The sequence below is a fragment of the Pseudomonas sp. LFS044 genome, from assembly GCF_047978245.1.
Classification (GTDB): Bacteria; Pseudomonadota; Gammaproteobacteria; order Pseudomonadales; family Pseudomonadaceae; genus Aquipseudomonas.
Genome location: NZ_JBFPFX010000038.1, coordinates 1 through 56459 on the forward strand (window position 1 = coordinate 1; position 56459 = coordinate 56459).

The 56459-nt window shown below is 63.0% G+C and carries 51 protein-coding genes and 1 pseudogene; 27 read left to right on the top strand and 25 right to left on the bottom strand.

Annotated elements, in window-relative coordinates:
- Window positions 1-218 precede the first annotated feature (218 nt).
- Together ACNQPL_RS24285 and ACNQPL_RS24290 are read right to left on the bottom strand one after the other, a co-directional pair.
- Entirely contained in the window at window positions 219-1292 is a 1074-nt protein-coding gene (locus tag ACNQPL_RS24285; protein WP_346616091.1) for an AI-2E family transporter, read from the bottom strand.
- Between the two features lie 12 nt (window positions 1293-1304).
- Window positions 1305-2369, bottom strand: a complete 1065-nt coding sequence (locus ACNQPL_RS24290) for a DUF2066 domain-containing protein (protein WP_346616092.1) — start codon at window positions 2367-2369, stop codon at window positions 1305-1307.
- A gap of 411 nt (window positions 2370-2780) precedes the next feature.
- Here ACNQPL_RS24290 and purM point away from each other — a divergent pair, with 411 nt between their 5' ends.
- The 4 genes from purM to ACNQPL_RS24310 all read left to right on the top strand — a co-directional run bounded on the left by purM (window position 2781) and on the right by ACNQPL_RS24310 (window position 5628).
- A complete protein-coding gene (purM, locus tag ACNQPL_RS24295) occupies window positions 2781-3839 on the top strand; it encodes a phosphoribosylformylglycinamidine cyclo-ligase (protein ID WP_346616093.1) in 1059 nt (352 codons plus the stop codon).
- Window positions 3839-4492 (top strand): phosphoribosylglycinamide formyltransferase, encoded by a 654-nt coding sequence (gene purN, locus ACNQPL_RS24300; RefSeq protein WP_346616094.1) that lies wholly within the window; start codon window positions 3839-3841, stop codon window positions 4490-4492. Before purM ends, purN begins: the two co-directional genes overlap by 1 nt.
- An 8-nt stretch (window positions 4493-4500) precedes the next feature.
- Window positions 4501-5211: a DUF3108 domain-containing protein gene (locus ACNQPL_RS24305; RefSeq protein ID WP_346616095.1), complete on the top strand. Its 711-nt coding sequence runs from the start codon at window positions 4501-4503 to the stop codon at window positions 5209-5211.
- Between the two features lie 234 nt (window positions 5212-5445).
- A complete protein-coding gene (locus ACNQPL_RS24310) occupies window positions 5446-5628 on the top strand; it encodes a hypothetical protein (protein WP_027595853.1) in 183 nt (60 codons plus the stop codon).
- 45 nt (window positions 5629-5673) lie between these two features.
- Here the strand turns inward: ACNQPL_RS24310 and ACNQPL_RS24315 are convergent, their stop codons facing one another.
- From ACNQPL_RS24315 to ACNQPL_RS24345, 7 genes are all read right to left on the bottom strand, one after another.
- Window positions 5674-6213 (bottom strand): DUF2058 domain-containing protein, encoded by a 540-nt coding sequence (locus tag ACNQPL_RS24315; RefSeq protein WP_346616096.1) that lies wholly within the window; start codon window positions 6211-6213, stop codon window positions 5674-5676.
- Between the two features lie 26 nt (window positions 6214-6239).
- Window positions 6240-7073 carry a nucleoside triphosphate pyrophosphohydrolase gene (gene mazG / locus ACNQPL_RS24320; protein ID WP_416468106.1) on the bottom strand — a complete coding sequence of 278 codons (834 nt, stop codon included), beginning with the start codon at window positions 7071-7073 and terminating at the stop codon, window positions 6240-6242.
- A 106-nt stretch (window positions 7074-7179) separates the two neighbouring features.
- Window positions 7180-9420, bottom strand: coding sequence for a GTP diphosphokinase (gene relA, locus ACNQPL_RS24325; RefSeq protein ID WP_416468107.1), 2241 nt, complete (start codon window positions 9418-9420; stop codon window positions 7180-7182).
- Window positions 9421-9516: 96 nt separating this feature from the next.
- Window positions 9517-10875: a 23S rRNA (uracil(1939)-C(5))-methyltransferase RlmD gene (rlmD, locus tag ACNQPL_RS24330; RefSeq protein ID WP_416468108.1), complete on the bottom strand. Its 1359-nt coding sequence runs from the start codon at window positions 10873-10875 to the stop codon at window positions 9517-9519.
- Entirely contained in the window at window positions 10876-11775 is a 900-nt protein-coding gene (cysM, locus tag ACNQPL_RS24335) for a cysteine synthase CysM (protein WP_346616100.1), read from the bottom strand.
- A gap of 87 nt (window positions 11776-11862) precedes the next feature.
- A complete protein-coding gene (locus ACNQPL_RS24340; RefSeq protein ID WP_416468109.1) occupies window positions 11863-13257 on the bottom strand; it encodes a histidine kinase sensor domain-containing protein in 1395 nt (464 codons plus the stop codon).
- Window positions 13258-13260: 3 nt separating this feature from the next.
- On the bottom strand, window positions 13261-13977 hold the full coding sequence (locus ACNQPL_RS24345) for a response regulator transcription factor (RefSeq protein WP_346616102.1): 717 nt from the start codon (window positions 13975-13977) through the stop codon (window positions 13261-13263).
- Window positions 13978-14171: 194 nt separating this feature from the next.
- Here ACNQPL_RS24345 and ACNQPL_RS24350 point away from each other — a divergent pair, with 194 nt between their 5' ends.
- From ACNQPL_RS24350 to ACNQPL_RS24365, 4 genes are all read left to right on the top strand, one after another.
- Window positions 14172-16931: a response regulator gene (locus tag ACNQPL_RS24350; protein ID WP_416468110.1), complete on the top strand. Its 2760-nt coding sequence runs from the start codon at window positions 14172-14174 to the stop codon at window positions 16929-16931.
- A 170-nt stretch (window positions 16932-17101) separates the two neighbouring features.
- Window positions 17102-18091 carry a 2-hydroxyacid dehydrogenase gene (locus tag ACNQPL_RS24355; RefSeq protein ID WP_416468111.1) on the top strand — a complete coding sequence of 330 codons (990 nt, stop codon included), beginning with the start codon at window positions 17102-17104 and terminating at the stop codon, window positions 18089-18091.
- 31 nt (window positions 18092-18122) lie between these two features.
- Window positions 18123-18560 (top strand): hypothetical protein, encoded by a 438-nt coding sequence (locus ACNQPL_RS24360; protein ID WP_416468112.1) that lies wholly within the window; start codon window positions 18123-18125, stop codon window positions 18558-18560.
- The gene (locus tag ACNQPL_RS24365) at window positions 18557-18961 is read left to right on the top strand and encodes an META domain-containing protein (protein WP_416468113.1); all 405 of its coding nucleotides are present in this window, start codon (window positions 18557-18559) and stop codon (window positions 18959-18961) included. Before ACNQPL_RS24360 ends, ACNQPL_RS24365 begins: the two co-directional genes overlap by 4 nt.
- A 107-nt stretch (window positions 18962-19068) precedes the next feature.
- On the opposite strand, the gene ACNQPL_RS24370 is transcribed toward ACNQPL_RS24365, so the two are convergent.
- Window positions 19069-19533 carry a TlpA disulfide reductase family protein gene (locus ACNQPL_RS24370; protein ID WP_416468114.1) on the bottom strand — a complete coding sequence of 155 codons (465 nt, stop codon included), beginning with the start codon at window positions 19531-19533 and terminating at the stop codon, window positions 19069-19071.
- An 85-nt stretch (window positions 19534-19618) separates the two neighbouring features.
- On the opposite strand from ACNQPL_RS24370, the gene arsC reads away from it, so the two are divergent.
- Genes arsC through ACNQPL_RS24385 form a run of 3 tightly spaced genes read left to right on the top strand, consistent with a single transcriptional unit; the run spans window position 19619 to window position 20980 of the window.
- Entirely contained in the window at window positions 19619-19972 is a 354-nt protein-coding gene (gene arsC, locus ACNQPL_RS24375; protein WP_346616108.1) for an arsenate reductase (glutaredoxin), read from the top strand.
- Entirely contained in the window at window positions 19969-20574 is a 606-nt protein-coding gene (wrbA, locus tag ACNQPL_RS24380; protein WP_416468115.1) for an NAD(P)H:quinone oxidoreductase, read from the top strand. Before arsC ends, wrbA begins: the two co-directional genes overlap by 4 nt.
- On the top strand, window positions 20567-20980 hold the full coding sequence (locus tag ACNQPL_RS24385) for a DUF2069 domain-containing protein (protein WP_387532713.1): 414 nt from the start codon (window positions 20567-20569) through the stop codon (window positions 20978-20980). Before wrbA ends, ACNQPL_RS24385 begins: the two co-directional genes overlap by 8 nt.
- Window positions 20981-21052: 72 nt before the next feature.
- Here the strand turns inward: ACNQPL_RS24385 and ACNQPL_RS24390 are convergent, their stop codons facing one another.
- Together ACNQPL_RS24390 and ttcA are read right to left on the bottom strand one after the other, a co-directional pair.
- On the bottom strand, window positions 21053-21724 hold the full coding sequence (locus ACNQPL_RS24390; protein WP_387532716.1) for a DNA-3-methyladenine glycosylase I: 672 nt from the start codon (window positions 21722-21724) through the stop codon (window positions 21053-21055).
- A gap of 4 nt (window positions 21725-21728) precedes the next feature.
- On the bottom strand, window positions 21729-22553 hold the full coding sequence (gene ttcA, locus ACNQPL_RS24395; RefSeq protein ID WP_416468116.1) for a tRNA 2-thiocytidine(32) synthetase TtcA: 825 nt from the start codon (window positions 22551-22553) through the stop codon (window positions 21729-21731).
- Window positions 22554-22816: 263 nt separating this feature from the next.
- Between ttcA and ACNQPL_RS24400 the strand changes: the two genes are divergently transcribed.
- Window positions 22817-23416 (top strand): Yip1 family protein, encoded by a 600-nt coding sequence (locus ACNQPL_RS24400; RefSeq protein ID WP_027918066.1) that lies wholly within the window; start codon window positions 22817-22819, stop codon window positions 23414-23416.
- A gap of 141 nt (window positions 23417-23557) precedes the next feature.
- Entirely contained in the window at window positions 23558-24052 is a 495-nt protein-coding gene (locus ACNQPL_RS24405; RefSeq protein ID WP_416468117.1) for a SprT family zinc-dependent metalloprotease, read from the top strand.
- Between the two features lie 143 nt (window positions 24053-24195).
- On the opposite strand, the gene ACNQPL_RS24410 is transcribed toward ACNQPL_RS24405, so the two are convergent.
- The 4 genes from ACNQPL_RS24410 to ACNQPL_RS24425 all read right to left on the bottom strand — a co-directional run bounded on the left by ACNQPL_RS24410 (window position 24196) and on the right by ACNQPL_RS24425 (window position 28544).
- Window positions 24196-25518 carry a dicarboxylate/amino acid:cation symporter gene (locus ACNQPL_RS24410; protein ID WP_416468118.1) on the bottom strand — a complete coding sequence of 441 codons (1323 nt, stop codon included), beginning with the start codon at window positions 25516-25518 and terminating at the stop codon, window positions 24196-24198.
- Window positions 25519-25813: 295 nt separating this feature from the next.
- The gene (locus ACNQPL_RS24415; RefSeq protein WP_416468119.1) at window positions 25814-27160 is read right to left on the bottom strand and encodes an ATP-binding protein; all 1347 of its coding nucleotides are present in this window, start codon (window positions 27158-27160) and stop codon (window positions 25814-25816) included.
- Complete coding sequence (locus tag ACNQPL_RS24420) at window positions 27157-27834, bottom strand: response regulator (RefSeq protein WP_346616116.1); 678 nt, start codon at window positions 27832-27834, stop codon at window positions 27157-27159. The genes ACNQPL_RS24415 and ACNQPL_RS24420 overlap by 4 nt, the downstream gene beginning before the upstream one ends.
- A gap of 104 nt (window positions 27835-27938) precedes the next feature.
- A complete protein-coding gene (locus ACNQPL_RS24425; protein ID WP_346616117.1) occupies window positions 27939-28544 on the bottom strand; it encodes an outer membrane beta-barrel protein in 606 nt (201 codons plus the stop codon).
- A gap of 129 nt (window positions 28545-28673) precedes the next feature.
- On the opposite strand from ACNQPL_RS24425, the gene ACNQPL_RS24430 reads away from it, so the two are divergent.
- Together ACNQPL_RS24430 and ACNQPL_RS24435 are read left to right on the top strand one after the other, a co-directional pair.
- Window positions 28674-29465 (top strand): dienelactone hydrolase family protein, encoded by a 792-nt coding sequence (locus ACNQPL_RS24430; RefSeq protein WP_387532737.1) that lies wholly within the window; start codon window positions 28674-28676, stop codon window positions 29463-29465.
- Between the two features lie 167 nt (window positions 29466-29632).
- Window positions 29633-30334: a 4'-phosphopantetheinyl transferase family protein gene (locus ACNQPL_RS24435; RefSeq protein WP_416468120.1), complete on the top strand. Its 702-nt coding sequence runs from the start codon at window positions 29633-29635 to the stop codon at window positions 30332-30334.
- A gap of 3 nt (window positions 30335-30337) precedes the next feature.
- On the opposite strand, the gene ACNQPL_RS24440 is transcribed toward ACNQPL_RS24435, so the two are convergent.
- A complete protein-coding gene (locus tag ACNQPL_RS24440; RefSeq protein WP_416468121.1) occupies window positions 30338-31945 on the bottom strand; it encodes an ATP-binding protein in 1608 nt (535 codons plus the stop codon).
- Window positions 31942-32643: a response regulator transcription factor gene (locus tag ACNQPL_RS24445; RefSeq protein ID WP_346616121.1), complete on the bottom strand. Its 702-nt coding sequence runs from the start codon at window positions 32641-32643 to the stop codon at window positions 31942-31944. Before ACNQPL_RS24445 ends, ACNQPL_RS24440 begins: the two co-directional genes overlap by 4 nt.
- Window positions 32644-33863: 1220 nt before the next feature.
- On the opposite strand from ACNQPL_RS24445, the gene ACNQPL_RS24450 reads away from it, so the two are divergent.
- The 4 genes from ACNQPL_RS24450 to ACNQPL_RS24465 all read left to right on the top strand — a co-directional run bounded on the left by ACNQPL_RS24450 (window position 33864) and on the right by ACNQPL_RS24465 (window position 40334).
- On the top strand, window positions 33864-36743 hold the full coding sequence (locus tag ACNQPL_RS24450; RefSeq protein WP_416468122.1) for a ribonucleoside-diphosphate reductase subunit alpha: 2880 nt from the start codon (window positions 33864-33866) through the stop codon (window positions 36741-36743).
- 590 nt (window positions 36744-37333) lie between these two features.
- Complete coding sequence (locus tag ACNQPL_RS24455; RefSeq protein WP_346616147.1) at window positions 37334-38584, top strand: ribonucleotide-diphosphate reductase subunit beta; 1251 nt, start codon at window positions 37334-37336, stop codon at window positions 38582-38584.
- A gap of 621 nt (window positions 38585-39205) precedes the next feature.
- Complete coding sequence (locus ACNQPL_RS24460) at window positions 39206-39742, top strand: Bro-N domain-containing protein (protein WP_416468123.1); 537 nt, start codon at window positions 39206-39208, stop codon at window positions 39740-39742.
- A 289-nt stretch (window positions 39743-40031) separates the two neighbouring features.
- Window positions 40032-40334: a helix-turn-helix domain-containing protein gene (locus ACNQPL_RS24465; protein WP_346616149.1), complete on the top strand. Its 303-nt coding sequence runs from the start codon at window positions 40032-40034 to the stop codon at window positions 40332-40334.
- Window positions 40335-40680: 346 nt separating this feature from the next.
- On the opposite strand, the gene ACNQPL_RS24470 is transcribed toward ACNQPL_RS24465, so the two are convergent.
- On the bottom strand, window positions 40681-41529 hold the full coding sequence (locus ACNQPL_RS24470; RefSeq protein ID WP_416468124.1) for a hypothetical protein: 849 nt from the start codon (window positions 41527-41529) through the stop codon (window positions 40681-40683).
- Between the two features lie 620 nt (window positions 41530-42149).
- On the opposite strand from ACNQPL_RS24470, the gene ACNQPL_RS24475 reads away from it, so the two are divergent.
- From ACNQPL_RS24475 to ACNQPL_RS24510, 8 genes are all read left to right on the top strand, one after another.
- Window positions 42150-43388, top strand: coding sequence for an OprD family porin (locus tag ACNQPL_RS24475; protein ID WP_416468125.1), 1239 nt, complete (start codon window positions 42150-42152; stop codon window positions 43386-43388).
- 219 nt (window positions 43389-43607) lie between these two features.
- Window positions 43608-44414, top strand: coding sequence for an NAD(P)-dependent oxidoreductase (locus ACNQPL_RS24480; RefSeq protein WP_346616152.1), 807 nt, complete (start codon window positions 43608-43610; stop codon window positions 44412-44414).
- 25 nt (window positions 44415-44439) lie between these two features.
- Entirely contained in the window at window positions 44440-45315 is an 876-nt protein-coding gene (locus ACNQPL_RS24485; RefSeq protein WP_416468126.1) for a glucurono-1,5-lactonase, read from the top strand.
- Window positions 45316-45381: 66 nt separating this feature from the next.
- The gene (locus ACNQPL_RS24490) at window positions 45382-46353 is read left to right on the top strand and encodes a TRAP transporter substrate-binding protein (protein ID WP_416468127.1); all 972 of its coding nucleotides are present in this window, start codon (window positions 45382-45384) and stop codon (window positions 46351-46353) included.
- A gap of 67 nt (window positions 46354-46420) precedes the next feature.
- Entirely contained in the window at window positions 46421-46948 is a 528-nt protein-coding gene (locus ACNQPL_RS24495; protein ID WP_346616155.1) for a TRAP transporter small permease, read from the top strand.
- Entirely contained in the window at window positions 46949-48229 is a 1281-nt protein-coding gene (locus tag ACNQPL_RS24500; protein WP_346616156.1) for a TRAP transporter large permease, read from the top strand.
- A gap of 149 nt (window positions 48230-48378) precedes the next feature.
- On the top strand, window positions 48379-49299 hold the full coding sequence (locus tag ACNQPL_RS24505; RefSeq protein WP_416468128.1) for an EamA family transporter: 921 nt from the start codon (window positions 48379-48381) through the stop codon (window positions 49297-49299).
- 23 nt (window positions 49300-49322) lie between these two features.
- Window positions 49323-50192, top strand: coding sequence for an aldose 1-epimerase (locus ACNQPL_RS24510; RefSeq protein WP_416468129.1), 870 nt, complete (start codon window positions 49323-49325; stop codon window positions 50190-50192).
- 44 nt (window positions 50193-50236) lie between these two features.
- On the opposite strand, the gene ACNQPL_RS24515 is transcribed toward ACNQPL_RS24510, so the two are convergent.
- The 6 genes and pseudogenes from ACNQPL_RS24515 to ACNQPL_RS24540 all read right to left on the bottom strand — a co-directional run.
- Complete coding sequence (locus ACNQPL_RS24515) at window positions 50237-51532, bottom strand: MFS transporter (RefSeq protein ID WP_416468130.1); 1296 nt, start codon at window positions 51530-51532, stop codon at window positions 50237-50239.
- Window positions 51533-51722: 190 nt separating this feature from the next.
- Window positions 51723-52619 (bottom strand): LysR family transcriptional regulator, encoded by an 897-nt coding sequence (locus tag ACNQPL_RS24520; protein WP_416468131.1) that lies wholly within the window; start codon window positions 52617-52619, stop codon window positions 51723-51725.
- A gap of 121 nt (window positions 52620-52740) precedes the next feature.
- Window positions 52741-54771, bottom strand: coding sequence for a pyridoxamine 5'-phosphate oxidase family protein (locus ACNQPL_RS24525; protein WP_416468132.1), 2031 nt, complete (start codon window positions 54769-54771; stop codon window positions 52741-52743).
- Between the two features lie 27 nt (window positions 54772-54798).
- Window positions 54799-55422: a glutathione S-transferase gene (locus tag ACNQPL_RS24530; protein WP_346616162.1), complete on the bottom strand. Its 624-nt coding sequence runs from the start codon at window positions 55420-55422 to the stop codon at window positions 54799-54801.
- 129 nt (window positions 55423-55551) lie between these two features.
- A complete protein-coding gene (locus ACNQPL_RS24535; protein ID WP_416468133.1) occupies window positions 55552-56106 on the bottom strand; it encodes a UPF0149 family protein in 555 nt (184 codons plus the stop codon).
- A gap of 181 nt (window positions 56107-56287) precedes the next feature.
- Window positions 56288-56459, bottom strand: a pseudogene (locus tag ACNQPL_RS24540) (acetolactate synthase large subunit); the annotation flags it as partial.

A 56459-nucleotide genomic window follows, 5' to 3' on the forward strand; every position in this document is an offset into this window, starting at 1 on the left:
CCCGGGAGGACCGCGCCCACGGCCCATCCATGGGCCGAAGCGCTTGCCGGGCATCCTGCCCGTCACCTCCCTCCGCAAGACCTCCGCTCGGCCTCCTGAAGTCGCAATCTGCGTCGCCTGTGCTACCGCGCGCTAAAAGCAAAAGCAGATCAAGAGCAGATCAAGAGCAGATCAAGAGCAGATCAAGAGCAGGTCAACAGCAACCGCAATCTCGATGTCTATAAATCCGGGTCGATCTCCCCGTCGTACATGTCCGACTCCTTGTACATGTCGTGCACATGCCGCAGCAGCACCATGATCACGGCGGCCACAGGCAGTGCCAGCAGCACGCCGGTAAAGCCGAACAGTTCGCCACCAGCGAGGATGGCAAAGATCACCGCCACAGGGTGCAGGCCGATGCGATCCCCCACCAGCAGCGGCGTCAGCACCATGCCTTCAAGGGCCTGGCCGACCATGAACACCGCAACGATGCCGAGCATCGGATAAAGATCGCCACCAAACTGGAACAGCCCCGCCACCAGCGCCGCACCGATGCCGATGATGAAACCCATGTACGGCACGATGGCCGCCAGCCCCGCCAGCATGCCGATCAACAGCCCCAGCTCCAGCCCTACCAGCATCAAGCCGGCGGAATAGATGACGCCCAGCGCGAGCATGACCATCAACTGACCACGCACGAACGCCCCCAGCACCTCGTGGCACTCCTTCGCCAACCCCACAATCTGCGACTCGCGATTGCGCGGCAGCAGGCTGCGCAGCTTGGCCATCATCAGGTCCCAGTCGCGCAGCAGATAGAAGCCCACCACCGGGATCAGCACCAGGTTGGCCAGCCAGGCCAACAGCGCCAGGCTCGACGCGGTGGCCTGGGACAGCAGCATGCCGACGATGTCGGTGGTCTGGCTCATGTGCTCGCTGACGGCGGCCTTGATCTTGTCGAATTTCCAGAACCCGTCGGCCAGCCCCAGGCGGTGCTGAACCCAAGGCAACGCCACGTGCTGCAGCCAGTCGAGCATCTGCGGGGCCAGTTCGTACAGGCGCACCAATTGCTTGGCCAGCATGGGGATCAAGACCAGCAGCAAGGCCAGCAGAATCAGGGTGAACAGGCTGAACACCACCACCACGCCCCAGGTGCGGGACAGGCCCAGGCGCTCCAGCCGATCGACCAAGGGGTCGGCTAGGTAAGCCAGCAGAATGCCCACCAGAAACGGTGAGAGAATGTTGTGCAGGCTATAGAGAAGCACGGCAACCAGCAGGGCAGCGCCCAACCAGATCCAACGACGCATATCAGTCATTATCACGGTTCCTTACCAGCGAAAACGCAGGCCGTCGAACGGCTTGGGCGCTGGGGCTGCGGCCGGTTGGTCGGGCGTGGCGCTGGTACCCGGTGCAGGCGCAACCGGGGCGGCAACAGGCGCGTCTGCCGGCAGCTCCTGCAGCTTGGCCAGGCCGAGCTGGGCGCGCAGTTGGTCGCGGTTGGCGGTGACGCCGTAGGTCAGCGTTTTACCGTCGGCCATCTGCAGCCGCGGGCCATAGGGCTCGAGTACGCGGCTCAGTTCGGCATAGCGCTGCAGGGTCATGTCTTGCACTTGCAGCTGCAACTGGCTGCTGGCACCCGGGCGGGTCACGTAGCGTGGCGCCAGGCGGTTGCTCACCGCCAGCATCACGGCATCGGCCAGAGCAGCCTGGTCGGCGCCTTCGGCAGTGCCTTGCTCACGCTTGTCGCCCAGCCATAGCTGCCATTTGCCTTGCCACTTGCCGTCCGCTTCCTGAGCATGCACCGCCAGCAGGGCGTCTGCCCCGTAACGCTCGGAGGCCTCGCGCAGGGGCGCCGGGTCGCTGCCTTCCAGCTGCTTGGCGTTGGCCACCAGTTGCTCCTGCAGGTCAGCCAGCGGCAAGCGCAGCGGCAGGCCGCGGTGCTGAGCGGCGCGACGCAGGGGTTGTGCACTGCCCTGCCCGTCGCCGATCAGGTTGCTGCCTTCGACACTGTCGTTGAGCCACCAGCCGAGAATCGATGGCCGGTTGCTCCCCCACAACGCCAACCCGGCCTTGCGCAAGGCCCGCTCGGTGCTGCCAGGGTCGAACTCGACCAGTACCGACTCGGGCGGGCCGGCTTCGGTACCCACCTGGTTGATGATCTGCTGCGGATCCTTGCGCAGCTCGGCCAGCGCGGAGCTTTGCGCTGCCTTCGGGTCGCCGGTCAGGCGCAGCACCAGGGTGTCGAGCGCCTTGGCGGTCGCGGCAGTTCTGGCTTCGGCGCCCTGCCCTTCGAGCGGCTCGCGCACTTGATAAAGCCCGGAGACGTTTTCGGCCTGGGCCACCGAAGCGATCAGGGCAAGTGAGGCTGCTGCCAGTGTTTTCAAAAGACGCATGAAGGATTCCTGTCCATAAACAACGGGAGCGCAGGGGCTTGGGATAGATGGTGCTCTCGAGATCGAGCGGCGCTAGCGCCAGCCGAGCAATCTCGTCGTACCCACAAGGCTGGCAACCATGGTCTATCAGGCCATGGCACGTTGCAACAAATGTAGGCGCGGATTTAGCCGCGATGCGCCGCGCGGGCGGCGCTCGATCTGATGGGCGCTGCGAATGTGATGGCAGGCACAACACGGTTTTTCACCATTTACTGCCCTGCCCGTCGGCCTGAGGATGGCCGCTGCACGGCAACCCTGATAAAATCGCGCGCCTTCACAGACCTCTGACGTTTCAGGCAGCCGCCGCTCCCCAGCCGGCCTTGGCCGTCACGGTCGTTTTTACGAATCCCTCCCTCTTAAAGGCCTGGATCAATGAGCAAGCAACCCTCCCTGAGCTACAAGGACGCCGGTGTAGACATCGACGCCGGCGAAGCACTGGTCGAACGCATCAAGGGCGTGGCAAAACGCACCGCACGCCCTGAAGTCATGGGTGGCCTGGGTGGCTTCGGCGCCCTTTGCGAGATCCCGGCCGGCTACAAACAGCCGGTGCTGGTCTCCGGCACCGACGGCGTCGGCACCAAGCTGCGCCTGGCGCTGAACCTGAACAAGCACGACAGCATCGGCCAGGACCTGGTCGCCATGTGCGTCAACGACCTGGTGGTCTGCGGTGCCGAGCCGCTGTTCTTCCTCGACTACTACGCTACCGGCAAGCTCAACGTCGATGTCGCCGCCACCGTGGTCACCGGCATCGGCGCCGGCTGTGAACTGGCTGGCTGCTCCCTGGTGGGCGGCGAAACCGCCGAAATGCCGGGCATGTACGAAGGCGAAGACTACGACCTGGCCGGCTTCTGCGTCGGCGTGGTGGAAAAAGCCGAAATCATCGACGGCTCCAAAGTCGCAACCGGTGACGCGCTGATCGCCCTGCCGTCCTCCGGCCCGCACTCCAACGGCTACTCGCTGATCCGCAAGATCCTCGAAGTGTCGGGCACCGACATCGAGAACACCCAGCTCGACGGCACGCCGCTGACCGACCTGCTGATGGCCCCGACCCGCATCTACGTCAAGCCACTGCTGCAACTGATCAAGCAGACCGGCGCCGTCAAGGCCATGGCCCACATCACCGGTGGCGGCCTGCTGGACAACATCCCGCGGGTACTGCCGAAAAACGCCCAGGCCGTGGTTGACGTGGCCAGCTGGCAGCGCCCGGTGGTGTTCGACTTCCTGCAGGAAAAAGGCAACGTCGACGAACACGAAATGCACCGCGTACTGAACTGCGGCGTCGGCATGGTCATCTGCGTAGCCCAGGACCAGGTCGAAGCTGCCCTGAACGTACTGCGTGCAGAAGGCGAGCAGCCGTGGGTCATCGGCCGCATCGAACAAGCTGCCGAGGGCGCTGCCCAGGTCGAATTGCAGAACCTCAAGGCACACTGATGCCGAGCAAGCCCTGCAATGTTGTAGTACTGCTGTCGGGTTCCGGCAGCAACCTGCAAGCCTTGATCGACAGCAGCTGCGGTGAACACAGCCCGGTACGTATCGCGGCGGTGGTTTCCAACCGCGCCGACGCCTACGGCCTGCAGCGTGCAGCGGCGGCGGGCATCCCCACCGCCGTGCTGGACCACACCGGCTTTGACGGCCGTGAAGCCTTCGATGCAGCGCTGATGGCGCGCATCGATGGCTTCGCCCCCGACCTGGTCGTGCTGGCCGGCTTCATGCGTATCCTCAGTGGCGGCTTCGTGCGCCACTACCAGGGCCGTCTGCTCAACATCCACCCGTCCTTGCTGCCCAAGTACAAAGGCCTGCATACCCACCGACGGGCACTGGAGGCAGGCGACGCCGAGCATGGCTGCAGCGTGCACTTCGTCACCGAGGAACTCGATGGCGGCCCTCTGGTCGTACAGGCTGTGGTACCGGTAGCGCCTGGCGATACGGAAACAAGCCTGGCCCAACGGGTTCACCACCAGGAACACCATGTCTACCCGCTGGCAGTGCACTGGTTTGCCGAAGGGCGCTTGCGCTTGGGCGAACAGGGTGCATTACTGGATGGCCAGCCACTGCCGGCCAGTGGTCATCTGATTCGACCCTAGGAGAACTTATGCGTCGCGCCCTGCTCTTGGCTCTAGCCGTGCTCGCCCTGCCCCTCCAGGCAGCTGACCTGAAGCCTTTCTCGGCCAGCTACACCGCCGACTGGAAGCAACTCCCCATGAGCGGCACTGCCGAGCGCAGCCTGGTCAAAAAAGCCGACGGCACCTGGGACCTTAACTTCAAGGCCTCCATGATGATCGCCAGCCTGACCGAGCAAAGCACCCTGCGCATGGACAACGACACCCTGCTGCCGCAGCAGTACCACTTCGAACGTGGCGGCCTGGGCAAAGCCAAGAAAGTCGACCTGACCTTCGACTGGACTGGCAAGAAAATCACCGGCAGCGACCGCGGCGATGCCGTCAGCCTGCCGCTCAATCGCGGTGTGCTGGACAAGTCGTCCTACCAGTTGGCACTGCAGCACGACGTGGCAGCCGGCAAGAAGAGCATGACCTACCAGGTGGTCGACGGTGACGAGATCGACACCTACGACTTCCGTGTGCTCGGCACCGAAAAAGTCACCACCAAGACCGGCCAGGTCGATGCGGTGAAGGTCGAGCGCGTTCGCGACCCGAGCCAAAGCAAGCGCATCACCGAGCTGTGGTTCGCCAAGCAGTGGGACTACCTGCTGGTGCAACTGCGTCAGGTCGAGACCGATGGCAAGGAATACGTGATCGTGCTGCAGGATGGCACGGTCGACGGCAAACCGGTGAAAGGCAACTGATCTGCAACTGTGGGGAGCGGCCTGGGGTCGCGAAAGGGCTGCGTAGCGGCCCAGCCTCGCGAATCTGGGGGCGCTGCGCGCCCCTGTCGCGACAAAAGGCCGCTCCTACAATTGGCCAGCCTGGCCAACATGAAACTTGTTTCATGGCCGTTTTATTTACTTAGCCTGCTATCAAACTCTATAAAGGAGGTGTGCGACACAATGTCGCAACCAACCTAGCAGTGGAGTTTACCGATGACAGTCCAAGTAACCGAACGCGACGAATCGAAAATGTCCCACGAAGGCCTGGCCGCTGGCGTGCGGATCTGGGATGTGCACCAGCAGGGCCAATTGGTGGGGATGTTCCACAATGAACACGAAGCCCACCAGTACCGGGTAGAGCTTGAGGACCTGGAAAGCCAACGCACCACGCAATGACCCCATCTTTAAAAAGAAACCCCGCCTAGGCGGGGTTTTTGCTGTTTACCACATCAGATCATCAGGGATCTTGTAGGCCGCGTACGGGTCATCTTCGTCCGCTTCCTCGACATGGGTGTTGAGCAGCAGGATGCGATGCGGGTCGCGCTCCTGAATCTTCACCGCCGCCTCGCGCGGGATCACTTCATAGCCCCCGGCATGCGACACGATGGCCAGCGCGCCATTGCTCAGCTTGCTGCGCATCAGGGCGTTGACGGCCAGGCGCTTGACCTTCTTGTCATCGACGAAGTTGAAGTAGTCCTCGGTGGTGAGCTTGGGCAGGCGGGTCGCTTCGATCAACTGCTTGATCTGCGCGGCGCGGGCCTTCTGCTCGGCCTTTTCCTGCTGCTGACGGTTCAGCTCCTGGTCACGCTTGGCCTTCTCGGCCATGGCTTCCTTGGCCAGGCGCTGCTGGGTGTCGTCTACCTCGACCTGGCCCTTGTGTTCCAGGCGTTTCTGTTTTTTCTCGGCCTTGTTGGTCTGGGAAACCTGTTTCTGGTTGACCAGACCGGCCTTGAGCAATTGATCGCGAAGGGAAAGACTCATGGATGTTCACTCACTTATGCAGCCACTCAGCCGCAGCTGGGCAGGTTCTTTTCCTGACGTTTGGCTTCCCCCCAAAGGGCATCCAGTTCGTCAAGGTTACAATCTTCTATGGGCCGGCCGCTGTCACGCAAGGCCTGTTCGATGAAGCGAAAACGCCGTTCGAACTTGCGGTTGGCGCGGCGCAGGGCGTTTTCCGGGTCGTGCTTGAGGTGGCGGGCCAGGTTGACGGTGGCAAACAGCAAGTCACCGATTTCATCCTCGAGGGCATCGGCATCGCCGTCAGCCATGGCCTGCAGCACTTCGTCGAGTTCTTCGCGGACCTTGTCCAGTACCGGCAAAGCGTCTGGCCAGTCGAAACCGACCGTGGCCGCACGCTTCTGCAGTTTGGCCGCCCGTGACAACGCCGGCAATGCCGACGGCACGTCATCGAGCAGCGACAGCTGTTCAGGTTCGCTTTTCTCGGCGCGCTCTTCGGCTTTGATCTCCTCCCAGCGCGACTTGACCTGGGCCTCGCTCAGGCTGGGGGTGTCCAGCGGCGCGTACAGTTCACCGGTCGGGAATACATGGGGGTGGCGGCGGATCAGCTTGCGGGTGATGGCATCGACCACGCCGCCGAACTCGAAACGCCCCTCCTCGCGGGCCAGCTGGCTGTAGTAGACCACCTGGAACAGCAGGTCGCCGAGTTCGCCCTGCAGGTGCTCGAAATCGCCGCGTTCGATGGTGTCGGCAACCTCGTAGGCTTCCTCGATGGTGTGCGGGACGATACTCGCGTAGTTCTGCTTGAGGTCCCATGGGCAGCCGTACTGCGGGTCACGCAGGCGGGCCATGAGGTGCAGCAGGTCTTCGAGGGTGTAGGTCATTCAATCAGGTCCTTCGGCGGTGCGCCCTTCGCGGGCAAGCCCGCCCCCACAAACCTTGCGCCATTATTGTGGGAGCGGGCTTGCCCGCGAAGCAGCCACCTCGGTCTCAAGGGGTACGATTACGCCGCGTCTCGATGATGTTCGGCAACTGCGAGATCCTGCCCAGCAAACGCCCCAGCGCATCCAGGCCTGGAATTTCGATGGTCAGCGACATCAGCGCGGTGTTGTCTTCCTTGTTCGAGCGGGTGTTGACCGCCAGCACGTTGATCTTCTCGTTGAGCAGCACCTGCGACACGTCACGCAGCAAGCCTGGGCGGTCATAGGCACGGATGACGATGTCGACCGGGTAGGTCTGCACCGGTATCGGGCCCCAATTGACCTGGATCATCCGCTCCGGCTCACGCCCGGACAGTTGCAGCACCGAGGCGCAGTCCTGGCGGTGAATGCTCACCCCGCGGCCCTGGGTGATATAGCCGACGATGGCATCGCCCGGCAGCGGCTGGCAGCAGCCGGCCATCTGCGTGAGCAGGTTGCCGACGCCCTGGATCTGGATGTCGCCACGCTTGCCGGTACGCGTGCCGGTTGGCTTGCGCGGCACCAGTTCGATCTGCTCGATACGGTCGGGTTCGAGCAGTTGCTGGGCAGCGTTGACCAGGTGCGCCAGGCGCAGGTCGCCAGCACCGAGCGACGCGAACATGTCCTCGGCGGTCTTGACGTTGGTCTTCTCGGCCAGGCGCTCGAAGTCCACCTGCGGCAAGCCCAGGCGGCTGAGCTCGCGCTCGAGCAGGCTTTTGCCGGCGGCGACGTTCTGGTCGCGCGCCTGCAGCTTGAACCAGTGGACGATCTTGGCCCGTGCCCGCGAAGTCGTGACATAGCCCAGGTTGGAGTTCAGCCAGTCACGGCTCGGGCTGCCGTGCTTGCTGGTGATGATCTCCACCTGCTCGCCGGTCTGCAGGCTGTAGTTGAGCGGCACGATGCGCCCGTTGATCTTGGCGCCACGGCAGTTGTGGCCGATCTCGGTGTGCACGCGGTAGGCGAAGTCCAGCGGCGTGGCGCCCTTGGGCAGGTCGATGGCGTGGCCGTCAGGGGTAAAGATGTACACCCGGTCGGGCTCGATATCGACCCGCAGCTGTTCGGCCAGGCCGCCAATATCCCCCAGCTCTTCGTGCCATTCGAGCACCTGGCGCAGCCAGGAGATCTTCTCTTCATAGTGGTTGGAGCTGGGCTTGACGTCGGTGCCCTTGTAGCGCCAGTGGGCGCAGACGCCGAGCTCGGCTTCCTCGTGCATGCCGTGGGTACGGATCTGCACTTCCAGCACCTTGCCTTCGGGGCCGATGACCGCGGTGTGCAGCGAGCGGTAGCCGTTCTCCTTGGGGTTGGCGATGTAGTCGTCGAACTCTTTGGGGATGTGCCGCCAGAGGGTGTGCACGATACCCAGCGCGGTGTAGCAATCGCGCACCTCGGGCACCAGCACACGTACCGCGCGCACGTCGTAGATCTGGCTGAACTCCAGGCCTTTGCGCTGCATCTTGCGCCAGATCGAATAGATGTGTTTCGCCCGGCCGCTGATGTCGGCGTTGACCCCGGTGGCCAGCAGCTCGTTCTGCAGCTGGTTCATCACGTCGCTGATGAAGCGCTCGCGGTCCAGCCGGCGCTCATGCAGCAGCTTGGCGATCTGCTTGTACTGCTCGGGCTCGAGGTAGCGGAAGGACAGGTCTTCCAGCTCCCACTTGATGTGGCCGATGCCCAGGCGATGGGCCAGCGGGGCATAGATGTCGGCCACCTCGCGCGCGACGCGCAGGCGTTTTTCGTCATCGGCGGACTTCACCGCACGGATCGCGCAGGTACGCTCGGCCAGCTTGATCAATGCCACGCGCACATCGTCGACCATCGCCACCAGCATCTTGCGAAGGTTCTCGACCTGCGCCTGGGAGCCCAGCACCAGCGACTGGCGCGGGCTGAGGCTGGCGCTGATGGCAGCCATGCGCAGCACGCCGTCAATCAGCTTGGACACCACCGGGCCGAACCGCTGCCCTACCTCGGCCAGGGTCACCTTGCCCTCACGCACCGAGCGGTAGATGACCGCCGCCACCAGGGAATCCTGGTCCAGCTTGAGGTCGGCGAGGATTTCGGCGATTTCCAGGCCTGCCTGAAAACTGGAGGTACCATCGGCCCACGAATGCTTGGCCGGGTTGCCCTTTTTCTCGATTTCCTGGGCGAACTCGCAGGCCTCTTTGAGTGCCACGCGATCCAATGCCGAATCGACGCTCACCACGTGATCCAGCCATGCTTCGAGATTGATACTGCCGTCGATGTTGACCGGCTGGTGCACTCTCACCTGTACCATCTTTGCTTTACCTTTCCATACAGCGCACCACGCGGGTGCGCTGGCTATCACCGTGTGGCTTCCATTCCATGGAAACCGCACCAAGGGGCCAGTTGGCTAGCCCGCTTCGAATAACGCCATGGCTTCGACATGCGCCGTCTGAGGAAACATGTCGAGAATCCCGGCCCTTTTTAACCGGTACCCTTGGCCGACCAGCACCTGCGCATCTCGCGCCAGCGTGGCCGGGTTGCACGATACGTAAACCAGCCGCTTGGCCTTGAGCCGTGCGATGCCTTGCACGACCTCGAAAGCACCGTCGCGTGGTGGATCCAAGAGTACCGCAGAAAAGCCCTCGGCGGCCCATCCGGCGCCTGCCAAAGGCTGCGATAAATCGGCCTGAAAAAACTGCGCGTTATGCACATTGTTGTTTCGGGCATTGGCCGCAGCCCGATCGACCATGGCCTGCACACCCTCCACCGCCACCACCTCACGCGCCTGCCGGGCCAGCGGCAGGGCGAAGTTGCCCAGGCCGCAGAACAGGTCCAGCACGCGTTCGTCAGCCTGCGGTGCGAGCCAGGCCAGGGCCTGCTCGATCATCGCCGTATTGACCTGGGCGTTGACCTGGACGAAGTCGCCCGGGCGCCAGGCCAGCTGCAGTTGCCAGGGCTCCAGCGCGAAGCCCAGTTCAGCGTCGCTATCCACCGGCGCTGGCTCGCCCTCACCTTGCAGCCACAGCTGTGCCTTGGCCTCGCTGCAAAACGCCTGCAGCCTGGCGAGGTCTTCAGCTGGCAACGGCGCCACATGCCGCACCAGCACGGCCTCGGCGGTGCCGCTGAACAACTCGACATGGCCGATGACCTGCGGCTTGCTCAGCGAGCGCAGCGCCGTGGGCAGGTGACGCAGAATGGACTGCAAGGGCTGTACCAGCACGGCGCAGTCGTCGATGGCGACGATGGCCTGGCTGGCCTCGGCACGGAAACCGACCTCCAGCTGCCGGGCTTTCACATCCCAGCGCACCGCTACCCGCGCCCGCCGCCGGTAGCCGAACTCCGGCCCGCTCAAAGGCGCGGCCCACGCTTCAGGTTGCACGCCAGCAACCCGTTGCAGCTGTTCGGCCAGGGTGCGCTGCTTGAGCGCCAGCTGGCCCTCGTGCGGCAGGTGCTGCAGGTTGCAGCCACCGCAGCGGGCGTAGTAGCGGCACGGTGCTTCGCGGCGCTCGGGGCTGGCTTGCAGCACACGCTCAAGGCGTGCCTCCACTACCTTGCCGCGGGCATTGAGCACGCGCGCTTCTACCGCTTCGCCGGCCAGGGCACCGCTGACAAACCAGGTGCGCCCGTCGTGGAAGGCGATGCCCCGGCCGTCCCCGGCCAGGCGCTCGATATCCAGGCGCTGTTTTTTACCCACGGGTACCTGGGGTGCGCGGTCGCCGCCGGCCGGCTGGAAGCGCAGGCCGCTGTTGCTTTTCTTTCTGGACATTTAGCTCGGGTCAAACAGGCCGGTGGACAGGTAACGGTCGCCACGGTCACAAATGATCGCGACCATTACCGCGTTTTCAACTTCACGGGACAAGCGCAGCATAGCCGCCACCGCACCACCGGAAGACACACCGCAGAAAATGCCCTCTTCACGGGCAAGGCGACGGGTGGTGTCCTCAGCTTCTTGCTGGGACATGTCCACCACGCGGTCTACCCGGGTGGCATCGAAGATTTTCGGCAGGTATTCCTCGGGCCAGCGGCGAATGCCGGGGATGGCCGAGCCTTCCATCGGCTGCAGGCCAACGATCTGCACGGCCGGGTTCTGTTCCTTGAGGTACTGCGAGCACCCCATGATGGTGCCGGTGGTCCCCATGGAGCTGACGAAATGGGTAATGCTGCCTTGGGTCTGCTGCCAGATTTCCGGGCCGGTGCTGTTGTAATGGGCAATCGGGTTGTCGCCATTGGCGAACTGGTCGAGGACCAGGCCACGGCCTTCGGCCTGCAGCTTTTCGGCCAGGTCGCGGGCGCCTTCCATGCCCTCTTCCTTGGTGACCAGAATCAACTCGGCGCCGTAGGCGGTCATCGCCGCCTTGCGTTCGGCGGTGGAGTTGTCGGGCATGATCAGGATCATCTTGTAGCCCTTGATCGCCGCCGCCATGGCCAGGGCGATGCCGGTGTTGCCGGAGGTCGCTTCGATCAGGGTGTCGCCTGGCTTGATCTGGCCGCGCAACTCGGCGCGGGTGATCATCGACAGTGCCGGGCGATCTTTCACGGAGCCGGCAGGATTGTTACCTTCGAGCTTGAGCAGGAGGGTATTGCTGGTTTCGCCAGCGATGCGCTGCAGGCGAACCAGAGGCGTATTGCCGACGCAATCGGCGATGGTTGGGTACTGCAAGGTCATGGCGTATTTCACAATCCGGACGGCAGGGGCGCCTATCATACCGGCAAACCCTTCCCCGCCATATCACGCAATCTGTGGAGGATATAGCTACAAGCTATAAGCCATAGGGTTCGAGAGGTGTGCGGAGCCCGTGGGGGCGGCGATATGGGCCGGCAAACGCATGCACAAGCGCAGCCCGCGATCACCGTTTTCAGCCCACAGCGTGCCGCCCTGGCGCTGGATCGCACTGCGGGCGATGCTCAAGCCCAAGCCGAAACCACCGTCGCCGGGCCGCGAGCCATCGAGCCGGGTGAACGACGCGAAGATTCGCTCCAGATCTTCCTCGGCCACCCCACCGCCTTCATCTTCAAGCCACAAGCGCCAATACCCCCCTTCGCGCAGCCCGGCCAGGCGCACCAGGCCGTTCTTCGGCGAGTGGCGGATGGCATTGCGCAGCACGTTCTCCATGGCCTGGGCGAGGTAGTTGAGATTGCCCTGTACCCAGCAATCGACGGGCAGTTCGCAGCGCAGCCGTTCGTGCGACCACCCGCTTTCGTAACTGGCATCCTCGGCCAGCAGGTCCCACAGCGCCTGCACCTGGATGGGCTCAAGGTTCATCGGCGCACGCTCGGCATCCTGCCAGGCCAGCTGCAAGGTGTTCTCGACCAGTTGCTGCATGCAGTCCACTTCGCGCCCCAGCCGCTCGCGCAACCGCTGCAGGTCGGTTTCGCCGTCGCAGGCCACGCGCAGACGGCTCAGCGGCGTGCGCATCTCATGGGACAGATCCCGCAGCAACTGTTGCTGCATGGCCACCGTGCCTTGCAGCCGCTCGGCCATCTGGTCGAAGGCACGGGCCAGTTCGCCCAGCTCGTCATGCCGGGCAATGGTGCGTGAATCCAGGCGCGCCGAGAGCTGGTCGGCGCGCCAGGCATTGGCCTGCTCGCGCAACTGGTTGAGCGGCACGATCAGCATGCGGTAAAGGCCAACGCACAGCAGCAAGGTAAACAGGCCGGGGATGATGCCATTGGTCACCACTCGCCACAGCAGGCGGTGCTGGCCGGGGTTGAAACGCTCCGGCAGCTCGATCACCAGCATGCCCTGCTGCGGTGCCCCCGGGAACGGTATGCGTAACCAGGGCTGGTCGACGGTGCGCCGGCTCATGGGCCAGTCGACGCCCCGCAGGCGGGTGAGCCGCTGCATGATCTCGGGGCCGAGGGTAGCGCTGTCGAGGGGCCGCAGGTTGATGTCGAGCACGCCCACCCAACCGTGCTCCCGCTGGTGCATGGCCGCGATCCAGTGGTCCAGCCCCGCTCGCCCACCTTTTTGCCAGGCCAGCTCGGCCTCGCTCGCGTAGCCGCGCAGCACCTGGCGGGCAGGCTCGTCGAGAAAGGCGTTCTGGGTTTCCACGTGGCGGCCCCAGGTATAGCTGAGGCCAATCATCAACAGGCAAAAGCCCACCAGCAGGATGGCCAGCTTCCAGAACAGCGAGTGGCGATCGAGCATCGTTTACTCCGCCTCGCCGACGCTGAGCACGTAGCCCTTGCCCCACACGGTGCGGATCTGCCGCTCGAGGTAGCCGATGCCCTTGAGCTTGCGGCGGATCTGGCTGACATGCATGTCCAGGCTGCGATCATGCCGCGAATAGCCGCGCTGCAGCACGTGCTGGTAAAGGAAGGGTTTGCTCAGCACTTCGTCAACGTTGCGGTTGAGGATGTCGAACAGGCGATACTCGCTCGGTGTCAGGCCTGCGTGCTGGCCGCCGAGGCTGACATCGCACAGCGTTTCGTCAAAACGCAGCTCGCTGCTGGCGGCATCCAACGGCGGCTGATGGCGGCGCTCCAACGCGACGCGGCGCAGGATTGCCTCGATGCGCACCCGCAACTCGACCATGCTGAAAGGCTTGGGCAGATAGTCATCGGCACCGCGCTGGAAACCGCTGATTCGGTCGGCCTCGGCCCCCAGCGCCGACATCAGGATTACCGGAGTGGCGCTGCGCCGACGCAGCTGGGCCAATGCATCCAGGCCGTTGAGCCCGGGCAGCAGGATATCCATCAGCACCACGTCGAAGGCTTGCCGGCCTGCCGTTTCCAGGCCTTCGAGGCCGTTACGGCACAAGGTCACCTGAAAACCGCCGCGTTGCAGTTCTTCGTGCAGGTAGGCGCCCAGGACTGGATCGTCCTCGATGGCGAGGATCCTGGATGTGTTAATAGCTACGGGATTCATTGGCAACTGCCATGCATTCTCAGTTGCGTGATTATTGAGCATGCTCGGTCTACAGGCAACCGCCTGGCGACCAATGCCGGGCCGTGCCGGTAAAAACCGCTATAAAAGGGTGCATTAGACCAGCAGCCGGAGTAACTTTCCGCTTTGCGCCGTCGCCCCGGTGACGGCATCCAGGCACATCACAGGAGGCGAGTGTGCTCGATCGTTTGGGAATCAGAAGCCGGGTACTGCTGCTGGCGCTGTTGCCTGCCAGCTTGATGGCTCTGGTGCTGGGCAGCTATTTCACCTGGCTGCAGCAAGACCAGTTGCGCACCCAGCTGCTGCAGCGCGGCAAGATGCTCGCCGAGCAACTGGCACCGCTGGCTGCGCCCGCACTGGCCAGGCAGACCCCTGCCCAACTGGAGCGGATTGCCGCGCAAACGCTGGAGCAGGCCGATGTGCGCGCGGTCGCCTTCCTGGCCCCCGACCGTTCCCGCCTGGCCCACGCCGGCCCCAGCATGATCAACCAACCGCCCAGTGGCGGCACCGGCACCCAGCTGCTGCAGCGCACGGGCAACGACGCCACCCGCTACCTGATGCCGGTGTTCGGCCACCACCGCGACCTGGCCACCGATGCCGTACCTGCCGAAGCCGAACGGCTGCTGGGCTGGGTCGAGATCGAACTGTCGCACGACGGCACCCTGCTGCGCGGTTACCGCAACCTGTTCACCAGCGTGCTGCTGATTCTCGCCTGCCTGCTGCTCAGCGGCCTGTTGGCGATGCGCATGAGCCGCACCATCAACGACCCGATTGCGCGCATCAAGCACGCGGTCAACCAGTTGAAGGACGGCCACCTCGAAGAACGCCTGCCGGCCATGGGCAGCCATGAACTGGACGAGCTGGCGCGCGGTATCAACCGCATGGCCGAAACCCTGCACAGCGCCCACGAAGAACTGCAGCACAGCATCGACCAGGCCACCGAGGACGTGCGCCAGAACCTTGAAACCATCGAGATCCAGAACATCGAGCTGGACATGGCGCGCAAGGAAGCCCTGGAAGCCAGCCGCATCAAGTCGGAGTTCCTGGCCAACATGAGCCATGAGATCCGCACCCCGCTCAACGGCATCCTCGGCTTCACCCACCTGCTGCAGAAAAGCGAGCTCACCCCACGCCAGCTGGATTACCTGAGCACCATCGAGAAGTCCGCCGACAACCTGCTGGGGATCATCAACGAAATTCTCGACTTTTCGAAGATCGAAGCCGGCAAGCTGGTGCTCGACAGCATCCCGTTCAACTTGCGCGACCTGGTCCAGGACACCCTCACCATCCTCGCCCCCGCCGCCCACGCCAAGCAGCTCGAACTGCTCAGCCTGATCTACCGCGATACCCCGTCATCGCTGGTCGGCGACCCGCTGCGGCTCAAGCAGATCCTCACCAACCTGGTGAGCAACGCCATCAAGTTCACCCGCGAAGGCACCATCGTCGTGCGTGCGATGCTCGAAGACGAACAGGAAGACAACGCGCAACTGCGCATCAGCGTGCAGGACACGGGGATCGGCCTGTCGCCCCAGGATGTGCGTACGCTGTTCCAGGCCTTCAGCCAGGCCGACAACTCGCTGGCGCGCCAGCCAGGCGGCACCGGCCTGGGGCTGGTGATTTCCAAGCGGCTGATCGAGCAGATGGGTGGCGAGATCGGTGTCGACAGCACCCCAGGTGAAGGCTCGCAGTTCTGGATCAGCCTGAGCCTGCCCAAGGCCCACGACGATATCGAACAGCAGCCGCCGCAACCGCTGCTGGGCCGCCGCGCGGCCATCGTCGACGGCCATGAGCTGGCCCGCCAGGCCCTTGAACACCAACTTGAGGACTGCGGCCTGAGCGTCAGCCTGTTCGCCTCCTTCGAGCAACTGCTGCAAGGCGTGCAGGCAGGCTTCCAGGCGGGCATGCCGTTCGATTTCGCCGTGCTCGGTGCCAACCTGGGCAACCTCTCGCCTGAGCAACTGGGGCAGTACCACCAGCAACTGGAGCGCTCCCACTGCCAGTGCGTGGTGCTGTGCCCGACCACCGAACAGGCGCTCTACCACCCGTTCCTGCCCAATGGCCACGGCCAGCTGTTGTCCAAACCCACCTGCACACGCAAGCTGCGCCGCCTGTTGCTGGAGTTGGTGCAGCCACGCAGGCCGCTCGTCGAGACGGCGCCAGGCCTGAGCGGCCAGCGCCAGCCGAAGATCCTCTGCGTCGACGACAACGCCGCCAACCTGCTGCTGGTACAGACCCTGCTGGAAGACCTGGGCGCCGAAGTGCTTGCGGTCGACAACGGCTATGCCGCGGTGCAGGCGGTGCAAGGTGAACCTTTCGACCTGGTGCTGATGGACGTTCAGATGCCAGGCATGGACGGCCGCGCCTGCACCGAGCAGATCCGCCTGTGGGAAAACACCCAGAGCGGCAGCCCGCTGCCGATCGTCGCCCTTACTGCCCACGCCATGGCCAATGAGAAACGCGCCCTGCTGCACAGCGGCATGGATGACTACCTGACCAAACCGATCAGCGAACGCCAATTGGCCCAGGTGGTGATGAAATGGACCGGCCTGAGCCTGGGTGCAGGGCCGTTGGAACGGCTGGAGGAACAGCAGGCGGAGGGCAAGGATCTACCCGTGCTCGACCCTGAGGAAGGCTTGCGCCTGGCCGCAGGCAAGCCGGACCTGGCGGCGGACATGCTGAGCATGTTGCTGGCGTCGCTGGCGTCGGACCGGGATGCCATTCGTGCGGCGCGGGAAGCTCAGGACCGCCAGAGGCTCATCGAACAGGTGCACCGTTTGAACGGCGCCTCGCGCTATTGCGGCGTACCGCAGTTGCGCGCCGCCTGCCAGCGCAGCGAAACCCTGCTCAAGCAGGAACACCCGCAGGCGCAGCAGGCGCTGGATGAGCTGGATGGCGCGATCAACCGACTGGCAGAGCAGGCGCGGCAGAGCGCCTGACCTCCATGGCCTCATCGCCGGCAAGCCGGCTCCCACAGGGTGATCACTGAGCTTGATAACTGCGGGGTACCTGTGGAAGCCGGCTTGCCGGCGATGAGGCCGGTGCAGATCAACATCCCTGACCGGCCAGGTGGCTACAATCCCCCAACTACCGCAAAGGAAGCCCGACCATGCGCGCACTGTTGTTCAGCAGCCAGCACTACGACCAGGAAAGCTTCACCGAGGCCGCTCAAGCCAACGCCCTGGACCTGCATTTCCAGTCCGCCCGCCTGACCCTCGACACCGCCGCCCTGGCCCAGGGCTTCGAGGTGGTCTGCGCCTTCATCAACGATGAACTCGACGCCCCGGTGCTACAGCGCCTGGCCGCCGGCGGCACACGCCTGATCGCCCTGCGCTCGGCCGGTTACAATCATGTCGACCTGGCCGCCGCCGCGCGCCTGGGCCTGGCGGTGGTGCGCGTACCCGCCTATTCGCCGCATGCCGTGGCCGAACATGCGGTGGCGCTGATACTCGCCCTCAACCGGCGCCTGCACCGGGCCTACAACCGCACCCGCGAGGGTGACTTCACCCTGCATGGCCTGACCGGCTTCGACCTGCACGGCAAGACCGTCGGCGTGGTTGGCACCGGCCAGATCGGCGCGGCCTTTGCGCGGATCATGGCGGGCTTCGGCTGCCAGCTGCTGGCCTACGACCCCTACCCCAACCCGGAATTGCTGGCCCTGGGGGCACGCTACCTGGCGCTGCCGGAACTGCTGCGCGAGGCGCGCATCATCAGCCTGCACTGCCCGCTGACCGAGCACACCAGGCACCTGATCAATGCGCAAAGCCTGGCCCAGATGCAGCCCGGCGCCATGCTGATCAACACTGGGCGCGGTGCGCTGGTCGATACCCCGGCACTGGTCGACGCGCTGAAAAGCGGCCAGCTCGGTTACCTGGGCCTGGACGTCTATGAAGAAGAAGCCCAGCTGTTCTTCGAGGACCGCTCCGACCTGCCGCTGCAAGACGACGTACTGGCGCGGCTGCTGACCTTCCCCAACGTGATCGTCACTGCGCACCAGGCGTTCCTGACCCGCGAAGCACTCGACGCCATTGCCGCCACCACGCTGGACAACATCATCCGCTGGGCGGCGGGGAATCCGCAGAATCTGGTCACAGGTTGATGCTAGGATACGCGGCATTTCTGGAGGACCCATGGTCGAGCACGATTTCCGCTACACCCTTTTCAACCCGCAACACACCCTGATCGAGTGCCGCGCCCTGGTGCCGGGCCGCTATCAGGTGACCGGCAACGGTGGTTCGATGCACAAAGGCGACGCCTTGCTGGTAACCCTCAAGGGCAGCAAGGACCTGGCCATGCGCCTGACCGTTGAAAGCGTGCGCCACCTGATCAACCCACGGGGCCAGTGGGTGGCCGTGGCCAGCGGCCCGGCGTTCAACGAGCTGGAAATCCTCAACTGGCAAGCCGAATGCGACAGCTGCGACGCGGTGCTGGACTTCGAGTTCGCGGTGGACGCCAAGCTGGGCAAGAAAGCCCGCCAGCCGGCCGCCACTGCACGCATCGCCGAGCTGGGCTGGGCCAGCCATGGCGAAAAGCACCTGTGCCCGAAATGCCAGGAGCGTGCCGCGTGAAAAACCTGCTGACCGGCGCGCTGATTGCCACCGGCCTGCTGGGCTGCGCCGCCGAACCGTCAAAGCTGCAGCAGGAGCGCAGCTATGTGCTGGAATGGATCGGCGAACGCCCGCTGATCGACTACAGCCACCTGACCCTGACCTTGGCCAGCGATGGCCGCGCCTATGGCAACGCGGGCTGCAACCATTGGTTTGCGCCCTATACGCTTGATGGCGAGCACTTGCGCTTCGGCAAGGTCGGCAAGACCCGCAAACTGTGCGCGCCAGCATTGATGGAGCAGGAAAAGCGCTTCCTGCAGGCGCTGGAGACCGTGCAGCGTTGGGATGTCTCGCCTATCGAGCAGATGCGCTTCTGGCCGGCTCAGGGCAAACCGCTGCGCTTCTGGCCTGAAGAGGGTTGAAGCCGTTGGGCTGCTTTGCAGCCCTTCGCGGGGCAAGCCCGCTCCCACAGCAATGGTGCTGAATTCGAGACCTGTGGGAGCGGGCTTGCCCCGCGAAGCTTTTCGAATCAGGCGCCTTTGAGGGCCTTGATCTTGGCCTGCAAGCCTTCCAAGGTCTGCTCACCCATCAGCTGCTCACGCACCTTGCCCTTGTCATCGATGATGTAGGTCACCGGCAACGCCTCGCTGCGCGGCAGGTCGTAACGCTCGGCCGGGTCCTGGGCCAGCACGGTAAAGCCGATGCCCAGGGTGTCTGCAGCCTGTTTCAGCTCCTGCCCCTGCAAACCATCGAAGTTCACCCCCACCACCTTGATACCGTCGGCCGCCCACTGCTTGGCCGCCGTGTTCAGTTCCGGTACCTCGGTACGGCACGGGCCGCACCATTCCGCCCAGTAGTTGAGCACCAACCAGTGCCCGTCGAGCTGCTCGGCCTTTACCGTCTTGCCGTGTTGGTCCACGCCGTAGTCGGCACCGCAACCACCGAGCAACAGGCTCGCGGTGATGGCCAGTACTGCTGCCAAACGCCTTGCCATGGGTCAATCCTTATCAAGTTTTCAAGCAAATGGGTCAGTCGCTACGGTTAGAATAGCCGCCACACCCAGCTGGATGCGACCCGACATGACTGACCTGACGCTCTATCATAACCCGCGCTGCTCGAAATCCCGCGGCGCGCTGGAACTGCTCGAAGCACGCGGCCTGGCGCCGACCATCGTGCGCTACCTCGAAACCCCGCCAGATGCGCCCACCCTCAAAGCGCTGCTCGGCAAGCTGGGTATCGCCCCACGCCAGCTTCTGCGCACTGGCGAAGACGAATACAAGGCACTCGAGCTGGCCAACCCGGCACTGACCGACGCACAACTGATCGACGCCATGGCCCACCACCCCAAACTGATCGAGCGGCCAATACTGGTTGCCGGTGACAAGGCAGTGATCGGCCGGCCACCGGAGAAGGTGCTGGAGATCCTGCCGTGAGTGCGCCCTATATCCTGGTGCTGTATTACAGCCGTCACGGCTCGACCAGCGAAATGGCCCGGCACATCGCCCGCGGCATCGAACTGGCCGGCATGGAAGCACGCCTGCGCACGGTGCCGGCGATTTCCACCGAGTGCGAAGCCGTAGCCCCGGACATCCCGGCCAGCGGCGCGCTGTATGCCACCCTCGACGACTTGCGCCACTGCGCCGGCCTGGTGTTGGGCAGCCCAACCCGTTTCGGCAACATGGCCGCGCCGCTCAAGTACTTCCTCGATGGCACCAGCAGCCTGTGGCTGGGCGGTGAACTGGTCGGCAAGCCGGCTGGGGTATTCACCTCCACCGCCAGCCTGCACGGCGGCCAGGAGACCACCCTGCTGTCGATGATGCTGCCGCTGATGCACCACGGCATGCTGGTGATGGGCCTGCCGTACAGTGAATCGGCACTGCTCGAAACCCGCGGCGGCGGCACGCCTTACGGCGCCAGCCACCATGCCGGTGCCGACGGCAAGCGTGAGCTGGACCCGCATGAAATCGCCCTGTGCCGCGCCCTTGGCCAACGCCTGGCGAGCACCGCCAAGGCCCTGGAGGGCGCGCGTGGCTAAGAAGCCCAAGGTATTGCCCGCAGTCGAATGGCTGGCACCGCGCCTGCGCCTGACTCGGGCGTTGAGCCTGGCGTTGTTCTTTGGCCTGATCGCGCTGCTGGTGGTGAACAACCTGTGGTTCGCCAACCTGCACGGGGCGAGGGTCGAGGTGATCCTGGCGATCGAGTTGATACCCCTGCTGCTGTTGCTGCCGGGCATGCTGCTGGGCAGCGCCCGGGCGCATGCCTGGACCTGCTTTGTGGTGAACATCTACTTCATAAAGGGCGTGCTGGCGGCGTTCGACCCGGCGCGCGCGGTGTTTGGCTGGGTTGAGGTGCTGGTGAGCCTGGGGTTGTTCGTCAGTGCGCTGCTGTATGTGCGCTGGAAGTTCCAGCATGAGCGGCGCATGGCGGGCGAAGGGCGTTGATGTCGGGGGGCTGCTGTGCAGCCCAATCGCCGGCAAGCCGGCTCCCACAGAGGCCGCATTGGCCCGGCAACTTCAATGGTTGACGGTATGCGCCAGCATCACAGAGAGCTGGCACAGCGGCCGCCCGCTCTCGGCATGCCACTGGTTGAACGCCTGCTGCACCAATGCCAGGTCGCGCTGGCTGGTCGGCTGCTTGTCGATCACCTTCTGGGCAATCAGCGCGGCGGCCATGTCGTCGGTGGGGATGAACGTATCCTTGCCGACCATGCGCAGGAAGCGCGGTGCAGATAACCCGCCCAGCTGGTTGCCGTGCTTGGCCAGGTATTTCCACAAGCCGACGATATCGGTCACCGGCCAATCGGCGATGAACGCGCCAAAACTGCCCTTCTCCTTGGTGATATCGAGGATCATCTGCGCATTGCGCGGTACGCTCTTGAGCTTGCCCAGGTGACGGATGATGCGCACGTCCTGCATCATCCGCTCGAGGTGCTCGGCGCCCATCAGTACGACCTTCTCCGGGTCGAACCCAAAGAACACCTGCTCGAACGCCGGCCACTTGGCGTCCACCAGGCTGTGCTTGAGCCCGGCGCGGAACACGCGCAGGGCCAAGGTCGACAGGTAGCGGTCGTCGCTGATGTCGCGCAACTGCGCGGGCGTGCGCGGCTGCGGCAAAAAGGCTTCGAGGGCCTGGGCCGAGCCGAAGCGGTTCAGGCAGTACTCATGCAACCACTGGTAATCGCGCATGGGCTCAGATGTTCAGCACGTCGAGGAAGCGCGGCGTGGCGCTTTCGTCGATTTTCAGGCTGGTGAAGTCGAACAGGTTGCGGTCGGCCAGCTGCGACGGCGCAACGTTCTGCAAGGCACGGAAGATGCTCTCGGTACGGCCCGGGTGCTTGCGCTCCCACTCCACCAGCATGTCCTTGACCACCTGGCGCTGCAGGTTTTCCTGCGAGCCGCACAGGTTGCACGGGATGATCGGGAATTCTTTCATGTCCGAGTAGGCCTGGATGTCCTTCTCGCTGCAGTAAGCCAGCGGGCGGATCACCACGTTACGGCCGTCATCGGCGCGCAGCTTGGGCGGCATGCCTTTGAGCGAGCCGTTGAAGAACATGTTCAGGAAGAACGTCTCGACGATGTCGTCGCGGTGGTGCCCCAGGGCCATCTTGGTCGCACCGATTTCGTCGGCAAAGGTGTACAGGGTGCCGCGGCGCAGGCGCGAGCACAGCGAGCAGGTGGTCTTGCCCTCGGGTACCAGCTCCTTGACCACCGAGTAGGTGTCCTTCTCGACGATGTGGTACTCGACGCCCAGCTCGTTGAGGTAGGCCGGCAGCACATGCTCGGGGAAGCCGGGCTGCTTCTGGTCCATGTTCACCGCGACGATCTCGAACTTGATCGGTGCCACCTTCTGCAGGTGCAACAGAACGTCGAGCATGGTGTAGCTGTCCTTGCCGCCAGACAGGCAGACCATGACCTTGTCGCCATCCTCGATCATGTTGAAGTCGGTGATGGCTTCGCCGGCGAGACGACGCAGGCGTTTTTGCAGTTTGTTCTGGTTGACCGAGAGGGTGCCCATAGCGCTTGGATCCGCGAGGTGTGACAAAAGCCGGCTATTTTACGCACAAACCACGCGCGGCTGTAGGGATTCCGATAAAGACTTCAAGGGAATCAGCAGCCGGCGTGACAGCGCGATTTGCTCTAAAAAGCGCGGTTTGTGCCGGTAACCGCTTCCTATACTGCGACATAAGGCCACATTACCGCTTTGCTTCGGTGTCCTGGCCTCGGGCCGCTTGCGCTCCATGTGGGGGGCGATTGGCAACACTGAGAGGAGTGACCGGCATGATTCATCACGTTGTGGGGCTGTTTACCCATCCCGACCAGGAATGGCGGGAAATTCGTGGAGAAGAAGAAAGCATCAGCCACATGTACCTGACACACACGCTGATCCTGGCGGCGATCCCCGCCATTTCGGCATTCATCGGCACCACCCAGGTGGGCTGGGTGATTGGTGGCCGCCCGGCGGTCATGCTCACCATGGAAAGCGCCATATGGATGAGCATCATGTCCTACCTGGCGATGCTCGCCGGGGTGGCGGTGATGGGCGCGTTCATTCACTGGATGGCCCGCACCTACGACGCCAACCCGTCCATGGCGCAATGCATCGCCTTTGCCACGTACACCGCAACCCCGCTGTTCCTCGGCGGCCTGGCAGCGCTCTACCCGCACCTGTGGCTGGGCATGCTGGTGGGCACCGCGGCCATTTGCTACACCGTGTACCTGCTGTATGTCGGCCTGCCGACGTTCATGAACATACCGTCCGATGAAGGTTTCCTGTTCTCCAGCTCGGTGCTGGCAGTGGGCCTGGTCGTGCTGGTAGCGATCATGGCTGCCACCGTGATCATCTGGGGACTGGGCGTGGGGCCCGTCTACACCAACTAACGTGTGAACACATAGAAATCCAACACTGGGGCATCAAACCAGAGGCCGCCGCAAGGCGGCTTCTGGCTGTGTGCAGACCGGCGGTCTCGGCAGGCCGCGAATGCTTGCGGCATAATGCCCGGTCAGGAGAATTACCCCGCCATGCCCGAGCTGCTCAAACAACGCGTCGAAACCTGTTACCAGCAAGCTGAAACCTTTTTCAAACGCCCCTTCCCGCGCCCGGAAGTCAGCTTCAAGCTGCGCGGCCAGAAGGCGGGCGTCGCCCACCTGCACGAGAACCTGCTGCGCTTCAACCTGCAGCTGTACCGCGAAAACCAGGACGACTTCCTGCGCCAGACGGTGGCGCATGAAGTGGCACACCTGGTGGCCCACCAACTGTTTGGCGACCGCATCCAGGCGCATGGCGAGGAATGGCAGCTGATCATGCGCGGGGTGTATGAACTGCCGCCCAATCGTTGCCACAACTATGAAGTGCGCCGGCGTGTAGCGACCCGCTATATCTATCGCTGCCCTTGCCCGCAGAGTGACTTTCCGTTCACTGCACAGCGGCACAAGCTGGTGCACCAGGGGCGGCGGTACTTATGTCGGCGGTGTCGGGAGATTCTGGTGTACAGCGGTGAGACTCGGGTTGAATGATCCGGCCTCTTCGCGGGGCAAGCCCGCTCCCACAGGTCGGGCGCTGCAGCGAATTGTGTGGGAGCGGGCTTGCCCCGCGAACAGGCTGGTACTGACACAAAAAAGGCGACCCGAGGGTCGCCTTTCTCATGACTGCATCACACTCAACGAACCGGGACTTCAGCAACACCCAGGTCATCGGTTGGGGTGGTCAGTTCGAGTGGCGCGCCACCCGAAGCCAGCTCCGATGCCAGCTTGTCGTCGTCCATCTCCTTCACCCACTTGGCCACCACCACGGTAGCCACGGCGTTGCCGATCAGGTTGGTCAAGGCGCGGGCTTCGGACATGAAGCGGTCGATACCGAGGATCAGCGCCAGGCCGGCAACCGGCAGGTGGCCGACCGCCGACAGGGTCGCGGCCAGCACGATGAAGCCCGAACCGGTAACACCGGCAGCACCTTTGGACGCGACCAGCAGCACCAGCAGCAGGGTGATCTGGTGGGTGATGTCCATGGTGGTGTCGGTGGCCTGGGCGATGAACACCGCAGCCATGGTCAGGTAGATCGAGGTGCCGTCCAGGTTGAACGAGTAACCGGTCGGGATCACCAGGCCCACCACCGACTTCTTGGCACCCAGGCGCTCCATCTTGGCCAGCATGCGTGGCAGGGCCGACTCCGAGGACGAGGTACCCAGCACGATCAGCAGCTCTTCACGGATGTAGCGGATCAGCTTGAGGACGCTGAAGCCGTGGGCCCGGCAGATGCCGCCCAGTACCACCAGCACGAACAGCAGGCAGGTGACGTAGAAGCAGGCCATCAGGTAGCCCAGCTGCACCAGCGAGCCAACACCGTACTGGCCGATGGTGAAGGCCATGGCGCCGAAGGCACCGATCGGGGCCAGCTTCATGATCATGTTGATGATGTTGAACATGACATGGGCGAAGCGGTCGATCAGATCCAGCAGTGGCTTGCCGTAGCTGCCCAGGCGGTGCAAGGCGAAGCCGAAGATCACCGAGAACATCAGCACTTGCAGGATGTCGCCGTTGGCGAACGCACCTACCACGGTGTTGGGGATGATGTTCAGCAGGAAGCCGACGGTGGTCTGCTGCGCGCCGGCGGCGGCGTAGGCGGCCACACTGCTGGCGTTCAGCGTGGTGACGTCGATGTGCATGCCAGCGCCCGGCTTGACCACGTTGACGACCACAAGGCCGATGATCAGGGCGATGGTGGAGACGATTTCGAAGTACAGGAGCGCGTAGCCGCCGGTCTTGCCGACCGACTTCATGCTCTGCATGCCGGCGATGCCGCTGACCACGGTGCAGAAGATGATGGGCGCGATGACCATCTTGATCAGTTTGACGAAGCCGTCACCCAAGGGTTTGAGGGCAACACCGGTTTCTGGATAGAAGTGGCCGAGCAGAATGCCGATGGTGATGGCAACGATCACCTGGACATACAGGGATTTGTACAGCGGCTGACGTGTCGTCATGGCTAATTTTCCTCAAGTGTGCCGGCTTCACCCTTCCCAGGGTGTCGGGGCACCTGAATCGCTAACCCTCCTGCACCCGGAGGGATTTGTCGTTGTGTTCGAGCTGCCTGGGCAGGCCTCTGCCAACTCAGATAGCAAGGGCAATGCCAAAATGCCCACGAAGGGTGCAAAGGCCACATTTGCAAGGGGTAAATGCCCAACGACAGGGCGAATCAGCTGATGAAAGATGGCGGATTTCCGCCCGGTGGCGGGATTTGTACAGGGGGCATGGCGGGAATCCGCCCAAACCTATGCATCAGTCGAGATGGAAAGTGATGCGGAAAGCCGCCCCGCCCAATGGCGAATCATCCAGGCTCAGCTCGGCGTCGTAGCTGTCGATGATGTCTTTGACCACCGCCAGGCCGATACCCTGGCCCGGGTGCTGACGGTCCAGCCGCTCGCCGCGCTCCAGAATCCGCTGGCGCTGGTCAGGCGGCACGCCAGGGCCGTCGTCTTCGACGCATACCGTCAGTTGCCCGAGGGATTCTGTCAGGCTGACTCGAATGTGGCCAAGGCTTAGCCGGTAGGCGTTTTCCAGCAGGTTGCCGAGCAATTCCAGCAGGGCGCCCTGCTCCATCGGCACTTGCGCCTGGGCGGGCACCTCCAGCTGCACTTCGACGCGCTTGTCGCGGTAGACCTTGGCCAGGGTGCTGCACAGGCTCTCCAGCACCGGGCGCAGCTGCACACTGTGGCGCACCAGGCCGCTCTTGCGCAGGCTGGCGCGTTGCAGCTGGTAGTCGATTTGCTGGCTCATGCGCTCGATCTGGCTCTGCAGCACCCACGCCTGCTCGCGCTCGCTATCGCGCTGCTGCATGCTCTCGCCCACGCCCTGCAGCACCGTCAGCGGGGTTTTGAGGCTATGCGCCAGGTCGCCCAGTGAATCGCGGTAGCGCTGGCGCTGTTCCCGCTCGCTGCGCAGCAAGCGGTTGAGCGAACCGGTCAGGCGCAGCAGTTCACGCGGGTGTTCGGTGCTGAGCCCGTCGCGCGCGCCGGCTTCCACTTCGTCCAGCTCGCGGCTCAACCGCCGCAACGAGCGCAGCCCCCAGGTCAAGCCGGCCCAAAGCAATATGAGCAACGCCAGCAAGGCAGCGCCAAAGCCGAGGTAGAGTTTTTCGCGCAAGCCACTGAGGGTCTGCTTGTACTCGAGCACCGGCAGCAAGGCGACGATGCTATAAGCGGCGCTCTGGCCACCGAGCAGCTTGATCTCGACGTCGTAAACGAAGAATTCTTCGCCGTCATCCTGATGCATGCGCGCGAATTCGTTGCCGCGCCCGTCATAGCGCGGCTGGTAATTGATGTGCTGGTCGGCGGTGGCGCGTGAGCGCCAGACCAGCTTGCCGTCGCGGTCGAATATATAGCCGAGCAGGCCGGTGTACGGCAGGTTGTAACGCTCGTCCGGCAGCAGCTCAGGCATCTTCAGCTGGCCATGCTCGATGCGTGCGGCGGAAATCAGCGTGGTCACGTCCGAAGCCAGGCGTTGTTCTATCGCCTCCTGCAGGGCCAGGCTGAAGGCCTTCTGCAAGGCGGGCAGCAGCGCCAGCATGAACAGCACCGCCAGCACCGCAGCCGCGAGCATCAGGCGCACCCGCAGCGAACGGATCATCGGCAGCGCTCGGTGAACAGGTAGCCCAGGCCGCGCACCGTGTCGATCGGCTTGAAGCCTTGCTCGCCCTCGAGCTTGCGCCGCAGGCGGCCGACCAACACCTCGATGACATTGGGGTCACGCTCCTCGTCGCCGGGGTACAACTGCTCCATCAGGCGTTCCTTGGCCACCACCTGCTGGTGATGACGCATAAGGTATTCGAGGATGCGGTACTCGTACGCGGTGAGCGCCAGCGGCTGCTGGTCGAGGGTTGCCTGTTTGCGGTTGAGGTCCAGGGCCAGGGGGCCTGCGGCGATGGTCGACTGGGTAAAACCGCTGGAACGGCGCAGCAGGGCATTGAGGCGCGCTTCGAGTTCTTCGAACTGGAAGGGCTTGACCAGGTAATCGTCGGCACCGGCGGCCAGGCCTTCGACCTTGTCCTGCCAGTTGCCGCGGGCGGTGAGGATGAGAATGGGGAAGGTCTTGCCGTGGCTGCGCAGGCGGCCGATCAGCTCCAGGCCGCTCATGCCGGGTAGGCCCAGGTCGATCACGGCCAGGTCGAAGTGGAATTGCTCGGCTTGATACAACGCTTCTTCGGCATCGCCCACGGCTTCGACCACATGGCCGCTTTCGCCCAGGCGTGTGTAGAGGTGGTGCCTTAACAGGGCTTCGTCCTCGACCACCAGCAGTTTCATCGGGTTCTCCTTTTCAAGGGTCAGTGTGGGCCTTATCGCGGGCAAGCCCGCAGCTATAGAAACGCGCTTGCCCGCGATAAGGCCCACACAGAATACCGCGCCCCTCAGAACTTGTAGTTCGCCGACAGGTAGGTCTGCGCGCTGCTGGTCAGGCGCAGGGTACCGTCTTTCGGCCCACCGCTCTCACCCACTTCGGTTGCCGCATTGGTGCGCAGATAACGGTAGCCCAGCTCGACCGAGGCTTTGTCGGTAATCTCCTGGATCACACCGGCCTGCAGGCCGACAGCGTAGCCATAATCGGTATCACGGCTGGCGCCGGGGGAATCCTGGGTCAGCTTGGTCATGCCCAGGCTGCCGCCACCGAACAGCTTGGTGGTATCGCCCACGGGCAGGAACACATCGTAGCTGCCCAGCAGGTTTTCCTGGCGCAGCTTGAGGCCGCTGTGGTCACCCGAAACGTTGTCGTAGGTCATGTAGTAGCGACCCTGTTCATTGATTTTGCCCAGGCGCACGCCCCAGGTATCGTCTTTGCCGATGATGCCGTCGGCATTCAGGTTATCGGTATTGCGCTGCAGCAGGCCGGACTTGCGGACCTTGTCGCTGGTCTGGCCGTACGTGAGGCTGGCGAAGTTGTCGTCGGCGGCCTGGGCGGTAGTCATGCCAGCGGCGCAGACGGCCATGGCGGCAAGCAGGGTGTTGAAGGTTTTCATGGTGTGTTACTCCAGTTGAATGCGCTGTTTCGGTCTGGAAGCTAGAGTAAGCAGGACGCCCTGAACCGCGGCTGAACCCTGGCTGAACCTCGGCTGAACGAACCGTTTGCAAAACAAGGAGTAGTGAACATGCGTGCCCTGCTGGCTTTGACCCTGATGTGCAGCGCCGCTCTTGCCCAGGCGGCAGTAGTGACCCGTGAGATCCCCTACCAGGACGAGGAAGGCAAGCGCTTTGTCGGCTACTACGCCTATGACGATGCGCTGGACGACAAACGCCCGGGCATCGTCGTGGTGCATGAATGGTGGGGGCTGAATGACTATGCCAAGCGCCGTGCGCGTGACCTTGCGGCGCTGGGCTACAAGGCCCTGGCCATCGACATGTACGGCGATGGCAAGCACACCGAGCATCCTCAGGATGCCCAGGCCTTCATGGCCGAAGCGATGAAGGACCCGGCCGCAGCGGCCGCGCGCTTCGATGCTGGCCTTGAGCTGCTGAAGAAGCAGCCAAACGTCAACAAGCACAAACTGGGCGCGGTGGGTTACTGCTTCGGCGGCAAGGTGGTGCTCGACGCGGCACGGCGCGGCGAAAAACTGGACGGTGTGGTGAGCTTCCATGGCGCCCTGGCCACCCAGACGCCGGCCAAGCCTGGCGTGGTCCGGGCCGACATCCTGGTCGAGCACGGCGCAGCCGACAGCATGGTCACTGAGGAGCAGGTGGCGGCGTTCAAGGCGGAGATGGATGCGGCCAAGGTGAAGTACGAGTTTGTCAGCATTCCCGAGGCCAAGCATGGCTTCACCAACCCGGATGCCGACCGCTTGAGCCATGGCGAGCATGGCGGGCCGGACATTGGCTACAACAAGGCCGCAGACCAAAGTTCGTGGGCGGATATGCAGGCGTTCTTCAAGCAGGTGTTCAAGTAAAGATCACCAGGGCCGCTTTGCGGCCCATCGCCGGCAAGCCGGCTCCTACATTTATTGTCAAAGCCTTCTGATTGCTGCGCCGTATCTGTAGGCGCCGGCTCGCCGGCGATGGGCTGCGCAGCAGCCCCATCTCCCACACAGCCACAACGGCTGGCACAATACCGGGCATGAACAGACTGCCTTCCTGCTGTGCCCCACTCCAGCACCACTGGCCCCTGCCCCGCCCGCTGCCCGGTGCGGTGCTGGTCAGCTGCGCCTTTGACCCCAGCCACCTGGCCGCCGACGACTTCCAGCGTGCCGGCATCGTCCCCAGCGCCAGCCTGCAACGCTCGGTGGCCAAGCGCCAGGCCGAGTACCTGGCCGGGCGCGTCTGCGCACGCGCCGCCTTGCAGCGCCTGGATGGCCGTGACTACGTGCCGGGCACCCATGAGGACCGCTCGCCGATCTGGCCCGCCGGCATCCACGGCTCGATCACCCACGGCAAAGGCTGGGCTGCCGCCGTGGTCGCCGCCGATGGCAGCGCGCGCGGCCTGGGCCTGGACCAGGAAACGCTGCTCGACGACGAACGGGCCGAGCGCCTGATGGGCGAAATCCTCACCCCCGCCGAGTTGACACGCCTGGACCGCAGCCAACTGGGCTTGACGGTGACCCTGACGTTCTCGCTCAAGGAAAGCCTGTTCAAGGCCCTCTACCCCCTGACCCGCCAGCGCTTCTACTTCGAGCACGCCGAAGTGCTGCAGTGGTCCGCCGATGGCCTGGCACGCCTGAGGCTACTTACCGACCTGTCGGCCGAATGGCACCACGGCGTCGAGCTGGAAGGCCAGTTCTGCGTGCAGGACGGCCACCTGCTCAGCCTGGTCAGCGTATAGCGCTTACAGTGGCGCCTGCTCGCGTGGCCAGTTCAGGCTGAAGCAGGCACCGCCCAGGGCATCGCTGCGGCCCACCGTGGCCCGGCCAGCGTGCCAGTAGATGATCCGCCGCACGATCGACAACCCCAGGCCATGCCCGCCCGAAGCCCGCGTTCGGCTGTCGTCCAACCGGGTGAAGGGGGTGAAGATGCGGTCCCAGTAACCCTCCGGGATGCCCGGCCCGTCATCTTCGACATCGATGCGGCAGCGCTGCTGGCCCAACTGGTAGCTCAGGCGCACCTCGGAACCGGCATGGCGCAGTGCATTGCCGACCAGGTTCTGCAAGGCACGGTGCAGGTAGCGCGGCTCCGCCTCGACCCAGGCGCTTTCACCGTCCTGCAGGTGGCACTCACCGCGCACCAGCCTGACGTCTGCGTTCAGCGGCGCCAGCTCCTCGATCACCCGGCCCAGCAAGGCGTCCAGGTCGATGCGCTGGAACTTCAGCGCAGGCGCGCCCTGCTCCAGGCGGGCATAGGTCAGCATCTCGTCCACCAGCTTGTCCAGGTCCTGGATATCGCCGTCCATGCCAGCCAGGTGCTTCGCACGAGCCTGCTCGGTGGGCGCACTTTCGATCATCTCCAGGCCAAACCGCAAACGCGCCACCGGCGTGCGCAGCTCATGGGACACCGCCCGCACCAGTTCGCGCTGCATGTTCAGCGAGCGCTGCAGGTGTTCGGCCATGCCGTTGAACGCTGCTGCCAGCCGCCCCACCGAATCGGCATCACCCGCTGGCACACGGGTTTCCAGGCTGCCCTGGGCGATGCGCGTGGCGGCGATTTCCAGCCCCGACACGCGGCGTTCCAACTGGCGCACCAGCAGGTACACCACCAGGCCGATCAGGCACAGGCCAAGGAAAGCGATCAGCACCAGCAATTGCGGTGGATACGGGTTGAGCTGGTACAGCGGGCCGATCTCCAGTACCCAGGGTGAACCCGGCACGCCGGCGAACACGCGGATCGAATCGCCATCCTTGCCCAGTGCCATGACCGTGTCGCCCTCTTCTACCCGGCGCCGCTGGTCATCGTCCAGGCCAACCCGCTCCAGGCGCTGCAAGGCGACGCCGAAACCAAAACCCTTGCTCTGTTTCAACTGTTCAAGGCGTTGCTGCTGCTCGGTTACCGGGTAGCGCACCAGTTCATCGGTAAGCAAATAGAGGGTGGCACGCGCCAGCTGTTCGCTGACCTGCTTGACCTCGGCGACCAGCAGCACATCCTCCTGGCCGACCTTGCGCAGCACCTGCGCGGCGTGCGGCCCGGTCTTTTCCACCACCACAAGCCCCCGGTACAGACGCGCGCGCTGGCCGCCGTCGAGGGTTCGCGCCGACATGGGCTGCAAGTCCAGCGGTACGCCGAGCAAGCGCTCCCACATCAGCAACGAGCGTTTGCGTTCGGTTTCGTTCTGCTGGGCGAGGTTGTCGGCCATCAGGCTGAACGTGCCCTGCGCCAGGCGCTCGCGGTGCTGGGCGGCGCGCACCTCGTTGACCAGGTGCAGGCTGAGCACGCCGAGCAGGGCCACCAGTACCAGCACCGCGAGCATGCCGCCGTAGATGCGCAGGAAGATCGAGTTGTTCATGGTGCATCGCCCACGAACAGGTAGCCTTTGCTGCGCAGGGTCTTGATCAGCCGTGGGTGGATCGGGTCGTCACCGATCTTGGGGCGGATCTTGGAGATACGCACATCGATAGAGCGGTCCTGGCCGTCATAGCCAACCCCACGCAAGGCGGTGAATATCTGCTCGCGCGACAGCACCCGCCCGGCATTGCTGGCCAGCAGCCAGAGCAGGTCGAACTCGGCGCCGGTCAGCTCGATCAGCTGTTCACCGAGCCTGGCTTCGCGCAGGCGGTTGTCGATGCGTAGCGCACCGAACGCCAGGTCCTGGCGTTTGTGATCTGCCGGTTCGCTGCGCCGCAGCAGGGCCTGGATGCGCGCCAGCAACAGGCGTGGGCGCACCGGTTTGCACACGTAATCGTCGGCACCCAGGTCCAGGCCCTGCACCTGGTCGAGTTCGTCGCTGCGGGCGGTGAGCATGAGGATCGGCCCGGGGTATTGGCCCCGCACGCGGCGGCAGATGCTCAGGCCATCCTCGCCGGGCAGCATCAGGTCGAGGACCACAAGGTCCGGCTGGCTGTCGACGATGCGCCGCGCAGCGCGGGCGCCATCGCCTTCCACCGCCACCTCGAAGCCGTTGGCCTGCAGGTATTCGGCTGTGAGTTCGGCGAGGCGCTGGTCGTCTTCGACGATGAGGATGCGGGGGGTGGGTTGATGGTCCATGGCGTTTTGCCTTTTATTGTTGTGTCTTGATGCAGTTCGAGTCGCTTCGAGGTGCTTGTCGATAGGGTGTCGGCGTTCTCAAGATCGAGCGCCGCCCGTGCGGCGCTTCGCCAAGCGCTTGCCTCGGAATCTTCAGCGCCCTTGAGATCGAGCGCCGCCCGCGCGGCGCTTCGCGGGGCGCTTGCCTTGAAATCTTCTGCGCCCTTGAGATCGAGCGCCGCCCGCGCGGCGCTTCGCGGGGCAAGCCCGCTCCCACATTTGTTGCAACGTGCCATGGCCTGATAGGCCATAGTTGTTAGCCTTGGTGGCTCGACGAGGCTTTTCGGCTGGCACTGCGGCCGCCTCACCTGTCTTCAGTCATGCGCCAAGGCGAACAACCATGGCCTGACTGGAATGGCACGTTGCAACAAATGTGGGAGCGGGCTTGCCCCGCGAAGCGCCGCGCGGGCGGCGCTCGATCTCAAGGACGCTAAAGATCCCAAGGCAAGCGCTTCGCGAAGCGCCGCGCGGGCGGCGCTCGATCTTGAGAACGCCGACACTCTATCGACAAGCACCCTTCACTCTCCCAGATACTACGTCCCCCCCCAGCCACTGCCAACCTGCCCCAAAACACCTCCGACTGAACCGTTTTTTGTGCTAGGGTTCGCGCCCTGAAAATTCTGCCGTGCTGCAGCGAGCCCGAAAAAAATACTGCAAACCACTTGGCACAAGGCCTACAGCGAATACCCACTATTCATTCACAAAGTACACACACGTTATCCACAGGCGCTCGCCTTGCAAACCCCCCGATACCGCATTATCTTGTATCTCCAGCGCAGCGAACCACTAGATGTTGGGTTTCGTGCAAAAATCACAAACACAAGTCAGCAGTCGAATTCAAGCAATTTTTCTGGCTGAACTTCAGGTGATTTCAGCAGCCAAACCGCTCCTGCGGAGGCGACCGAGGCAAGCCCTCTGGGCATTGTTCGGGTATGAGTGTTGCAGGCAACGCCTGGTACTCATCAGCACCGGTTTTCGGGCTTTGGCCCAGAACCTTTGACTTCGGCCAGGGAGCGGCAAGCTATTGCCCCTTATTCCTGAGTCTGTCCCGAAGTCGGTACGCCCGAGCGGGCGGATGCGTGCGCATGCCGCATCCCCGCCTGGGCCATCGAGCAAGTGGACGGAACGGTGGGCGCCCAAAAGGCGCCTGAACAATATAGAAACTGTGGAGACACCCACCCATGCAAACCGACACAACTCGCGAGAACCCGCAGGCCCAAGCGCCGCAGGCCGCCGATTCCAACCAGGATCTGGCTGCCACCGCTCCGGGTCAACTGCGCGTGATCAAGCGCAACGGCACTGTCGTCGCCTACACCGACGACAAGATCACCGTGGCCATCACCAAGGCGTTCCTCGCAGTTGAAGGCGGCACCGCCGCTGCCTCGTCGCGCATCCACGACACCGTCGCGCGCCTGACCGAGCAGGTCACCGCCACGTTCAAGCGTCGCATGCCATCGGGTGGCACCATCCACATCGAAGAAATCCAGGACCAGGTCGAACTGGCCCTGATGCGCGCTGGCGAGCAAAAGGTCGCCCGTGACTACGTGATCTACCGCGACCAACGCGCCAAAGAGCGCGCCACCCGCGCCAACACCGACGCCGTGGTCGAGCCGCACCCAAGCATCCGCATCACCCTGGCCGACGGCAGCCTGGCGCCGCTCGACATGGCGCGCCTGAACACCATCATCAGCGAAGCCTGCGAAGGCCTGGCCGAAGTCGATGGCGACCTGATCCAGCGCGAAACCCTGAAAAACCTCTACGACGGCGTGGCCATCAAGGACGTCAACACCGCCCTGGTGATGACCGCCCGTACCCTGGTAGAGCGCGAGCCGAACTACTCGTTCGTGACTGCCCGCCTGCTGATGGACACCCTGCGTGCCGAAGGCCTGGGCTTCCTCAGCGTTGCCGACAGCGCCACCCACCACGAGATGGCCGACCTGTACGCCAAGGCCCTGCCGGCCTACGTCGCCAAAGGTATCGAATTCGAACTGCTGAACCCGGCCCTGGCCGACTTCGACCTGGAAAAACTGGGCAAGGCGATCAACCACGAGCGCGACCAGCAGTTCACCTACCTGGGCCTGCAAACCCTCTACGACCGCTACTTCATCCACAAGGATGGCGTGCGCTTCGAGCTGCCACAGGTGTTCTTCATGCGTGTGGCCATGGGCCTGGCGCTGGAAGAGAAAGAAAAAGAAGCCCGTGCGATCGAGTTCTACAACCTGTTGTCGTCCTTCGACTACATGGCCTCGACCCCGACCCTGTTCAACGCCGGCACCCTGCGCCCGCAGCTGTCGAGCTGCTACCTGACCACCGTGCCGGACGACCTGTCGGGCATCTACCACGCGATCCACGACAACGCCATGCTGTCGAAATTCGCCGGTGGCCTGGGCAACGACTGGACCCCTGTGCGTGCACTGGGCTCCTACATCAAGGGCACCAACGGTAAATCCCAGGGCGTCGTGCCGTTCCTGAAAGTGGTCAACGACACCGCCGTTGCCGTCAACCAGGGTGGCAAGCGCAAAGGCGCTGTGTGTGCCTACCTGGAAACCTGGCACCTGGACATCGAAGAATTCATCGAGCTGCGCAAGAACACCGGTGATGACCGTCGTCGTACCCACGACATGAACACCGCCAACTGGATCCCTGACCTGTTCATGAAGCGCGTCTTCGATGACGGCAAGTGGACCCTGTTCTCGCCGTCGGAAGTGCCAGACCTGCACGACCTGACCGGCAAGGCCTTCGAAGAGCGCTACGAGTACTACGAAGCCCTGACCGAATACAACAAGATCAAGGTGTTCAAGACCATCCAGGCCAAAGACCTGTGGCGCAAGATGCTCTCGATGCTGTTCGAGACCGGCCACCCATGGCTGACCTTCAAGGACCCGTGCAACCTGCGTTCGCCGCAGCAGCACGTGGGCGTGGTACACAGCTCGAACCTGTGCACCGAGATCACCCTGAACACCAACAAGGACGAGATCGCGGTCTGCAACTTGGGCTCGATCAACCTGCCGAACCACATCGTCGACGGCAAGCTGGACACCGCCAAGCTGCAACGCACCGTGAACACCGCCGTGCGCATGCTCGACAACGTGATCGACATCAACTACTACTCGGTACCGCAAGCGCGTAACTCGAACCTCAAGCACCGCCCGGTCGGCCTGGGCATCATGGGCTTCCAGGACGCACTGTACCTGCAGCACATCGCCTACGGTTCCGACGCTGCCGTCGAATTCGCCGACAAGTCGATGGAAGCGGTCAGCTACTTCGCCATCCAGGCCTCCTGCGACCTGGCCGACGAGCGCGGCGCCTACGAGACCTTCCAGGGTTCGCTGTGGTCCAAAGGCATCCTGCCGCTGGATTCGCAACAGATCCTGATCGAGGCGCGTGGCCAGAAGTACATCGACGTCGACCTGAACGAGTCCCTGGACTGGGCGCCGGTCCGTGCCCGCGTGCAGAAAGGTATTCGTAACTCGAACATCATGGCCATCGCGCCGACCGCGACCATCGCCAACATCACTGGTGTGTCGCAGTCCATCGAGCCGACCTACCAGAACCTGTACGTGAAATCGAACCTGTCGGGCGAGTTCACCGTGATCAACCCGTACCTGGTTCGCGACCTCAAGGCCCGCGGCCTGTGGGACTCGGTCATGATCAACGACCTGAAGTACTACGACGGTTCGGTGCAGCAGATCGAGCGTATCCCGCAAGAGCTGAAAGACCTGTACGCCACCGCGTTCGAAGTCGAAACCAAGTGGATCGTCGATGCCGCCTCGCGTCGCCAGAAGTGGATCGACCAGGCTCAGTCGCTGAACCTGTACATCGCCGGCGCCTCGGGCAAGAAGCTGGACGTGACCTACCGCATGGCCTGGTACCGTGGCCTGAAAACCACCTACTACCTCCGTGCCCTGGCCGCGACCAGCACCGAGAAGTCGACCATCAACACCGGCAAGCTCAACGCCGTTTCCAGCGGCGGCGACAGCGCCCCGGCCCAGGCCGCCGGCCCAGCGCCAGTGCCGAAGGCTTGCGCGATCGACGAGCCGGATTGCGAAGCCTGCCAGTAAGGCTTTCGCACCGCTGAGGTGAACATGCCGCCTCAACCGCCTTCGGGGGGGTTGAGGCGGTATTTTTTTGCCTCAAGAAAAGGCCGCACGCGGCCGTTACACGCACCACTACCGATAGGTGCTGACCGAGATCAAAACACCATATGCTGTGCCGATAAAAAAAAATCACACAAGATATAGGATCAGATCTCATTTACGGCTAGACTCACATCCGTGTTTGAAACAACAGGTTTCAGGTGAACGGAAGCACGCAATGCCGGTCGAAAAATTACCTTCGCATGGCCTTTGCGCCGCCCCGATCCACCCTGAATTCCGGTATACTTCGCGCCCCCAAAAAGGGTTGAGCTAATGATCGACTGCGAGACGCAAGCGCCGCTTGCCCAGACCGCACGTTTTATCGTGGCCGTACAGCTTTCAGGCGCCTTGGCCCCTCGCTCGAGGGTAGGACAAGCGCTGACTCGAACAACTTCAAATGTGACGAGAGCCCGCTCTCACTGCCTGCCGTAACGCCTGATGGGTCTTGCGCAGTACAGGCATCACCTCAAAATCCAACCGGTTGCCACGAGCAACCCTCAAGCAGGAGCCAAACCATGCTGAGCTGGGACGAATTCGATAACGAAGACGGCGAAGTCGCCGCCAAAAGCAACACCCCTGCGCAAGCCGCCGCTGCCGCCACCCTCGACAAGCTCGACAGCGCCGGCGGTGCCGCCGCCCTGGAAGCCCGTGCGGCCACCGCAGCTGACTCGGACGCCGTGAAACGCGCCAAGGCCGCCCTCGACGCCCTCGACGTCGCCGAAGGCCTGGCCGAGCTGGAAGGCTCCGCAGCCCGTGTTGCCGTTGACGAAAAGCGCATGATCAACTGCCGCGCCGACCTCAATCAGCTGGTGCCCTTCAAGTACGACTGGGCCTGGCAGAAGTACCTCGATGGCTGCGCCAACCACTGGATGCCGCAAGAGGTCAACATGACCGCCGACATCGCCCTGTGGAAGAGCCAGGACGGCCTGACCGAAGACGAGCGCCGCATCGTGATGCGCAACCTCGGCTTCTTCTCCACCGCCGACTCGCTGGTTGCCAACAACCTGGCCCTGGCCGTGTACCGACTGATCACCAACCCGGAGTGCCGCCAGTACATCCTGCGCCAGGCCTTCGAAGAGGCGATCCACACCCACGCCTACCAGTACTGCATCGAGTCGCTGGGCATGGATGAAGGCGAGATCTTCAACATGTACCACGAGATCCCGTCGGTCGCGAAGAAAGCCGCCTGGGGCCTGAAGTACACCCGCGCCATCTCCGACCCGGAATTCAACACCGGCACCGTCGAGACCGACAAAGAGCTGCTGCGCAACCTGATCGCCTACTACTGCGTGCTGGAAGGCATCTTCTTCTACTGCGGCTTCACCCAGATCCTCTCCATGGGCCGCCGCAACAAGATGACCGGCGTGGCCGAGCAGTTCCAGTACATCCTGCGTGACGAGTCGATGCACCTGAACTTCGGCATCGACGTGATCAACCAGATCAAGATCGAGAACCCGCACCTGTGGGACGCGGCGATGAAGGAAGAAGCGACCCAGATGATCCTGCAAGGGACCCAGCTGGAGATCGAATACGCCCGTGACACCATGCCACGCGGCGTACTGGGCATGAACGCCGCGATGATGGAGGACTACCTCAAGTTCATCGCCAACCGTCGCCTGACCCAGATTGGCCTGAAGGAAGAGTACCCAGGGACCACCAACCCGTTCCCGTGGATGAGCGAGATCATGGACTTGAAGAAAGAGAAGAACTTCTTTGAGACGCGGGTGATCGAGTATCAGACGGGTGGGGCGTTGAGCTGGGATTAATATCCAAAGGGCTGCCAAGAGGCAGCCCTTTTTTATTGAGGAATTAAATCGAGGCCAAATAATGTGAACAGTATGATCGATCTATTTTTAAAGCTACTCAATGAAAGAAATAGCGAACTGCAAAACAAGGTAGCCTACCTCACTACAGATCTGGGGCTTTGATTGAGCGCTCCACCAGCTCAAACTCGGAAACGGAATCTTAGACCTACCCTCCTCTATCCCCGGCAACCAGAGCCAAAGCAAACAGTCTGACAAACAAACTTTCAGAAACGGACTACAGCTATTAAGTTTGACGGGTACGCCTGATCGACTTACCTTTCTCAGCGGCGCCTAAGAAACGCCTCACGTAGCGGTCAATCCGCCCCGACAGATGCGGCTTTTTTGTGCCTGTGGTCTAATCCTGCGCGCAGAAAACGTGTTATGTCGGGAGCGGACTAATACAAGACCCGCAAGGGGAATACGTCCGGTCCGCTACGTGGGATTTCTTAGCTCCCGACACCCAGCCCTAAGAAAGCTGAAATCACGTAGAGGTGAAGGCAATGCCTATCAAGCCTAGCAATACCGTACCTTCCGCACATGCACCACACCTGCTCGAGTATTTAGATATTGGGGAGGACAGCCATGACTGACCTTCACACCCCCACCCTCTTCACCCGCCATAACCGCCCCCTCCACACCCTCTGGCTCGAATCCCAAGCCTGGTTCTGCGCGCACGAACTCGGCCGACTGAGCGCTCGCTTCTTCGATGAACATTGCGTTCGCAAACTCGACCCGGACCAGTACCGCAACGTGCAGCTGCTGCGCTATGGGCAGTGTCAAGAGACCATGATGGTCAGCGAATCCGGGGCCTACACCTTATTGGCGCATCATCACATTCCGGAGAACCGTCATCTGCGCTGGTGGCTGACGCATGAGGTGGTGGGCGTGCTGCGCGATGGGCAGGCGGCAGCGTTCGAGGATGTGCCGCGACTTGGACAGATGTGTTGGCCAGGCGGGCGTACGGCGACGCTGTTGTATTGGCAAAGTGAGCCCTGGGTTCGGATGCGGGATATGCCGGTAATGATGGCGGGGGAAGCGACCGGACAGCTGCCGATGGCGAAGCGCAAGATGAGCTGGCGCGAGTGCGCGCAGCGGGCGTTGCGCATGCATGGCGTCTAAAGAGTTGCTGTGAGCGCCACGTAGCGGATGCCGATAAACGCTCTTCATAAAAGCCTCTATAAGCATGCTTAAGCCACTTAAGGATGCTTATAGAGGCGTTAAATGCTGAGATCCTAGGGGCTCGCTGCCTACCTCGAATGCGCTGCAGAACCCAGTGGAAGACGTAGCATCCATGATTCGTCGGCCCATACATTCGGTTAGGTATCCAGTCACTCCGGTTTTTCAGCACATATAAGCCGTGCTATAGCCACACTTATCTACGATAAGAACGCTTATAGAAGGTCTTAAAATGCAGGCTTTCCCCTTGATGTGTACCGACCGACTGACAAAAATCGGGCTTTTGATCAAAACCAGACGGCTAGAACGCCGATTCCGTCAGAAGGATCTTGCAGCTCAATCCGGCCTATCCATCACCACGCTGAGCAAAATCGAAGCAGGTACGCCTACCGTGGAAATGCGCAGCTATATGACCGCACTGTGGCATCTCGGACTGCTTGAGGATGTCTTCAGAGAAATCCCAGAGACCTCCCCCGCGCCCTACACCACAGAGCATCGCGTGCGGCTCAAGCGTATCTCAGAGGATGATTTCTAATGCCTTCACTGTACATCTACATCAGCAACCCGGATCGCTTGAGGTCACCGCGCTCCGGCGCCTTACCGTGGAAAAAGGGTGTGGATGAGTTCGTCTACAGCCCCTGAATGACCTGCAAGCACAGTATTCGATTGTCAACCGGGGGGACAACTGGATAAGGAAGAGGCCTCGCCCACGCCGACAAGGGGCAGAAGTGTGCCCGACATGGAACAAGCCAGTCGCGTGGTCGAGGGCGAGGCCGTAGATGAGTATAGGGCCGGTTGGCGGAGACGCCAAACCCTCTCGCAGCGCTTCCATTCAGGCTTGACTTAATCAGGAGCCGCCAAGCGGCTCCTGATACCTAGCGTCAGGCAGTGACGGCGTTGTCCGCCTGCGCTTGCGGTGCGTCTAGCAGGTTGTGCAGTGTATTGAGGAACAGATCAAAGCTCATGATCCCGTTACCCACGGTCGACAGCAGTGTTTGGCCGCTCTCGTCCTTGATAACGACCAACTCGGTCCACTGATTGAGATCGACATTGGCCAGGCTGCTCAACGAGACCTTACGGCCATCGATATCAAGCGCGTCGCGGGTGACGGTCAGGGGCTTGGTGGTGACGTTGAAGAAGTCGCCACTGATCCGCTTGCCCCATACCTGTTTGGTGTCGAGATAGTTGAACTGCACCCCGCCACCATTTTGAAGCGTGGCGTATACCGCTGGCAGCCGTTCGTTCAGATACTGGTCGCGCACTTGTTCGATAAAGGCGAACAGGCCCTTGAGGTGCGGATTGACCCGGCGGAAAGGCTCGCTTGCGTTGCGCCGATAAGCCAGGTTGTTGGTGAGGCCTGCGAAGGCTGTCTGGCCAGAGGCGAACAGGTACAAGTCATTCATCTCGCTGAAAGGCACGTAGTCACGTTCGCTGCCGATGATCTGGCAGATGCCTTTTTCGTAGACCTCGTAACGCGCTTTGCGCAGCTTTGTCTGCCACAGGGCCAGAGCAAACATGCTCAGCCCGAGCACGGCCAACAAGGCGACGGTGAAGTAGAAGATTTGCTTGGGTCCGTTGAATTGCAGGTCGCTGGCGACGCTCAGGTACCCGACGAAAGCGGCCAAGCCGAGGAAGATGCTGCCCAGGATGAGCATGCTGATGATCAGCGCCTTGCCGTAGCCATAGGTGCCCAGCAGGTTACCGGTGGACGTGGGTGGGGTGGATTGCATGGTGGAGCCTCCTTGCGTGTGGAATGACGTCATGTCGATAGTGGCAGTAAGACATGTAGTGTTATCAATCGTTCATGGGGACGTGGGTCCGCTTGGTACGCAAACGCTTACAGAGGCGTTTTACTATCTCGCCGAGCCCTAAATCCAACATAACGTGTCTTAACCCCCTAATCCGCTCCTAATACACAAAACTCTGGAGTTACCTGGCAATCAACTCTCTTAACACCGACTTTAGTCGTAGTATCTCTTTGAAGAAGGGGTGATGCCCAGGCTAGAGCTTCTGTTGATCCAATATGCATCTCAAAAAGGTGCTACCCCAGGAGCTGTCGCCTCTAAAGGCGTTGACATTACCGTCTGTGCTTGCTAAAAAATCGCCACAGTTGTACGACAACACATAACAAAAACAACAATCAGCGGATGATCTGCCATGTCGACATCAATCGCGCTACACCCACGCCTTTCGCTTTCCCCCACGCAATCACTCACGGCCACCTAGTGCCGTAACCCTGCTTCACCCTCCCTGGCCCAGACGGGCCCGTTACTCACCCGCCCCTGCTGCAGGCCGCTTGCGCGTGCCCGGTGGACGGGCTGCCACACCCTTTTTGTGGAGCACAACAATAATGAAAATCTGCCAAACCCTCCCCTTTGCCCTGCTGGGTGCCGGCGTGATTGCGGGCCTGCCAGGCGCCAGCCTGGCCGCAGGCTTCGTCGAGGACAGCAAGGCCACCCTGGGCCTGCGCAATTTCTACATCAACCGTAACTTCACCAACCCCAGCAACCCGCAGAGCAAGGCCGAAGAGTGGACGCAAAGCTTCATTCTCGATGCGCGTTCGGGCTTTACCGAAGGGCCGATCGGGTTCGGTGTGGATGTGCTGGGGTTGTGGTCGTTGAAGCTCGATGGCGGTGGCGGCACTTACGGCACCGCGCTGTTGCCGCGGCATGACGATGGGCGGCCGGCGGATGATTACGGGCGCCTGGCGGTGGCGGGCAAAGCGCGGATCTCGAAGACCGAACTGAAGATCGGCGAGTGGATGCCGGTGCTGCCGATCCTGCGCTCCGACGATGGCCGCTCGCTGCCGCAAACCTTCCGCGGTGGGCAGGTGACGTCCAGCGAAGTTGCCGGGCTGACGCTGTATGGCGGGCAGTTCCGTGGCAACAGCCCGCGCAACGACGCGAGCATGGAGGACATGAGTTACGGCGGGGGGGTGTCGGACCGGTTCAACTTTGTTGGCGGCGAGTACAAGTTCAACCAGGACCGCACGCTGGTCGGGCTGTGGAATGCGGTGCTCAAGGACGTGTATGAGCAGCAGTACCTGCAACTGACCCACAGCCAGCCGGTGGGCAGCTGGACCTTTGGCGCCAACCTGGGCTACTTCCATGGGGGCGAGGACGGCTCCGAGAAGGCCGGGAAGCTGGACAACAAGACATATTCGGGGATGTTCTCGGCCAGATATGGCGGTAACACCTTCTGGGTGGGCCTGCAGAAGGTCGATGGCGATACCTGGATGCGGGTCAACGGCACCAGCGGCGGAACGCTGGCCAACGATAGCTACAACTCAAGCTTCGACAACGCCAACGAGCGCTCGTGGCAGGTACGACATGACTTCAACTTTGTCACCTTGGGCGTGCCGGGGCTGACCTTGATGAACCGCTACATCAGCGGGCAGGACGTACACACCGGGGCGGTGACCGATGGCAAGGAGTGGGTACGCGAGTCGGAGCTGGGGTATGTGATCCAGAGCGGGCCGTTCAAGGACCTGAGCGTGAAGTGGCGCAATTCGAGCATTCGGCGGGATTACAGCAATAACGAGTTCGACGAGAACCGGTTGATCTTCAACTACCCGTTGTCGTTGTTGTAATGGCGTAAGCCTTGGGGCCGCGTCGCGGCCCATCGCAGGCAAGCCAGCTCCCACAGGTTATTGCGCAAGCTCATGGATTGAGCAGGACAGCGTGGGCGCCGCTTTGCTGGGGATGAGGCCATCAGGGTCACAGAATTAACATTGACAACTCCGGAAGCCGCTACCGATAATCAGCAAAGTCATACGACAACTTACAACAACTAACAAATAGAGCCGGCCATGACCACTACCCCCCTCAATCGCCTGCTGCTCACCGGAGCCGCAGGCGGCCTGGGCAAGGTCCTTCGCGAACGCCTGCAAGGTTACGCCGAGGTACTGCGCCTTTCCGATATCAGCCCGATGGCGCCCGCCGCGGGCCCGCATGAAGAGGTCGTGGCCTGCGACCTTGCCGACAAGGCAGCGGTACATGCCCTGGTGGAAGGCGTCGACGCCATCATCCACTTCGGCGGCGTCTCCACCGAACACGCCTTCGAAGACATCCTCGGCCCCAACATCTGTGGCGTATTCCACGTCTACGAGGCGGCGCGCAAGCATGGGGTCAAGCGCATCATCTTCGCCAGCTCCAACCACACCATCGGCTTCTACCGCCAGGACGAGCGCATCGACGCCCACTCCCCGCGCCGCCCCGACAGCTACTACGGGCTGTCCAAATGCTACGGCGAGGACGTCGCCAGCTTCTACTTCGACCGCTATGGCATCGAGACCGTCAGTATCCGCATCGGCTCGTCCTTCCCGCAGCCGCAGAACCCACGGATGCTCTGCACCTGGCTGAGCTACGACGACCTGGTGCAACTGATCGAACGCGGGCTGTTCACGCCAGATGTCGGCCACACCATCGTCTACGGCGCCTCCGACAACCGCACCGTGTGGTGGGACAACCGCCACGCCGAGCACCTGGGTTACGTGCCAAAGGACACCTCCGAAGTGTTCCGCGAAGCGGTAGAGGCCCAGCCGGCGCCAGCCGCCGATGACCCGAGCATGGTCTATCAGGGCGGCGCCTTCGCCGTGGCCGGACCGTTCAACTGACACCTGCGCGCCAGGAGGCACCGCCATGAACTGCGAACTGATCGTCGACGCCCGCAACGGCACCGGCGAAAGCCCCGTGTGGCACCCCATTGAACAGGCCCTGTACTGGGTCGACATCCCCGCCCGCCAGCTGCATCGCTGGCAGGATGGTGCCCACCAGACCTGGCTGGGTGACGAGATGCTCGCCTGCATCGCCCGTACCGAAAATGGCTGGGTTGCCGGTATGGAAAGCGGCATCTTCCAGCTCGAAGCCAAGGCCGATGGCAGCCTCGACAGCCGCCTGCTGACGTCCGTGGACCATGCCCAGAGCGGCATGCGCTTCAACGATGGGCGCTGCGATCGCCAGGGCCGCATGTGGGCCGGGACGATGTTGATGGACATGCCCCAAGGCGCCCACGTGGGTGCGCTGTACCGCCACGACGGCGAGGGGCAGTTGCACCTGCAACAGGATGGCATGATCGTGCCCAACGGCCTGGCCTTCAGCCCCGACGGCACTCGCATGTACCTGTCCGATTCGCACCCCAATGTGCAGAAGATCTGGGTGTTCGACTACGACATCGACAGCGGCACACCGTACAACAAGCGGCTGTTCGTCGACATGCGCGCCTTCCCCGGCCGCCCTGACGGCGCCGCCATCGACCAGGATGGCTGCTACTGGATCTGCGGCAACGACGCCGGCCAGATCCACCGCTTCACCCCCGACGGCCGGCTCGACCGCTCACTCAACGTACCGGTGAAAAAGCCCGCCATGTGCGCCTTCGGCGGCGCCAACCTGGACACCTTGTTCGTTACCTCGATTCGCCCTGCGGGGGTCGACCTTTCCGATCAGCCGCTGGCGGGTGGGGTATTCGCCTTCGAGCTTGGCGTCAAAGGCCTGGAGGAGCCTGCCTACCGAGGGTGAACGCGACACTGCCGCACCTGCACCGACACGACCGAAACCAGATAATAAAAAACACGGAGTTTCATCATGACCCTCAAACGCAAGCTGCTTCTTGCCACACTCCCGTTCGCTTTCAGCCTCGCCCTGCCAGCCCACGCGCTGGACATCAAGTTCGCCGAGATTCACCCGGCCGGCTACCCGACCGTGGTCGCCGAGCAGAACATGGGCAAGAAGCTTGAAGCCGCCAGCAATGGCGAAATCACCTTCAAGATGTTCGCCGGTGGCGTACTCGGCTCGGAGAAGGAAGTCATCGAGCAGGCGCAGATCGGCGCCGTGCAGATGACCCGCGTGAGCCTGGGGATCGTCGGCCCGGTGGTGCCGGACGTGAACGTGTTCAACATGCCGTTCGTGTTCCGCGACCATGAGCACATGCGCAAGATCATCGATGGCGACATCGGCCAGGAGATCCTCGACAAGATCACCAACTCCGAATTCAACCTGGTGGCCCTGGCCTGGATGGATGGCGGCTCGCGCAGCATCTACACCAAAAAACCGGTGCGCAGCCTTGAAGACCTCAAGGGCATGAAGATCCGCGTGCAGGGCAACCCGCTGTTCATCGACATGATGAACGCCATGGGCGGCAACGGCATCGCCATGGATACCGGCGAGATCTTCAGCGCACTGCAGACGGGCGTGATCGACGGCGCCGAAAACAACCCGCCGACCCTGCTCGAGCACAACCACTTCCAGAGCGCCAAGTACTACACCCTCACCGGCCACCTGATCCTGCCGGAGCCGGTGGTGATGTCCAAGACTACCTGGAACAAGCTCACCCCTGAGCAGCAGGTGCTGGTGAAGAAAGTCGCTCGCGAAGCGCAGATGGAGGAGCGCGCGCTGTGGGACGCCAAGTCCGCCGCCAGTGAAGAGAAGCTCAAGGCCGCTGGCGTTGAGTTCATCGCTGTCGACAAGAAGCCGTTCTATGACGCCACTGCCTCGGTGCGCGAGAAGTACGGCGCGCAGTATGCCGACTTGATGAAGCGTATCGACGCGGTCCAGTAACACCGGCCCCCTTCCAAGATGACCTCGGCAGCGCGACGCCCGTCGCCCTGCCGCTTTGGTGATGCCTATGAAAACGCTTTTTCTGCGCGTCAACGACACGCTGTACCGCGGCTGTATCTGGGTTGCCGGCCTGTCGATCCTGACCATGTCGCTGATCATCCCCTGGGGCATCTTTGCCCGCTACGTGCTGGGCACCGGTTCCAGCTGGCCGGAGCCGGTGTCGATCCTGCTGATGGTGCTGTTTACCTTCGTCGGCGCCGCCGCCAGCTACCGCGCCGGGGCACACATGGCGGTTGGAATGATCACCGACCGCCTGCCACCGCTGCAGCGCCAGCTGGTCGCCCTGCTGGTGCAGCTGCTGATGATCCTGGTGTGCGTGTTCATGACCTGGTACGGCACCAAGCTGTGCCTCACCACCTGGAACCAGTCGCTGGCTTCTTTACCGGGCGTGCGGGTGGGCATGACCTACGCGCCAATCCCGCTCGGTGGCGTGCTGACACTGATTTTCGTGCTGGAAAAACTCCTGCTGGGCGATCAGAGCAACCGCAAGGTGGTGCGCTTCGACCTGGTGGAAGAAAACGAAGGAGCTGCGTAAATGGATGCGTTCATTCTGTTGGGCAGCTTCATCGTGCTCATCCTCATCGGCATGCCGGTGGCCTATGCGCTGGGCCTGTCGGCGCTGATTGGCGCCTGGTGGATCGACATTCCGCTGCAAGCGATGATGATCCAGGTGGCCAGTGGGGTTAACAAGTTTTCGCTGCTGGCGATCCCGTTCTTCGTGCTGGCCGGTGCGATCATGGCCGAGGGCGGTATGTCGCGGCGGCTGGTGGCCTTTGCCGGGGTGCTGGTGGGCTTCGTGCGCGGCGGGCTGTCGCTGGTCAACATCATGGCCTCGACCTTCTTCGGGGCGATCTCCGGCTCGTCGGTGGCCGATACCGCGTCGGTGGGTTCGGTGCTGATCCCGGAAATGGAGCGCAAGGGCTACCCGCGCGAGTTCTCCACTGCGGTGACCGTCAGCGGCTCGGTGCAGGCGCTGCTGACCCCGCCCAGCCACAACTCGGTGCTGTACTCGCTGGCAGCGGGCGGCACGGTGTCGATCGCTTCGCTGTTCATGGCCGGGGTCATGCCGGGGCTGCTGTTGAGCGCGGTGATGATGGGGCTGTGCCTGATTTTCGCGAAGAAGCGCGATTACCCCAAGGGCGAGGTGATCCCACTGCGCCAGGCGCTGAAGATTGCCGGTGAAGCGCTGTGGGGCCTGATGGCGATGGTGATCATCCTCGGCGGTATCCTCTCGGGCGTGTTCACCGCTACCGAGTCGGCCGCAGTGGCGGTGGTGTGGTCGTTCTTCGTGACCATGTTCATCTACCGCGACTACAAGTGGCGCGACCTGCCCAAGTTGATGCACCGCACCGTGCGCACCATCTCGATCGTGATGATTTTGATCGGCTTTGCCGCCAGCTTCGGCTACGTGATGACGTTGATGCAGATCCCGTCGAAGATCACCACGGCGTTTCTGACGCTTTCGGACAACCGTTACGTGATCCTCATGTGCATCAACTTCATGCTCCTGCTGCTGGGCACGGTGATGGACATGGCGCCGCTGATCCTGATTCTCACCCCGATCCTGCTGCCGGTGATCAACGGCATCGGCGTGGACCCGGTGCATTTCGGCATGATCATGCTGGTCAACCTCGGCATCGGGTTGATCACCCCACCGGTGGGTGCGGTGCTGTTCGTCGGGTCGGCGATCGGCAAGGTGAGCATCGAGGCCACGGTGAAGGCACTGCTGCCGTTCTACCTGGCGCTGTTCCTGGTACTCATGGCCGTGACCTACATCCCGGCGATCTCGCTGTGGCTGCCGAGCGTGGTGTTGTAACAGACCTAATCTGGGGCCGCTATGCGGCCCATCGCCGGCGAGCCGGCTCCCACAGGTACAACGCCGATCTGATGGATTATGCAAAACCTGTAGGCGCTGGCTTGCCTGCGATGGGCTGCGCAGCAGCCCCCTGCAAATGGACCCTGCACATGGCGGTCGCTGTTTCTACCTCACTTTTCCCGCGCAAGCTGGCGGTCGCGCTGCTGGCGCTGCTGGCCTGCTCGTTCGCCGGCAACCACATCGCCGCGCGCATTGCCTTCGATGACGACACAGGCGTGCTGCTGGCGATCCTCTGTCGCTCCGGTATCACCTTTCTGGTGCTGGCCAGCCTGGTACTGTGGCAGCGCCAGCCGCTGAGCCTGCCAACCGGTGCGCGGCGCTGGCAACTGTTGCTCGGCCTGCTGATCGCTACCCAGAGCCTGTGCCTGTACTCGGCGGTGGCGCGCATCCCGGTAGCCTTGGCGCTGCTGGTGGGCAACACCTTCCCGATGCTGCTGGCCCTGCTCACCTGGGCGCTCGGCGGCGCCCGCCCCACCGGCCGCACCGTGCTGTTCATGGGCCTGATCCTGTGTGGCCTGGTACTGGCGCTGGACGTACCGGCGCACCTGGGCAGCAATGGCGAGGCCAACCCGCACTGGCTGTTGGGCGTGAGCCTGGCGTTCTGCGCCGCCTGCGTATTCGCCTGCGCGCTGTGGATCACCGACCACAAACTGGCGGCCGTGCGCGGCCCGGTGCGCAGCCTGCTGACCTTGCTGATCGTGTTCGCCAGCATGCTGGTGGCCGGGGCCAGCGGGGCCATGCCGTCTGGCCTGGCGTTGCCCGCCAGTGGCAGCGGCTGGGCGGCCTTGGCCAGCCTGGTGGTGTTGTACGGCGTGGCCTTTACCTTGCTGTTCGTCTGCGTGCCGCGGCTGAACATGGCGCAAAACGCACCGGTGATGAATGTCGAACCTATCGCCACATTGCTGCTGGGCTGGGCGTTGCTCGACCAGCAGCTCAGCGGCGTGCAACTGCTAGGCGGTGCCGTGGTGGTATGCGGCATCGTCCTGCTGACCTACCGCCGGGCGAGCTGAGCCCATTCTGAAAGGAGCCCTCGATGGCTGTCACCCAACTGCACTTGCAAGACCGCCTGACCCGGCTCACGCTCGCACCCGAACTGGGCGCCAGCTTGGTCAATTGGGAGGTCATGGCAACAGGGCAAGCCCTGCTGCGCCATAGCGACCAGGCTGCCCTGGCCAGCGGTACCCCGCGACCGCTGGGGTGCTACCCGTTGGCGCCCTGGTCCAACCGCATTGCCGAGGGGGGCTTCGTGCGGCCCGAAGGTTGGCTGCCGTTGGCGCCCAATACCGCGCACGACCCCTACCCGATCCATGGTACTGCCTGGCAGCAGGCCTGGCAGGTGGACCACCACAGTGCGCGGCGTGCCCGGCTGATGCTCCACAGCAAGCTACCGTTTACCTATCGAGCCGTCTTGGATGTGCACTTGCACGACGGGTGCCTGAGGCTTGACCTGCACGTGACGCATCTGGATGAAGCCGCCACCTGGTATGGGCTGGGGTTGCACCCTTACTTTCCGCGCCATCCCGACACGCGTCTGCGGGCAACGGCGCGGCATGTGTGGCTGGCCGAAGAGGGGCAACTGCCTTCGTATCAGGCAGAGATTCCTCAGGGCTGGACCTTCGACGCACCGGGCCCACTGCCGACGACAGTGGTCGATCATGCGTTCGGCGGGTGGCCCGGACATTGCGTGATCGAGCAGCCCAGTGCGGGTTATCAGCTGGAGTGCAGTGCCAGTGGTACCGAGCATTTCCTGTTGTTCTGCCCGCAGGGCAAGCCGTTCTTTTGCTTTGAGCCGGTCAGCCATCCGATCAATGCGCATCACCTACCTGGGCGACCCGGGTTGCGGTTGCTGCAACAGGGCGAGGAGATGAGCCTGGGGTTCACGATGGTGTACCGGGCGCTTTGAACGGATTGCCTGCGAGGGGCTGCAAAGCAGCCCTTCTCTCAAGCTCAAACCAGGACTTCGCGACTGGCCGCAGCCGGACGCGCAGGCGACTCGCTCCGCACCTCCCGCGCCACCTTCCAGACCAACACTGCCGCGACGATATCGAACGCTGCCAGCACCACGAACAGCGGGCTATAGCCGATCTGCGTCACCAGAATGCCGAACACCAGGGTAAATACCGCCGCCCCCAGGTACCCGCACATACCGCCCATACCGGTGGCCGTCGCCACCTGGTCTTTGCTGAACGAGTCCGAGGTGATCGAGTACAGCGCCCCCGACAGCGTCTGGTGCGCGAAGCCGCCGATGCACAGCAGCAGGATCGCGGTGTACGGGCTTTCCACCAGGCCGATGCAGGCTGGGCCGATCATGCAGCTGGCGCCGAACACCAACACCATCTTGCGCGAGGTGAACAACGACACCTTGAAGTAGCGGTGGAACAGTGGGCTGAGGTAACCGCCAAGCACGCAACCGATGTCGGCAGCGAGGAACGGCAGCCAGGCAAACATCGCCACCTCCTTGATGTTCATGTGCCGCTCGGTCATCAGGTACAGCGGGATCCAGGCATTGAAGGTCTGCCAGGCCGGCTCCGAAAGGATGCGCGCCGAAGCGATGGCGTAGAAGTTGCGGGTCTTGAAAATGCGCTTCCAGGCGCCCTTCTCACGTTTCTCTTCCTTGAAATGCGCTTCCTGGCCGGAAAGGATGTAGTCACGTTCTTGCGCGCTCAGGCGTTTCTGATCGCGTGGGTGCTTGTAGAACAGCATCCACAGCACGGTCCAGACGATGCCGGATACCCCGACGATGACAAAGGCCAGTTGCCAGCCGCTGTGCAGGATTGCCCAGACCACCAATGGCGGCGCCAGCAAGGCCCCCAACGATGAGCCGATGTTGAACCAGCCGATGGCCACCGAACGCTCCTTGGCCGGGAACCACTCGGTGGTGGCCTTGACGCCGGCGGGCAAGCCGGCCGCTTCGGTCATCCCCAACAGGCCGCGCATGAACGCCATGCTCTGCCAGCCGGTCGCCAATGCCGCGCCGGCGCAGGCCACTGACCACGCCATGGCGAAGACGGCGAAGCCCAGCTTGGTGCCGATGAAGTCGATGAACCAGCCGGCGATAGGCTGCATGAGGGCGTAGCACACCTGCCAGGCAGCGACGATCTTGGCGTATTGCTCGGTGCTGATGGACAGGTCGGTCATCAAGGTGGGGGCAGCCACCGACAAGGTGTTGCGGGCGAGGTAGTTGACGACGAGCCCAGCCGTGACAAGGCTGACCATCCACCAACGGATGCCTTTCATCTTCATGGTTCACCTGAATATTATTTTTAGAGGTGCGGGTGATTGCCTCAAGCGCCGGCAGGGCTAATTGAGACAAATTATTTCAGGCGAAGATTGCCACGTCATAGGTCGTCGTACAACATAAATTACTCAACAACGACTCCATCGGTGTTTCGCGGGGAAATCACCGGATTATGGCGAGCAGATGTAGTACGACTTAATCCAGCGACTGGGCGCGCAGGCCCTGCGCCAGCAGGTCGACAAACGCGCGCACCTTGGCCGAGCCGTATTTGCTCTCCCGGTGCAGCACATGGATCGGCCACGGCGCCTCCTCGTACTCGGCAAGGATCACCTGCAACTGGCCGTTGGCGATTTCGTCGACCACCTGGTAGGACAGCAGCCGGGCAATCCCCAAACCACCCACCGCCGCCGCGATGGCACCGTCGTTGCTGGTCACGGTGAGCCTCGGTTTCATGCGCACCATGGTCGGTTCGTCGGTCACCCCGAACCGCCAGCCAGCACGTGGGGACAGGTTGGTGGTGGCGATCACCGCATGCTCCGGCAAGTCCGAGGGGTGCTGCGGCACGCCATGCCGCGCCAGGTAGGCAGGTGAGGCGCAGAGCATGCGCCGCACCTTGCCTACGCGCAGGGCCTTGAGGCCGGAATCAGGCAGCGGGCCGATGCGCACGGCCACGTCCATGCCCTCCTCGACCAGGTTGACGATGCGGTCGAGAAAATACGCCGACACATCCACGTCGGGGTATTGCTGCAGGTAGCGCACGATGCAGGGCATGACGAACTTCTTGCCGAACAGGATCGGCGCGGTCACCGCCAGTTCGCCTTTGGGCGTGGCATTGATGCCGGCGGCGGCCTCATCGGCCTCGGCGATGCTGGCGAGGATATGGCGGGTGTCTTCCAGGTAGCGCCCACCCGCCTCGGTCACGCGCACGCTGCGGGTGGTACGCAGCAGCAGCTTGACCCCGAGCTGGTCTTCCAGGGCGCTGACGGCGCGCGTGACCGCCGCAGGCGAGATGTCCAGGCGGCGGGCTGCAGCGGCGAAGCTTTCCAGCTCGCCAACGGCGACGAACACCTTCATCAGGTGAATCTGGTCCATGCCGGCTCCTGGGCATCGTGGGTGGGGGGATTATCGGTTATCTGCAGGTTTTGTGCTGGCTTTGCCGGCGTCATCGCGCGTAGTAGCGTGCTTGCCCGCGGTGAAGCCGGCAAAGGCGAAATCAAAGCTCCAGCACCAGCGCTTGCACACCCTCCTCTGCCTGGGCAGGCACCGCGCAGCAGATCAGTGCCGTACCGCTTTCCGGCAGTTCGGCAGGCGGGTTCGGGTAATGCACCTGACCACTCACCACCTTCGTCTTGCAGGTGCCACACGAACCCCCACGGCAGCTGAAATCCGGCGACAGCCCTCGGGCCTCGGCAAGCTCCAGCAAGGTGCCGCTGCCCGGCGCCCAACGCGCTTCTTTAGCAGAACTGGCAAAGTACACCGGCACCGGTTCGCTGGCTGCAGGCGGCTGCTTGAGCGTGGGCTCGTTATCGTCGGTATGCCGCCTGAGCGTCGACGGGCCGAAGGCTTCGGCATGAATGCGCGCATCCGGAACGTGCACTGCGCGCAGCCCCTCGTAGAAGTCTTGCGTGAAGCTGGCTGGACCGCACAGGTAGAAGTCGTAGTCATCCAGCGCCAGGGTGTCCTTGACCTGCCCGATACCGAGGCGGCCGGCATGGTCGTAGTCGCGCCCCTGAACAGCGTCGGGCTCTGGCTGGCTCAGCGAACGATGCACGCTCAACAGGCCGCCGGCCTGCTGGCGCAGGTCGCTCAACTCCTGCTGGAACGGCAGCTCGGCGAGGCTGCGAGCACCGTGAAACAGGTGAATACGCCGGCCCTGACGCTTGGCCAACTGCTCACGCAGCATGGCAATCAGCGGGGTTATGCCCACGCCCGCGCCAATCAATACGATGGGCCTGTCACTGTCATCATGCAGGGTGAAGCTGCCCATGGGCAGGCGCACTTCGAGCATGTCTCCTACCCCGACTTGCTCATGCAAGTAACGTGACGCAGGGCCCTGGGCCTTGACGCTGATGCGCAGGTGGCCGTCCGACGGCGCGCAAGAAAGGCTGTAGGTACGAATCGACGGCATGTCGCCCCCCAGCGGCAGACGCACAGGAATATGCTGACCCGGGGCGAACGTCACCGGGGCATCTGCAGCCAGGTAGAACGACCGGATATCACGGCTTTCCTGCTCCACCCGCTCTACCCGCCATTTCAGCCACTGGCGCTGCCGCTCGGCTTGTTTCAGGCGTTGCTCGGCCTCACGCCAGGTGCCGGTCATCAGGCTGGTCGGCGCGTACTCCTGAAATGCCCAGCGCAGTGACACGCCCGCACGGCGCAGCACCACGTGTTCGACGTCAAGCGTCCACAACCGCTCGGCACCTTCGAAGGCCTTGATCAACGGGCTGTCGAGCACCACCTCGGCGTGCCCGGTCACCTGCAGTACATCACCGTTGCTGAAATCGACGAACAACAAGCCCGCTTGCGGGTTCTCGAGGAGGTTGCCAAGGGTGTTGAAGTGCAGGTTGCCGGCATAGTCAGGGATCGTCAGGCGATTACCCTCGACGTTCACGAACCCAGGCCTGCCACCCCGGTGCGAGACGTCCACCGAGCGATGGCCATCGGCGTGGTCGACGTAGCTGGCGACGAAGAACGTGTCGGCCTGCTCGATCATTTCCAGCGCATGGTCAGCCAGCTCTACCGAGTCCAGCCGCCCTTGCGCCGGTTCATCGACACGGGTGTAGGCGCGCTGCTGGATATACTGCGGGCAGTTGCCGAAGGCATGCTCCACTGCCACCGCCAGCTGGCTGCCGGACGCCTGCCGGATCAGCCCATTGATACGGTTGCGGCGCCGGCTGTGCAGCTCGATCCCGAGCAGGCCGATCGCCCCGCCTGCCACCAGACCTGGGGTTGCCGGGTCGTCGCTGACGAGGGCAGCGTCGATCAGCAGTTGCTGCGGGTCAGGCGAGCTGATGAAGCCTTCCGGGCCTTCGAGGAGCGTCGCCCACGGTTTGCCGTGCGCATCCACGGCACCTGCAACCAGAAACGGCAGCTGCCGGTAGAAATCGCGGTGCTGGTCGGGCATGTAGTCACGAATGACCTTCTGCCCGAACACCTCCATGCGTTCCGCCACACCGGCCTGTTCCTGCAGCCGTTTCTCGCCAGCGTGCCAAGGGGAAGTACGAGGGTCTGGTAGTTCTTGCATGGCGGCGTTCCTCGATGGGGTGGCGGCTCAGGCGCTGGCTTGCAGGCCCACGGCGGTACGTGGCATGGCGACGAAGCCGGGCAGCGCTTCGACACGTGCCAGCCAGGCACGTACATTGGGGTACGGGTCCAGCGAGACATTGCCCTCGGGGGCGTGGGCGATATAGGAGTAGTTGGCAACGTCGGCGAGGGTTGGCTCACTGCCCACCAGGAACGGCGTCTTGGCCAGTTCGGCATCCATCACCTTGAGCAAGCTGTGGGCACGGCCGATGACTTCGTCGGTGTTGAACGAGGCGCCGAACACCGTGACCAGGCGAGCGGCAGCAGGGCCGAAAGCAACGGGCCCGGCAGCAACCGACAGCCAGCGTTGCACGCGGGCGGCGGCAAGCGGGTCATGGGGCAGCCACTTTCCACTTTTGTCGTAAGTACTCGCGAGGTAGACGAGGATGGCGTTGGAGTCGGCGATGACAGTACCGTTGTCATCGATCACAGGCACTTGGCCGAACGGGTTGATGGCGAGAAATTCCGGCTGCTTGTGCGCCCCTTTGGCCAGGTCGACGAAGACCAGTTCGGTGGGCAGGTTGAGCAGTGAAAGCATCAGCTCGATGCGGTGGGCATGGCCGGACTTGGGGAAGTTGTAGAGTTTGATCATGGTCTGCGCTCCAGGGGTGGCACCGGGGTGGTGCTGCTGGAACACATGCTGCGCTGATTCGGCGGTCAGCAGAATCAGCGCGCAGGGGAGATCATAATTTCGCCAGGCGAAATAATGACTCGAAGTAGATCAATGGCGTTGCTGCTTCTGGTACCGGTACAAACCCTTGGCCGCCTCCACCACCTGCGGCACACACGCCTGTAGCTCAGCGAAACTCATGGTATCGAGCAATTCGAAGTTGTCCTCCAGACCATGCAGGGAAATGGCCTTGAGCAGTTGGTCCTGCTGCGCAGGCAGCTCACCCCATGCTGCGACCTGGGTACCGCGCATATAACCGAAGCACCACTCTTCCATGATGACTGCCGGCCCTTCTTCGGCTTCGCTCTGTTCGAACAGCGGCTCGAACCCCTCTAGGTCAGCCGCCAGCTGTTCCGCCACCTGGTGGGCATAGCGCAGCATTAGCGCGGTGTAGGCTTCTTCATGGGCAGGCTTCTTGAATTTCGGCACCTTGCCACCGGCAACCGACGGTAGCCATTGCTCGGGGTTGATCCTGACCGGGGAGCTGGCCAAGGCGGTGAAGAAACCGTTGAGCTCGGCCAGGTTGAGCACCGAGTAGTCGTTACCGTAGGTGATCAGCAGGTCTTCGAGGCGGTCGAGTTCTTTGTCGCTGAGCGCGGGGAGCATGTGCGGTGTCCTGGGGTGAAGATTTGCCTGCACCCTAGCACATGGGGAATGGATCGAGGGATATGTTGCCTAGCCGAAAGCATTCGCGGGCCAAGCCCGCTCCCACACGTACTACACAGTTCCTGAGAACTATGCTGACGTGTAGGAGCGGGCTTGTCCCGCGAACAGGGGGCTTTAAGCCTTACACCGCCAGCGCGCGCTCACGCAGCTCGCTGTTGAGGATGCGGTCGTTTTCGCTGTAGTCCACCGGGCAGTCGATCACGTGCACGCCCGGGGTCTTGATGCAGTGCTCGAGCAGCGGCAGCAAGCCTTCGGCGCTTTCCACACGGTGGCCATTGGCACCGTAGGCTTCG

Coding starts and splice junctions, on each gene's coding strand:
- ACNQPL_RS24285 (WP_346616091.1), bottom strand. CDS start 1,292: ATGACTGATATGCGTCGTTGGATCTGGTTGGGCGCTGCCCTGCTGGTT.
- ACNQPL_RS24290 (WP_346616092.1), bottom strand. CDS start 2,369: ATGCGTCTTTTGAAAACACTGGCAGCAGCCTCACTTGCCCTGATCGCT.
- purM (WP_346616093.1), top strand. CDS start 2,781: ATGAGCAAGCAACCCTCCCTGAGCTACAAGGACGCCGGTGTAGACATC.
- purN (WP_346616094.1), top strand. CDS start 3,839: ATGCCGAGCAAGCCCTGCAATGTTGTAGTACTGCTGTCGGGTTCCGGC.
- ACNQPL_RS24305 (WP_346616095.1), top strand. CDS start 4,501: ATGCGTCGCGCCCTGCTCTTGGCTCTAGCCGTGCTCGCCCTGCCCCTC.
- ACNQPL_RS24310 (WP_027595853.1), top strand. CDS start 5,446: ATGACAGTCCAAGTAACCGAACGCGACGAATCGAAAATGTCCCACGAA.
- ACNQPL_RS24315 (WP_346616096.1), bottom strand. CDS start 6,213: ATGAGTCTTTCCCTTCGCGATCAATTGCTCAAGGCCGGTCTGGTCAAC.
- mazG (WP_416468106.1), bottom strand. CDS start 7,073: ATGACCTACACCCTCGAAGACCTGCTGCACCTCATGGCCCGCCTGCGT.
- relA (WP_416468107.1), bottom strand. CDS start 9,420: ATGGTACAGGTGAGAGTGCACCAGCCGGTCAACATCGACGGCAGTATC.
- rlmD (WP_416468108.1), bottom strand. CDS start 10,875: ATGTCCAGAAAGAAAAGCAACAGCGGCCTGCGCTTCCAGCCGGCCGGC.
- cysM (WP_346616100.1), bottom strand. CDS start 11,775: ATGACCTTGCAGTACCCAACCATCGCCGATTGCGTCGGCAATACGCCT.
- ACNQPL_RS24340 (WP_416468109.1), bottom strand. CDS start 13,257: ATGCTCGATCGCCACTCGCTGTTCTGGAAGCTGGCCATCCTGCTGGTG.
- ACNQPL_RS24345 (WP_346616102.1), bottom strand. CDS start 13,977: ATGAATCCCGTAGCTATTAACACATCCAGGATCCTCGCCATCGAGGAC.
- ACNQPL_RS24355 (WP_416468111.1), top strand. CDS start 17,102: ATGCGCGCACTGTTGTTCAGCAGCCAGCACTACGACCAGGAAAGCTTC.
- ACNQPL_RS24360 (WP_416468112.1), top strand. CDS start 18,123: ATGGTCGAGCACGATTTCCGCTACACCCTTTTCAACCCGCAACACACC.
- ACNQPL_RS24370 (WP_416468114.1), bottom strand. CDS start 19,533: ATGGCAAGGCGTTTGGCAGCAGTACTGGCCATCACCGCGAGCCTGTTG.
- arsC (WP_346616108.1), top strand. CDS start 19,619: ATGACTGACCTGACGCTCTATCATAACCCGCGCTGCTCGAAATCCCGC.
- ACNQPL_RS24390 (WP_387532716.1), bottom strand. CDS start 21,724: ATGCGCGATTACCAGTGGTTGCATGAGTACTGCCTGAACCGCTTCGGC.
- ttcA (WP_416468116.1), bottom strand. CDS start 22,553: ATGGGCACCCTCTCGGTCAACCAGAACAAACTGCAAAAACGCCTGCGT.
- ACNQPL_RS24400 (WP_027918066.1), top strand. CDS start 22,817: ATGATTCATCACGTTGTGGGGCTGTTTACCCATCCCGACCAGGAATGG.
- ACNQPL_RS24405 (WP_416468117.1), top strand. CDS start 23,558: ATGCCCGAGCTGCTCAAACAACGCGTCGAAACCTGTTACCAGCAAGCT.
- ACNQPL_RS24410 (WP_416468118.1), bottom strand. CDS start 25,518: ATGACGACACGTCAGCCGCTGTACAAATCCCTGTATGTCCAGGTGATC.
- ACNQPL_RS24415 (WP_416468119.1), bottom strand. CDS start 27,160: ATGATCCGTTCGCTGCGGGTGCGCCTGATGCTCGCGGCTGCGGTGCTG.
- ACNQPL_RS24420 (WP_346616116.1), bottom strand. CDS start 27,834: ATGAAACTGCTGGTGGTCGAGGACGAAGCCCTGTTAAGGCACCACCTC.
- ACNQPL_RS24425 (WP_346616117.1), bottom strand. CDS start 28,544: ATGAAAACCTTCAACACCCTGCTTGCCGCCATGGCCGTCTGCGCCGCT.
- ACNQPL_RS24430 (WP_387532737.1), top strand. CDS start 28,674: ATGCGTGCCCTGCTGGCTTTGACCCTGATGTGCAGCGCCGCTCTTGCC.
- ACNQPL_RS24435 (WP_416468120.1), top strand. CDS start 29,633: ATGAACAGACTGCCTTCCTGCTGTGCCCCACTCCAGCACCACTGGCCC.
- ACNQPL_RS24440 (WP_416468121.1), bottom strand. CDS start 31,945: ATGAACAACTCGATCTTCCTGCGCATCTACGGCGGCATGCTCGCGGTG.
- ACNQPL_RS24445 (WP_346616121.1), bottom strand. CDS start 32,643: ATGGACCATCAACCCACCCCCCGCATCCTCATCGTCGAAGACGACCAG.
- ACNQPL_RS24450 (WP_416468122.1), top strand. CDS start 33,864: ATGCAAACCGACACAACTCGCGAGAACCCGCAGGCCCAAGCGCCGCAG.
- ACNQPL_RS24455 (WP_346616147.1), top strand. CDS start 37,334: ATGCTGAGCTGGGACGAATTCGATAACGAAGACGGCGAAGTCGCCGCC.
- ACNQPL_RS24460 (WP_416468123.1), top strand. CDS start 39,206: ATGACTGACCTTCACACCCCCACCCTCTTCACCCGCCATAACCGCCCC.
- ACNQPL_RS24465 (WP_346616149.1), top strand. CDS start 40,032: ATGCAGGCTTTCCCCTTGATGTGTACCGACCGACTGACAAAAATCGGG.
- ACNQPL_RS24470 (WP_416468124.1), bottom strand. CDS start 41,529: ATGCAATCCACCCCACCCACGTCCACCGGTAACCTGCTGGGCACCTAT.
- ACNQPL_RS24475 (WP_416468125.1), top strand. CDS start 42,150: ATGAAAATCTGCCAAACCCTCCCCTTTGCCCTGCTGGGTGCCGGCGTG.
- ACNQPL_RS24480 (WP_346616152.1), top strand. CDS start 43,608: ATGACCACTACCCCCCTCAATCGCCTGCTGCTCACCGGAGCCGCAGGC.
- ACNQPL_RS24485 (WP_416468126.1), top strand. CDS start 44,440: ATGAACTGCGAACTGATCGTCGACGCCCGCAACGGCACCGGCGAAAGC.
- ACNQPL_RS24490 (WP_416468127.1), top strand. CDS start 45,382: ATGACCCTCAAACGCAAGCTGCTTCTTGCCACACTCCCGTTCGCTTTC.
- ACNQPL_RS24495 (WP_346616155.1), top strand. CDS start 46,421: ATGAAAACGCTTTTTCTGCGCGTCAACGACACGCTGTACCGCGGCTGT.
- ACNQPL_RS24500 (WP_346616156.1), top strand. CDS start 46,949: ATGGATGCGTTCATTCTGTTGGGCAGCTTCATCGTGCTCATCCTCATC.
- ACNQPL_RS24505 (WP_416468128.1), top strand. CDS start 48,379: ATGGCGGTCGCTGTTTCTACCTCACTTTTCCCGCGCAAGCTGGCGGTC.
- ACNQPL_RS24510 (WP_416468129.1), top strand. CDS start 49,323: ATGGCTGTCACCCAACTGCACTTGCAAGACCGCCTGACCCGGCTCACG.
- ACNQPL_RS24515 (WP_416468130.1), bottom strand. CDS start 51,532: ATGAAGATGAAAGGCATCCGTTGGTGGATGGTCAGCCTTGTCACGGCT.
- ACNQPL_RS24520 (WP_416468131.1), bottom strand. CDS start 52,619: ATGGACCAGATTCACCTGATGAAGGTGTTCGTCGCCGTTGGCGAGCTG.
- ACNQPL_RS24525 (WP_416468132.1), bottom strand. CDS start 54,771: ATGCAAGAACTACCAGACCCTCGTACTTCCCCTTGGCACGCTGGCGAG.
- ACNQPL_RS24530 (WP_346616162.1), bottom strand. CDS start 55,422: ATGATCAAACTCTACAACTTCCCCAAGTCCGGCCATGCCCACCGCATC.
- ACNQPL_RS24535 (WP_416468133.1), bottom strand. CDS start 56,106: ATGCTCCCCGCGCTCAGCGACAAAGAACTCGACCGCCTCGAAGACCTG.